Genomic DNA, 55045 nt, shown 5'->3' with positions numbered 1-55045 from the left:
TGGTCCGTTCTTGAACAGGGAGACGGATGCCATGAAGATCGTGGTGATGGGTGGAAGCGGCCTCATCGGGCGTCACCTGACGGCTGAACTTTCGCGACAAGGGCTTGACGCCGTTGCGGCTTCGCCGAGTACCGGCGTGAACGCGCTGACGGGTGAAGGCCTCGCCGAGATCCTTGCCGGCGCCGACGTTGTCGTGGACGTGTCGAACTCGCCCTCCTTCGAGGATGCGGCGGTACTCGACTTTTTCCAGCGCTCGGGCCGCAACCTTCTCGCTGCCGAGCGCGAGGCGGGCGTGAGGCATCACGTCGTTCTGTCCATCGTTGGCACGGATCGCCTCGAGGGGAACGGCTACTTCCGGGCGAAGGTCGCGCAGGAACGGCTCATCAAGGACTCGGGCGTCCCCTTCACCATCGTGCGCGCGACCCAGTTCTTCGAGTTCGTCGCCACCATTGCCGAAGCATCGGTCGAGGGCGACCGCCTCGTCGTACCCGACGCCGACTTCCAGCCCATCGCCGCCGCCGATGTTGCCGCAGCGCTCGCCGATGTCGCGCTCGCTCCGCCGCACAACGCGACGATCGAGATCGCCGGGCCCGAGCGCCTGCCGTTTCGCGACGTCGTCGCCCGCCGTATCGCTGCCGCCGGCGACCTTCGGGAGGTCCAGGCCGACCGGGCGGCGCGTTACTTCGGCGCCGCGCTCGAGAAAGATTCACTTGTTCCCGAGCATGCGGGAGTGGTCCGCCTAGGATCAACCCGGTTCGAGAGCTGGCTCGCTGCCGCCTGAACCCGATACGTTTCTCCCATCTACCAAGAAAGATCCATTCCGTGCTCAAGACATTCCTGCTGGGGGCTCTCCTCGCCGTCTCCGCCGTTCCCGCGTTTGCGGCAGATGTCGCGAGCGGCGAGGCGCGCGTCACGACGATCTTCGACCATCCGATACCTTCCGTTCCGGGCAAAAGCCTGCGCGGCGTCCTTGTCGAGTATGGTCCGGGCGGTTCCTCACCGTCCCATATCCACGCCGCATCCGCTTTCATTACGGCGACCGTGATCGAGGGCGCGGTGCGTAGCCGGATCAACGACGGCCCGGAGAAGGTATTCCGCGTCGGCGAAAGCTTCGTCGAGATGCCGGGCGACCATCACCGCGTCAGCGCCAACGCGAGTGACGTCGAGCCGTCCAGGCTCCTTGCAGTATTCGTCGTGGATACGGACGACACCAAGCTGACGACGCCGGACCGCCCGTAGGAACCGGTATACGTTGGGCGGCGGGACTCGTCCGCAGCCATCATCGCAGGGGCAAGCGAAACCACTGTCGAGGAAACACGATGCGGCAGGTAGACGACGCCACGGACATCTTCGAGACACATCGGGCACGGCTCCTGCGCATCGCATACCGCATGCTGGGCTCGCGCAGCGAAGCTGAGGACGTCGTGCAGAACGCATGGTTGCGCTGGGTCGCCGCGGACCGAAAGAGTGTCTCTGCCCCGTATCCGTTCCTTGCGCGCGTCGTCACCCGGCTTTGCCTTGACGAGATGAAATCGGCACGCGCCCGCCGAGAGACGTATGTCGGCGCCTGGTTGCCCGAGCCCCTGGTCGAAACCGAGGAAGATCGCCTGGACGAGGACGACCTGACGCTGACATTGATGATGGCACTTGAGCGCTTGTCACCGTTGGAAAGGGCGGCCTTCCTCCTCCACGATGTCTTCGGCGTGCCGCTCGGCGAGGTGGCGGACACGCTCGACCGGGAAGCCGCGACCGTGCGCCAACTCGCCGTCCGGGCGCGCCGGAACATTCAGGCTGCGCGTCCGCGCTTCCCGGTCGAACGCGAAGAGGGCGAGCGGATCGCGCGTGCCTTCTTCGCGGCCTCGACCAGCGGCGACACCGCAGCGTTGCGGACGCTTCTCGCCGAGAACGTGGTTCTGCGTGCGGACGGCGGCGGCAAGGTCCTGGCCTTCATCAACCCCATCACGGGATTGGACCGTCTCCTGCGACTTTACGAGGGGGTGCGCCGAAAATGGGGGGAGGGCTGGGCGCAGATGCTTGAACTCTCCTGGATCGACGGGCTGCCCGGCTATGTCAGCCGCGAGCGCGGCGACGTTCTCCAAACGACTGCGCTCGCCATCGAAGACGGCCGGATCACCGCGATCTACATCACCCGCAATCCCGACAAGCTCCGCCACGTCGCGCAGGCTCTTGCCGCGGGGCCGGATCCGACTTCGCGGGCACAGTAATCAGACGGCGGGCGGCACATGTCGCCTCGCCCGACATTCTGCCTCTCAAGGCGCTCCTGTTCCCGCACGGCGCGCCAACTCAAAGCAGACACCCATCGACTCCGGCTTCGGCGCCGCCAGCACGGCCATGAAGGTCGTCTCCGGGATCTGTCTCTCGCGGACGCTCGCCATCGTGACCGGAGGGGCCTCGGGCCTTGGGTTCGAGACGACGCGCGCTCTCCTCCATGCCGGGGCCATGGCATCAGGGCCTTCTCGCTTCATCCGGGCCAAATCCTGGCCGATCTCGCACGCCATACCCGCGCCGAGGAGATCGCCTCGTTCGGCGCTTTGGACGAGCCGGGGCGGCCGATCATCGATCCCGAACGCGGGAGATGAAGACTCTGGAGCAAGGCGCCGCAAAGAGCGTCTGGTGCGCCACGAACCCGCGTCTTGACGGCTTCGGCGGCATCTACTGCGAGGACCGTGACATCGCCATCGTCAACAACCCTGGCATGGGAAGGAAAGGCGTCAGCCCCTGAGCTTGCGACCCGGACTCTGCTGAGCGCCTGCGGCAACTATCCGCTGCATGGATACGGTTGGACGCCGTTTGAGTCCTTTGTCGTCGCCAAGGAAGACGTGCACGTCTTTTGATGCAGTTGACGTGGATGCCCGCGTCCATGCTGGCGTAGACCGGAAGTCGGCGGTCCGCTGCCCACCCCATAGCAGCTTATGAAGGCTCTCCGCGCGTCTTCATAAGCTGCGGTAGATCCAATCGCTCATTGTGCGAAACTGGTTGAGCGCGAAAGCTCCCTCCATGCGCTGATCTCGTCTCGCATGCGGTCTAGTTTCTGGTCGACCAGCCCCAGAGCGTCCTCGCCGAGGAACAGCCGCGCCGGCGGGTTCTCGGCATCGACCAGAGCGAGCAACGCCTGCGCAGCCTTGCCCGGGTCGCCGGGTTGATTGCCGCTCTTGGCCTGTCGTGCGGCGCGGATCGGGTCCATGACCGTGTCATAGTCGGCAATGCTGCGCGGCGTGCGATCCATCGAGCGGCCGGCCCAATCGGTGCGGAATTGGCCGGGCGCGAGCGCGGTCACCCGAATTCCGAAGTTCGCCACTTCCTTGCCGAGCGCCTCGGAGATGCCTTCGAGCGCGAACTTGCTGCCACAATAGAAGCTGATTCCGGGCATGGTGATGAAGCCGCCCATCGACGTGACGTTGATGATATGGCCGCGACGCCGCTCGCGCATGCCCGGCAGCACAGCCTTTATCATCGCGACGGGCCCGAAGACGTTGGCGGCGAATTGGCGCTGAAGATCGTCCATGGACGATTCTTCCAGCACGCCCTCATGGCCATAACCCGCATTGTTCACCAGCACGTCGATCGGACCGACCCGCCGTTCGGCTTCCGCGACAGCTGCCGGGATAGCGTCGAAATCGGTCACGTCCAGCTCGATCGGGTGAGCGCGATCGGGCGCGAGCGCGGCAAAGGCCGCGGCGTCACTCTGCCGCCGCAGCGTGCCGATCACACGGTGACCGGTTTCAAGCGCGCCGACGGCAAAGGCACGCCCCAGGCCGGAACTGACGCCTGTGATGAGAAATGTCTTGGAGGTGGAAGCCATGGTATAGCTCCGGGTCATGATTGAAACTATATCATGATATAGATAAAGAGATGACAGGAAACAAGACCCAGGCAACTGCGGCCGCCGCGCGGGGAGAGCCGGTTCGCCAGCGCGTGTTGGACGCAGCGGAGCGGCTGCTGCGCCGGGGCAAGGCCGATTTCTCGATGCGCGACCTCGCCAGTGAAGCCGGGGTGAGTTTCGCGACACCGTTCAATCAGTTTGGCAGCAAGGCCGCGATCATGCATGCCCTGTCGGGGCGCCGGATCGATACAATGGCCAAGCGCTTTGCCGCGATGTCTCCGCCTCCCGATGCTACCGGCAGGGTGCTGCTGGCGATCGACACGGCGGTCCAGGTGATGCTGGAGGAACCGGAGATAAACCGAGCTGTGATGGGCTGGATCGGCACGGCCGGTCCGTCTCCCGGAAAGGTTCTGGCGCACTCCACGAGCTTATGGTCGCTGGCGCTGGGAGCCGGCGAAGGCTTGACCGGGGCGGGCAGGGAGAAAGCGCTGCGTTGTTTGCCGGAACAGCTCGCCTTTGCCTTTCGCGGGGTTCTGTCATTCTGGACTGCCAGCGAACTGCGGGACGACGAGCTTGCCTCGCGGGCGCGCGAAATGGCGAAGACCTTGCTTCTCGGATTCGCTGAACGGCCGCTCTTCTGCGATTCCGCCCCCTAGCCGGCCGTCCGGCACGCTGCATCTGCCAAGGCCATGTTTGTCATCCATGCTGACGGCTGGGATCACGAAAACATGGGCTGCAGGCCAACAAGGCCAACAAATTCGCGGGATGGGGTGGCTCTGGCCGATCTTGACCGGGATAGCGAGCTGAGGCTGGAGAAGAAATTATCCAGCACATTCAGGGTCTAGCAAGGCGATCTAGGGAAGCTGAGCCGCCCCGGAAACGGGGGAGTGGCTCCCTGAGCAGGGCTTAAGTAACTGATTTTGTTGACTTTATCGCGTCGTCCGTGCTTATGATGCATTCATCGGCAACGGTTTGGCCGATAAAGTTAACTCTGTCGGCCGATATAGCAACTTGGCCGGAAGGGGGAAGAAAGGGGGGAAAGAATACCTTGGCGCGTAATCTGCTGACAGTGATGGAGATCAAGAACAGCACAGCGACCAAGCTGCGAGATGGCGAAGGGCTTTGTCTCCACACGAAAGGAGCGAAGCGCTACTGGGTTTTCATTTATACTCGCCGCGGCAGGCGCCGCGAGCTTGGACTCGGCCCATACGGTACGGGCGCGGGCGAAGTGTCGCTCGCTGCTGCCCGTGTAAAAGCCGACGAGGTGCGCGCGATCCTAGCGGCTGGGGGCGATCCGTTCGCCGAGACTGAGGCGCGCAAGGTCGCGGCACCAATTATCACGTTCGGAGAGATCTTCGACCAGTACGTCGAGCTAAAGAAAAGCCAGTGGCGTGGCCGGCAAACTGAGGCTCGGTGGAAGCGTACCGCGACGATGTACGCCAAGGGGCTCCGAAAACTCCCCATCGCCGATGTCACGACGGATGATGTCGTCAAGGTGCTGAAGCCTATTTGGACGGTGATGCCGGAAAGCGCCGCTAAGGTCCGCGAGCACATCAAATTAGTGTTGGATCACGCCAAGGCGCGGAAGTTGCGGACCGGCGAGAATCCAGCGGAATGGCGCGGCCACCTCGACCAGATTCTTCCGAAACGCGACGTCTTGGCGAAGACCAATCACGCGGCGATGCCGTACCCGGAGGTGCCGGCTTTCATGAAGAGCTTAAGAGCCGTCGACACCGTCGCCGCCCGATGCCTCGAATTCATAGTGCTCACGGCGGTACGAAGCGGGGAGGGAAGGGGCGCGATGTGGGCGGAGGTCGACCTTGATTCTGCCGTGTGGACGATTCCAGCCCGGCGCACCAAGGCCGGGCGCGAGCATCGGGTTCCTCTCTCGCCTCGGGCCGTTGCGATCCTGACGGCGCGGCGCGGCGTGGCGGCCGGCGATCTCGTTTTCCCTGGCCGCGTCGCGGGCCGTCCCATGACGGATCCGACGATGGCAAAGACCTTGGCGGAAACCGCCGGAGCAGGCCTGACCGTCCACGGCTTTCGAAGCAGTTTTCGAGATTGGGCAGGGGAGGCGACCGAATTCCAACGTGAGGTTGCCGAGGCGGCGCTAGCGCATGCCGTCGGCGATGGAGCCGAACGGGCCTATAGGCGCGGCGACGCGCTGGCGAAGCGCCGGAAGATGATGGACGGTTGGGCGGAGTTCTGCGGCGGCGTGAAAAAATAATCTGGGGCGCGGTAGCGCGTGGCACGACTTCCCGCCAATTATAAAGACGCCAAGGACAACATGGCGAAAAGCCAGTAACCCTTCCGATAACCGGCGCCAGGAGATATCCATGCCGGCAAACGACAATTTCCCGCTCGTCTCACTGAACGACGTCTGCAAGATGACGTCGCTTAGTCGGACGGCTATCAACATCAAACGCGCCCGAGGTGACTTCCCGCAGGCGGTTGCGCTCGGAGAGAAGCGCGTCGCATTCGTCCGCGCCGAGGTCATCGCCTGGATCGACGCGCGCATCGCGGCGCGGGCCGCCTAACCCCGCCCCGGCCATCATCCGGCCGGCGCCAGCAGCTCGCCCCTCGGGGCACCGCAACCTCCTGATGGAGGCCTTCCGTGAAAATCTTGGATACTCGCCTCATGCCCGCCGGCATGAGCGGAATCGCACGCGTCGACGTCGAACTAGATTGCGGCGCGCGTCTCTTCAACCTCACCATCAAGCTCGGCCAGGACGGCACGCACCGAGTCTGGGCACCGCACGCCTTCGGGCGGTGGACGGCGACATTCTCGCCGGAACTGAGTGCGGCGATCGCCGCTGCAGCCCTGTCCCATCTTGAAGCGAGCAATTGCCAGCATGACCATCGCCCGTACTGACTCCTACCGCACCATCAACGCCGCCGCCCTTGCAGATCTGTCGGCATGGGTTCCCGCCCTTGGCCTTCCCCGCCTCAAGCGCACCCAGGCCGGCTTCGCTGCGGTTGCTAGCTTCCGCCCATCGCGCCGGGCTGGGCTCACCGACGGCAAGCGCCCTCGAGCGTTGACCATTGGCCATCGAGGCATCCGCGACAACGCCGAAGGTCGAGGGTACAGCCCGATCGATCTCGTGATGGCCTGCTTGGGCTTGGCGCCCCCCGCGGCAAAGGACTGGTTGGCGGATGCGCTGGGCGGCGCAGCAGTCGCCATAGAGCGGCCGACGCCAGCCATCGACACGGTTGCGCCGGTCTGCAACAGCTTGGCAAGGATCGGCGCCCTGGAGCGCCGCTGGGCGCAATGCATTCCTATTGCTGGAACACCGGTCGAGGCCTACCTCGCCGGCCGCGGCCTGACGTATGACGGCGATGCTCTCCGCTACTGCCGGCGACAGGGCGCGATGGCCGCGCTGGTCACGGATCCGGTCACCGGCGAGCCGCGCACCATCCAGTTCACGCATCTAGACGACGCGTCACGCAAGCTCGGGCGCCTCTTCCTGAAGGGGAACTCGTCTGTTGGCGTCGTGCGGCTGTCCGCAGACGACAATGTCACCACGGGCCTCGCCATCGCCGAGGGCATCGAAACCGCGCTCGCCGCGCCCTTCCGGCCGATCTGGGCCTGCCTCGTCGCGAACAACATGCTGGCCTTCCCCGTGCTGCCGGGCATCGAGGCGCTCACCGTCTTCGCCGATAACGATGCCAGCGGAACCGGCGAGCGTGCTGCCATGGCGTGTGCCGAGCGCTGGCACGCCGCGGGGTGCGAGGTGATTGTTCGAATGATTGATGTAGTAGGCGTCGACTACGCCGATCTGGCGGAGGTCGCGTGATGGTGAAGCTGAGCGAGAAGATCATCCAGTTCCGCCCCGAGGAGCCGTTCCGCAAGCCGGAGCCGGGTCGGCGGGCTGCCAATGACAACAGCGCGTCCCCGTCCAAGCGCTTGATCACGGCGACGCCATGGGCGTGGGTCGACCCTTCTACGATCCCGCCGCGCCAATGGCTCTACGGCCGTCACTTCATCCGCAAGTACGTCTCGGTCACGGTTTCGCCGGGCGGTGTCGGCAAGACCGCCAAGGCCATTGTCGAGGCGCTCGCGATGGTCACCGGTCGGGACTTGCTAGGTGAAACTGTCCACGAACGCGCGTCAGTCTGGCTCCTGAACGAAGATCCGCAGGAGGAGCTTGACCGCCGAGTGGCAGCCGCCTGCAAGCATTATGGTATCCGCGAGAAAGACGTGGGTGGTCGCTTATTCGTCGACTCCTTCCGGGACAAGGGATTCGTCTCCGCGCACCAGACCAGGGACGGTGTCTGCATAATGGCCGACTTCCGTGGAGGCCTGGCTGAAGAGATAAAAGCTCGAAGCATCGACGTAATGATTGTCGACCCCTTCGTCTCATCCCACAACGTGACTGAGAACGACAACATGGCCATCGACCTTGTCATCAAGGATTTCTGGGCACCCGTTATCGATCAGACGAATATTGCAGTAGAGCTCATTCACCATTCGAAAAAGCTCGGTGGCAACGAAGTCACGGCGGAATCGGCTCGAGGCGCGGTGTCTCTCATCGGCGCGGCGCGCTCTGCCATCGCGCTGAACCCGATGTCGCAAGACGAGGCGAGTAAAGCGGGCGTTGAAAACCGGCATGTACACTTTCGAGCAACAGACGCTAAGGCCAACATGGCTCCCAAATCGGAGTCGTCACGCTGGTACAAGATCGAGAGCGTCGATCTGATGAACGCCACGCCTGGGCGCCCCAGCGACCAAGTCGGAGTGGTCACCACCTGGAAATGGCCGGACGCGATGGCTGGGATGACCGCTGCCGACCTCCTCGAGGTCCAAAAGAAGGTCAATGCCGGGGCCTGGAAGGACTCCTCTCAATCTGGTGAGTGGGTAGGATATGCGGTGGCGGACGTGCTCGGCCTTTCGGTGGAGGACCCCAAGGATAAGGAACGGATAAAGGCGATGCTCAAAGCCTGGAAGGCGTCCGGCGCCCTAAAGGTTGAAATGCGCGAGGACGCCCACCGGAAAAATCGCCCCTTCGTTGTCGTTGGGGAATGGGCGAACTAGCTCTTATCCGCGCCACATGCGCCACCTTTGCGCCACCTTGCGCCACCTTGAAATTCGAAGGTGGCGCACCGTTGGAATCATTGGCTTTGCGCCACTGCGCCACTTGCGCCACCACCCCTTATAGGGGTGGCGCAGGTGGAGCGGGCAGCAATGATAGTGAAGTGGAGCAGGTATATTCAGTCGGACGCGCGTCCTGTCCGGCTCGTCATCCGATCTGTTCGATTACGATCGCCCGGATCTGCTCGCGTGTGAGCCCGCACGGCTCGGGCTTCCAATCGCGGCTGGAGCGAACGGTGGTCGTGGCAGGCGTGTGGCGGTCATCGCCGCGGGCGGCGAACAGAGAGAAAATAGCCTTTCTTTCTCTATATCTCACGCACGCAAGGGACGACTGGTGACACTTGCCCTTGGGCCACGTGGGCCATCCATCAGGTATATAATTTAGCTCATAGCGGTACCCCAAGGTTGTTGATAGCTTGCTGTGCAGCATCACCGTGAGCGAAGCGCAAAATCGACAACAGGAGACAAGAATGAGCGAGCCGACCGATCAGGAACGTTGGGACGCGTATAGCCAGTGCCGTATGGCCGAGACTGCGGCAAATAATGTGCCGGGAGTTGCATTCGTCATCAGCGCCGTAACCGGTAATTTTGGCGCCGCAATGCTGCATTGGCTGCGGATGGTGGCAGGCACTCCGAATGAACCAAAGAGCTGTCTCGACCTTCTTACGCCAGCTCAGCGAGAAATCGCGCTGCGGAGAATTAAGGATGACCAAGAAATGCGCAGGGACGATAAGAACCGTGAAAAGAAGTATTAAGACCTTAAGCTATCAGCATCGCAACGGGCTATCGTCCAGTTATCATGATCTGCCGGGTCGTTGGTTGTTCACGGGGGCACCCGCAATCTCTTTTGCCGGTCATCCTCAGACCGGTCCCTGCAATCGCGCGTTAAATCCCGCAGGTTTTCATGTTTATTTTTCGGCCCGGCCAAGCAGCATCAACGGCTTAACCGCCCCCGACGGTAAGAATCTGAATTTCCGATTTTGCGGAAAACATTTCGTCCGGAGAGCCGCCGGTCGGGGATCGGATGGCGGGAAGCCCGCGACCACCCCTGGGGGGTATCCCGAACCCTGCCGCGCCAGGTTCTGACCACCGGTCGGTTCCCGTCGCGCGATCGCTAACACGGGATTTCTCACGCGTGCGCGCAAGCGCGCGAGACGATTCCTGTGCACAGCGGCGGACATCTCACGCCGATCGCCCCTGAGTTTTCCCGCGACGACAACATTTACCAATCAACGGCTCGCGCACGACGGGCCGGCCACCATCCTGCGAGGTTCCTAATGAATCTGGACGGCAGCACCTGCCGCAGCCCCGCGCTGCACCGTGCGATCGTTGATCACTGGCGCGAGAGCGCCCCGGCGAACGACAGCGACCTGCTTCCCCGCCACCGGCCCGGCACCGGACGACATGAGGAGTTCGCTGAGCTGCTCCCCGCCCTCCGCGCTTGGCGCGATCTCGATCCACCGGAAACCGTCTCGACGAACTGGCTAGTCGCCACCAACGACAACGAACCAGACAAGGCTGCCAGCGCCGACACGCCGCCTTCGGTGGACTCGGCGTTGGAGATGCGACCACGCCCGGAGGAACTTCTCCGCGACATGGGCGATGTGGAGATTGCATATCCCGAGCGCGCCAATAGCCCAGCCGTGTCCGTGGGCGGCGACATGGTTATGCACGCTCACGTACAGCCCTACACGACGAAAGGCGTTCCATGCGCACCTCTGGCTCGCCTAGGGGCATTGCGCTTTGCTAATGGCGAGACGTTCGAGCGGGTCCCGGTTCGCGGCGAGGCCGGCACGGTCTCCAATGGCATGGCGCGAGTCGGGGCCGGTGCGCTGACTCACTACAGCGGCGGGCCGGTTCGGGATCGCTTCACGACGTGGCGCGGCAGTGATAGCGCCGTGGCGGCACCGGAGTCCATCGCGCCGCGGCAGGCGACAGTCGAAGACCGCATGGACGCGATAGCGACCGCGACCATGATCCGCAGAAGTCTCGCTCCCCATGATGTTCGGGCGCTCGACGCCGCCATGACGGCGCAGAACTTCGCAGATATCGGCGCGGCGTTTGATCTTCGCGGGCGGCATGCTGAGAAGCAGGGCAAGCAGATTCTGCTACAGGCTGCAGCCCGACTGAAAGAAATTCTGGAGAAAGAGGCCGCGTGAAGCCGCTTTCCGCAAAGTGGGGCGGAATAGTTATGGGTGCCCCACCCAGTCCCTCGCGGGACAACAACTTCAGCCCGGCCTAGTGCCTGGCCTTTCTTTTCTCTTGGCCGGACACCCCAACGGCCAAACGCGCCGCTGCATTGGTGTGCGCTTGTGCGGCGGCGCAACTTCTCATTGATTTTGAAAGGACACCACGATGGCTACCGCAAAACAGGCGGTCGATGCGATCGATACCGTCTTGCGGCTGCCGCGCGGCGTCGCACGCTGGCATGCCGACCGTCTCCGCACCGCCGGACAGATCGCCTCGACCCAGGGCCGTCCGGAGCAGATCTCCAACCAGGAGATCGCCCGCATCCTCATATCGGTGCTGATCGGCACGGCATCCGATACGCGCCTCGTCGGCGAATACGTCAGCCTCCGCCCCGACACCGGCGGGCCGCCGCTGGTCGAGACTCTGGCCGGCTACATCGACGAGCCCGAGGACTTTTTCGAGCTCCGCGTCGACACGTTTGTGCCTGGCGCCACGCTCACCTATCGCGCCGCCGATCGTGGCATGCATGTCATCCATTACGCGGAACGCGAGCCACGGCCCCGCCCGGCTTTCGATCGGTTCGCCCTGGTCCCGGCCGGCGCGCTTATCGAGCTCGTAGCCGCCATTAAATCAGCCCCGCCCGTCCGCGTTGGCCGTCGCCGTGTCGCGGCGCGGTGGACCCCAACTTGGGAAACCAGATGATATTGAAGAAGCGCCAGACGGCGCCCGAACCGTTCCGCGTGCGCAGCCTCGCCGAGGCTGATCCGAATTACGCAGCTATCCTCGAAAAACAGGGCGAGCTGCGTAGTGTGCGCAGCCGGCTCGACGCTGAAGAGTCCGAAATTCTGTTCCGCCTCGCCAACGATAAGCCGTCAGATGCCCCGGTAAATCACCGCGTCGCGGCGCTCCTTGGCGATGATGTTGATGAAGCCGACCCTGCTGCCGACGGCCTGCGCGCCCGCTTCACCGCCTGCCAGTCGGAGCGTCGCGACGTCGACGCAGCGCTGCGCGTGGTTGATGAACGACTCCGCGCCGCCCGCGGGACGGCGAGCAAGCTAATCACCGCAGACGTAGAGCCGGAATACCGAGCCCGCGTCGCAGCCCTCGGCGCGGCGCTCGCTGCTGCGTATGACGCGCACGTGTCGGTGGAGGAAATCCCCGCAGCGATGCAGCGTGCCGACGTGGCGTTCGCTCCTGTCTTCACCGAGGGCCGCGCCACCCGGATATTCGGCCAGCCGCGCGACAAGAACGGCCGCGTTGCCGCGTGGTTTCGTGAGGCTGTGAAGGCCGGGCTTGTCGATACCGTTCCGGAGGCATTCCGATGAGGGAGAAGGCGGCAGGCAAACGTAATATTCCCAAGTGCGAGACAACCATACGGGGGACTGACGGCACGACCTGGCCTGCCGGCGTCGACCTCGCGCCTCAGGAATGGGCGCGGGTAATTCGCTCTCGCCAAAAGAAGCGCGCGTCCGACCCGATGGCGCTGAAGGCCAGGCTCGCCGCGGATCTGAAGCGGCGTGGCGGATGACCGCAGGGGGGTGCCCGCGATCGCTCAGTCGATCCGCCAGAGACCACCGGCGCCTCCCCAGCGCACACATTTCCACATATCAGACAATGGGGGTAAGGCCATTGGCGCCGCCTCGCAAACCGCTTTCACACGCCCGCGCAACGGGCGCCCTGAAGAAGAATCCTCAGCGATACCGCGACCGATCTGAACCGATTTTCGCTGATCCGATCGGCGCCCCGCCCGATTGGCTCCCCGCCGCGGCACGCGCTGCATGGGACGATCTGGCACCGACGCTTCCTTGGCTCAATCGCAGTCACCGCGGGATCTTCGAAATCACGTGCCTTCTGATAGCGCGAATGCGCGATGGCACAGCCGGCGTGCCGGCGATGAATCTCCTTCGCCTCTGCCTCGGCTCCCTCTGCGCGAATCCTGTTTCTGCGAGCAAGGTCGCCACGCCGCAGGGCGAACCGCCGGATGATCTCGACGAGTTCTTTGGCCGATGAAGACCACCATGAAGGTCGAAGGCCTTGCTGAGCTTCAGAGGGGCTTGGAGCAGTTCAAGAAATCCACCCAGACTGGCGTGTTAACGCGCGTGCTGAAACGCGCCGCCAAGCCCGTTGAGGCCGCCGCCAAGGCAAACGCCCCGGTCGACTCCGGCGAGCTGCGCGACAGCATCGCGACGGAGGTCGTGCGCAGCAACGCCGGCAAGACCGCCTATGCCGAGGCCATGCGCTCCGGCGCCAGCCGAGCCGAGGCTGGTCAGGCCGCCCGATCGGCAAACCGGGAGGCCGCGGGGCGTGGTGCGAGTGCGACGGTGCGGGTCAAAGCCGGCGCGCCGCACGGCCACTTCACCGAATTCGGAACCCGTACCGGCACACCGGCCACGCCCTTCATGGGGCCGGCCCTGCGCCAAAATACCTCCGTCGTCACCAAATCAATCGCCGCCGATCTTGAGACAGAAATCACCAAAACCGCCCGGCGGGTCGCTACGCGTGCGGCGAAGAAAGGATCAACAAAATGAGCGCTCCGCGCTTGAAGTTCGACATCGGTCGTGTGGCCGCCGCCGAGCAATATCTCGACATAAAGCTGGGCGACCTCATCAAAGAGGCGCAGTCGGACACCGGACTATCCCTGAGGGCGGTGCGGGCCCTGGTGGCTATCGGGACGGCCCGGCCGCTTCTGCCCGAGCTAGTCGGCTTCACCATCGGCACCGATGACCTTCAGCGTGCCGATGCTGCCATCCGAGAGCACGGCATAGATGCCGCCGCGGCTGCCGTCGGCAACGCTCTCGGGCGGTTTCTGCGCGACGTTAGCGTCGGCGAGGCCGCCTGATGGCCGTCTCTGCCGGTTCGCTATACGTCGACTTGGGCCTATCAGCGGCCACGTTTCAGACCGGACTGCAGCGGGCCGGCAAGCAGCTCGACACGTTCGGCTCGAAGGCCCAGCGTGTGGGCGGTGTTGCTCGTGTCGCGCTAGCGGGAGTCGGCGACGGACTCAAGCTCGCCCTGGCCGGATTCACCGTAGGCGGTGCGTTGGCAGGCCTGAGGGCCGCCACGTCTGATCTGGCGCAACTTAACGCCGAGGCCAAACGGGCGGGGCTGTCTGCGGAGCAACTTCAGGAGCTCGGCTTCGCCGCGAAGCAGAGTCGCGTCGGCATCGACGCACTGGTTGATGGGGTCAAGGAACTTCAGCTCCGCGCCGACGAGTTCATTGTGACCGGCCAGGGTTCGGCGGCGGAGGCTTTCGCTCGCCTGGGTTATTCTGCCGACGAGCTGCAGAAGAAGCTCGCGAATCCGGCCGACCTGTTCGAAGAAGTCATCGACAAACTCGCTAGGCTCGACAAGGCTGCTCAGATCCGCATCGCGGATGAACTGTTCGGCGGAACCGGCGGCGAGCAGTTTGTGCAGCTTCTTGATCGCGGCGTGGGTAGCGTTGGCAAGCTGCGGGCAGAAGCCCGATTGACAGGCAATGTCATCAGCCAGGAACTAGTGGATCGGGCGGTTGAGCTCGATCGGCAATTTAATGCGATAGCGCAGACCGTGGGGCAGAATCTCCGCGGCGCCGTCGTGTCCGTGGTGAACGCCTTTGCGCCGTTTGCCGACATGCTCAATCAGATCGAAAACCAGAGCAATTCGACGCTTCAGAAGCGCATAGACCTCCTCCGCGCTGCGGCCGAAAACATGCGGAAGTCGAGCCTGGCGTTCGCTGCCGGTGGCGGTGATGCCGGCATTGCTCAGCGCGAGGCAGAGGCCGAGCAACTTGAGGCGCTGCTCTCGTCGCGGCCCGGCACGTCTATCACGGTCTCTCCCGCGCCGGGATCGGCTCCGGTTCCGGCATCGGCGAAGAAGGGCAGCAGCACTTCCAGCGCCTCGTCGAAAACGACTTATGCCGATCTGATTGCGGTCGCTAACGAGCGGATCCAGCAGCTCCAGGTGGAGCAGCAGGCGCTGTACCTCACCGCCGATGCGTCCGAGGCGTTGCGCCTGAAGGAGGAAATCCTCGCCTACGCCAAACGCGAGAACATCAGTCTGTCGCCGCAGGAACTGGCCGACCTCGAGTCCAAGGCGGACCTGTACGGAAAGCTATCCGTTGAGGTGGCAAAGGCCGCGGAGGCGCAGGCCGAGATCAACGGTCTCGGTCGCGACGTCGTCGGCGGCATCGTCGGAGATTTGCGGCAGGGCGTCGATGCCGCGCAGGCGTTCGCCAACGCTCTAGACCGCGTCGCTGATCGACTGATCAATATGGCGCTCGACAGCCTATTCCCGTCCGGTGGCGGCGGAGGCGGGGCTGCGGACCTCCTCGGCTCCTTCTTCAGCGGCATCTTCGGCGGCTCTAAGGCCGTCGGTGGACCGGTCAACGCCGGCCACGCCTACCGCGTCGGCGAGCGCGGCCCGGAAATGTTCGTGCCGGACGTCGCGGGCCGCATCGTGCCGAACCATTTGTCGGCAGGGGCGGGTGCCGGCTCTACCACGGTTCCGATCTCCATCACCATTGACGCTCGTGGCGCTGATGAAGCTGGTCTTGCTCGTGTGCAGCAGCAGCTTGTGCAGTTGCGGCGTGATGTCCCGGCTATGGCCGCCCGCAGTGTTCAGGACGCGCGCAAGCGGAACGTGAAGATCTGACCCGCAGAGACGGGTTCGCACCTTAATATATTTCACATACCGCGCCGCGGCGCGAGGGAACCAAAATGAGCAATAATTACTATTCGGCGGGCACCGCTACGGTGGTGAACGGCAGCACTGCCGTGTCCGGAACGGGCACCACGTGGCTGACCTGGGGCCTGATGGCCGGCGACACTCTCAGCATCGATGGCGTCAGCGTGCCGATTGCCTCGGTCGACAGCAACACGTCGCTGACGCTGGCCTATGGCTGGCCCGGCGCGGATGCCATGGCCGTTGCGCATGTGGTGCTCTATACCGCCGCTCGGCGCAGCGGCGCAGACATCATGGTCAAGGTGCGCGAGCTTCTCGGGCACGTCGGGCTGATCGAGGCCAATGTGCCGTTCTACCGAGTGCAGACTGTTGGTTCGAATACCCCGCCGGGCAGCCCGACGACCGGAGATAGCTATGCTGTCGGGACTTCGCCGGCAGGCGCTTGGTCCGGGCATGCGAACAACCTCGCGGGCTGGACCGGAAGCGCTTGGGAGTTCACCGCGCCTTTTGGCGGCTGGACCGCCTGGAATGCGGCGGACGACAAGCTCTATATCTACGATGGTGGCGTGTGGTCCGTTACCGGGTCAGTTGCTGCTGCCGCTGCCGAGGCGGCGCGGGATGACGTATTCAACGGCGCCTTTTCAGGCTATCGAAACAAGATAATCAATGGTGAGTTCCGCATTGCGCAGCGCGGCTCATCGTTCACGTCGGTGACCAACGGCCAGTATACCCTAGATCGCTGGTATGCTCTTGTTTCCGGCGGCGCGATGAACGTTTCGCAAGCGGCAGTTTCAGCCAGCGCGGCGGAACGAGATTCATTTCTATTCCACATCTCCGCAGCCGTCACAGGATCAGGCACCGCTATTTTGGGGCTTGGCCAGAAGATAGAGGGTGTCGATGCCTTGATCGGAGACGTCACACTGACGTTTCGCGCAAAGGCATCAACGGCGCTGAACATATCCGCATCGCTTAATCAGAACTTTGGAAGCGGAGGCAGCACTCAGGTCGTAGTTGCGACGCCAATTTTCAACCTGACAACGTCATGGCAGCGGTTCTCCGTAAAACTGACGCTAGACAGCATCGTCAGCAAGACGATCGGAGCAGGCCACTACCTAGAAACTCTATTCTATCTCTCCGGCGGCGCGCTTGGGACAAACGCTGGCACCATAGACATCGCCGATGTATCGGTTGTCGCCGGTGACTTTACCGCATCTACTGGTCGACTTGAGCCGAGGCATATCTCGCAAACCATAGCTATGTGCCAGCGGTATTATTACCGCGGAACGCCTGGATTGAATTTCAACCAGTTCACAACCGCGGCAGGCCAGGCGGCCTCTTGGCCGATCAAGTTTCCGCAGACCATGCGCGCGACACCTACGGTGGCGTTCATAGGTGGCACCCCTACGCTGAATGGATACGGCAACGTGCAGGTCGACACGCCGACCGTTGATGGGTGCCGCCTCATCGCATTCAACTCGTCCGGCGCGGTCGCGACGGCAAACGCCGTCTTCGGTGCAGGACAGGCAATCGAGGCATATGCCGAGCTATAACACATTGTTGGCGGCGCCCCGCATTGAGTGAAAATCATTCAACGCGGGCGCCGCCAAACTGGCCGGCATAACCCGCATCGCCGGGACCCTCACGGTGCTCGGCGGTTAGGGTTTCAATTTGCGGTAATCGGCCTCGCGCTGGGCTATGTCCTGCGGCTCTACCATCGCTTCGGGGTCAAGAACGCCCATCATTTCGCGCGCAGCCACCGGCCACAGGCGGTCGACCATTTCGGGAATCCGCTTCCGCGGAATTCCAGCGACTTCCGCGTCGAGCGCGCATTGCGCTCGAGCACGGTATTCAACTGCTTTGTTCATGAGAGCCATCCGCCGCCGGCCAGTCGCCAGCGTTTCGAGTTCAGGCGGAGGGGATGAGGAGGCGAGCTCTGCCGCTTCGGCATCTCGACCGGCGGGGCCGAACGCCCCCGGCACGTGTGCACTTATCCAAGTCAGCACACTAGCAGATAACGGCGGGCACGAGCGTGCACTACTGCACATAGCGCCCGCGGCTCGCTGCATTGTGTTTCCGGTAGGGGCTCGTCTATGGGAGCCGTTCGGGCCGCGGGACATCACTTGTTCTCGTTTTGTTTTCGCGCTTCCATGGCGACCCAGGAGGCCGCCATGACAGACACCACGCCCGACGAACCCCAGCCGATATCGACGAGACGATAGAGGCCTTCGACGGCGACACGCGCGCAGCCATCAAGGCGCTGCTGGTCGGGCAGGCCTATCTGGAAGTCGCGCTCGAGATGGCGCGCCAGGAAGCGAGTTGGGGCTATGTGCGGGGGCGGCGTCGACGAGGTTGATGCACATCTGGACGACATCCATCAGCGCATTAAATTCTTGCAAATTCAGATTTGCGGACTATGTAGTACGCGAATGGAGAACCAGATGGCTACCGGATTGATCGGCCAACGCCTCAAGGCGCTGCGCGAGGAAAAAAGCCTCTCGCAAGAGGATTTGGCGCAAGTTTTTGGCTTCAAGGATCGCCAAACCGTTTCGGCCATTGAGAACGGCGAGAGGAAGCTTTCCGCCGACGAGTTGCTCATGGCGGTTCGTAAGCTTGAGACCAACATAGAGTATTTTACCGACCCATTTTGTCTTGTTGGAGAAGGTCGTTTCAACTGGCGTCAGGCTAGTGTATCCGCCGCTGTTCTGAATGCATATCAGCGCAAGGCTGGCCAAATGATTGCCGCCTTTCGTGCCCTCGCCGCGGAAATGGGTGAGCGCCCGACGTTGATGAGGCATGCACTCACGCTTTCCCGTTTCTCCCGATTCGAGGATGCCTCCGACGCAGGTGAGCGATTTACAGCAGAGCGACGCCTAGGTCCCGTTCCGGCTAGCCGCTTAATAGAGGTAATGGAAAGCGATCTGTCTCTTTTGGTCCTCATGGTAGATCCCAGCGACGATGGGATTTCCGGCGCCGCATGTAGGTTGCCGGAACTCGACGTGATTCTTATTAATCGCCGCGAGCCGCTCGGTCGGCGACATTTTGACCTTGCTCACGAACTCTTTCACATTTTGACGTGGGACGTACTTCCGCCTCCGCATGTTGAAGATGTTTCCGCGGGTGCGAAAAAGCCGAGAATAGAGCAGCTCGCCGATGCTTTCGCGGCAGCACTGCTCATGCCGGCCAGGGTTGTCGAGGCTGCAAGGAACTGGGGGGTGCTCACCGGGCAAGCTCTGGCGGATGCTTTGAATGTAGTCGCGGACCGCCTGCAAGTTACGTCTGTTGCGTTGTTTTGGCGAGTCGTGGCGCTCGGGCTGCTAAATAGAGTTGGCGCCCCACACGTCCCACCTGAAGGTCTTCGCTATAACGGGAAGGCAGGCATCGGCGACGATAATGTGCCTCCATTATTTTCGCGTCGATTTATGGAGATTATGAGTCGGGCTATTGAGGAAGGAAGGATATCAATACGAAGACTGTCTGGAATCCTTGACGTTGACGTAGACGATTTGGGCGAGATTTTCTCAGCGCACGGTCTGCGGGCGCCGTACGCGTTGTGAGCCTCTTATGACCCGGTGGCGAGGACCTGTTCTTCTAGACACTAATGTCCTCGTCGAATCCCACCGGATCGGCGCCCTGAAGGCGTTGCTGGGCGGGTATCATTGCGAAACAGTCGAGGCTTGCTTTGTCGAAACGCAAACTGGCTATCAACGTAGAAGGCCGGAAGAAAATATTGACGCAGATGAACTTCGATCGAGATTAAAGGCAGTTCATGGCGTTTCTGACGATGAGATGGCAAACGCCGTATTGCGGGATCCCGAACTAGCCAAACTGGATTCCGGAGAGCGAGCGCTCTGGGCGCATGCGGCATCTCGAACGCAGCCGTGGATGTTGAGCGGGCCAGATTTGGCTAGCCTTAGGGTTGGGTTGAGGCTTGGTATGCGGTCTCAACTTGTCTCCCTTGAACAGCTTTTACTTGATGCCGGTTTTCGGCCTCAATCGCTTCGAGAAGCCTATACGCGAGAATTTCACGATCGTGCCATGGCACAGATTGCACAACGAGAAGGGTTCGCTGTGTAGTGCCACGGGTGCTGCGCAACGACCCGTTGCTCATGGCACACGCTGGGGGGCCTTACCATTCATCGGAGCCTCTCTACCCCGCCACCCCATCCAGTTCCCGTCACGCCGTCTTGCGTGATAGGCCATGGCCGCCGCCTAAAAGGAGAAGGCCATGGCCGAGCGTTTTGAGCGACACCGTCAACCTTGGACCCATGAAGAGCTGGAAAAGCTGAAGACGCTCGCCAAAAAGGGCATGGCGCTGAAGGCGATTTCCAGGGCAATGACCCGCAGCGAAGAGTCCATCAAGGACCGCGCGAAGCTCGACGGCATCGGGATAGCGAAGCTGCGTTGAGGCCAGTCTACCCGCCCACGCCCTCCGTCCCCGCCGCCTTGTCCAGGGCCCGGCGAGCGAGGACCAGACGCCGCCAAGCCTGGTGGCTGGCCTTGATGACGGCTAACCGCTCCTCGGGCGTCAGCGAGGGATTGTGGGCCGTGTGGAGGGCATATGATTGATCTTCTAGCGCCGCCTCGAGTTCGGACAGCAGATCGATGATATTCGGCTTGTCGGTCATGGCTCGGTCCTTGTTATGAGTGATGGTCAAGCCGGCTTGCGCGGCGTGACGGACTTTGTCAGACAGCTCAGTCGACGCTGTCTCGACTTTTGCGTGCGGCAGTGAAATTCTTCCCGTTAAAGGGGAGGGTATCATGGGGCTGTGGGGCGCGCCGAGTGGCGGGGTATCATCCCCTGCCGTTGTCACTGGAAAACGTCGAGTGATTGTTCTCGACACCGAAACGACCGGCCTGCAGCCATACGATCGCATGATCTCTATCGCTGCGCTGCGCTTTGAGGGCGAAGAGTCCAAGGGCTATCTTCATCGCGTCTATGACCCGCGCAAGGACAGCCACCCCGGCGCATTGGCCGTTCACGGCTGGGATGACTGGACGCTCCGATTTCAGGATCTCTTCGCAGACGATGCGGAGGAGGTCCGCGAATGGCTCAGTTGGGCCGACCTCCTCGTGATGCACCATGCTGCATTCGATATGCGCTACGTGACCCGCGAGCTGCGCAAGGCCGAGGTGGCGCCCCTGGAAGTTGAAGCGTTCTGCACCATGGAGGGCGCTCGCGGCGCCTGGAGCGGCTCTGCACGACTGGATGACTGTCTCGGGCGTCTTGGGTTGCAGAGGGCTGGCAGTAGACACGGCGCCTATGAAGACGCGCTTCTGACCGCTTGCCTGTTCTTTCACCTTCAGGGGAGTGGGCATCGCCCGGTGCTGCCCGACGCCTGGCCTGAACCTACAAATCTGCGGCCGGCGCCTCCGAGGCCTTCGGGGATGCTTCCGCGGCGGACCACGAAGAAACGTTCAGCGGGCAAGGAGGCCATTGCTCCGCCGAACACCGCGGGGAACCTCGCTGCCATTTTGGAGAGAGCGAAAGACGGCATCGCGATCCTTCGTTATGTCGCCGAGGTCGGCCGGGTGAATGCCGAGGCGCAAACCGACATTCTTGATCAGTATCTCGATCACGTTTGGCCAGCAGGGTCGGCTGCACCAATGGAGCGCCGGTTAGCGCTTCAAGCCGCTCTCGACGCGCCAGGGGACGAAGGGGGCGCGCTATGGGCGGCGCAGCAAGTTGCCTCTTTGACGAGCGACGTAATCGCCCTTGGCCCTCTTATAACTGCACTAGTGAAGGTCGACGGTCAGGCTACGCCGGAAGAGACTCGCGCGGTGCAACTGGTGATTTCAGCCATCCGGAAGGCTAGAGCGCTTAGGGTTTAAGCGCCGCGCCATCGCCACCCGCCTCATCGCCTTGGCTGATGAACTGGATGCCGGCAGATTCAAGTGCTCGCCGTAGAACGTCCATCGTGGCTCGTCTCGGCTGCGACGAGCCGGCTTCGAGTTGACGGACTGTCACTACGCCGACGCCCGCCGTATCGGCGAGCTGCTGCTGGGACCAATCAAGAAGGGCGCGCGCTGCACGACATTGAGCGGGGGTCATGCCCCCTCATAGCACCGGCGGAACAAATTGACCACAAGCGTCGAAATTCGATTGAAACGGCGTTAAGCATTGGTTAGCGTCGCAAGCATCGAAATTCGACAGCTTGGAGTCGCCCATGAACATCCGCAACCAAACCGACATTGATCATGCGATCGCCGCAGCGTTCGACCTGCACGACCTTTGCGCCGGCCAGACCGGCACCGCGCCGGCTGGGCGCCCTTCCAATCCCGACCGGCCGTCCGACAACCCGCCTGTGGAGTTCGCTGGCGAGGAAGACGACAGAATCCTCTCCCGGCTTCCCTTCATCGCGATGACGCCGAGGGGGCGTGATTTCTGGGCCGTAGAGCCGACCGGCGCCTGGGCTGCGGATTGCGCCATTGCGGCAGCCCACGCGGCAACACTCGTCGAGGAAATGCACTCCAGAGAGTGCAACATCTTCACCGGCCGCGTGCTGCTTGGCTGGGTGCTCGCGGACATCGCCGCGAAGGGTAACCGCGCGCACATGGTAGGTTTTGCTGGCGCGTTGAGCGAGGCACTGACGCGCTTTGATCGTTGACCGCACCAACCGGCCCCGTCGCCCTAACCGGCGGCGGGGCAGGGCGGTTAGATTTGACTGGAGCTGAGGACTCGAACCTGGGCGCAGTGTTTTGCTAGCGGCTCAAAGCGGGCAGTAGCCGCGCGCCTGATAGGCCAATTGCCGGGATCGTCAGGGGGGAAGAAAGGAGGGAAGGATTTGCGCCGGACCGGAAAACTCAACGTTTTCAATAGTTTGGCGAGGAAATTGGCTCGCCGGGGTCGGCGAAGATGCGAACTACGAATACTCAATCCCCCGACCCAACGCTACGCCAGAATCCCCTAAAATCCGCAAGCGTGACCGGGACCGCGCCGAGGCAATACGCCTGGCCGGAGGTCCCAAGCCCTCGCTGAGGGATCGAGCGGTTGCACTCGCTCTCGAACGCGGAACCGTCCGAACGCGCGACCTGACGGAAATTGGGATTCCGCGCTGCTATCTCACCCGGATGTGTGACGAGGGCCTGCTTGAGAAGGTTAGCTACGGCGTATACCGGGCTGCGGTGCGGAAGGCTGCGTGATGCGTCACTTTTCACTTCTTGCTCGTCAGCCGCGCCCGGAGCGGTAGCAGGCCTGCCAAGGTCACGGCCGTGAAGGCGGCCCCCGCCAGGAATGTTCCGCGTGGCCCAGCAACATCCCAAAGCAGGCCTGCAATGACGCTGGCGGCGAGCAATGCGACGCCGGTCACCAGGTTGAACATGCCAAAGGCGGTGCCTCTAAGTTCAGCCGGCACCGCGTCGGTGACGAGGGTCGCAAGCAGCCCCTGGGTGAAGCCCATGTGCAATCCCCAGAGTATGATGCCAAACCCCACGCCCACGATGCCCGTGGAGAAGCCGAGCATGAGATCGGCTGCAAGGAGCAGCAGGAGGCCGAGGATCAGAACGGTGATCCGATCGATGTGGTCGGAGAGGGCACCCACGGGATAGGCGGAAACGGCGTAGGCGATATTCATAATAACGAGGACGATCGGGACCAGCATCAACGGCACGCCAATGGACTGGGCACGCAGAACCAGGAACGCCTCGCTGAACCGGGCGAGCGTGAATACCGCAGCGACCGCCACGACCCACCAGTAAGTGGTGCCGAGGTTCCTGAGTTCGCTGGCGCTCAAGGGCATGCGAACCTGACGCAGGCCCGGCAGGCGCTCGGGCTCGCGTACCGCGACGAGGATCAGAGCGAACGACAGGAACGCCGGGACGACCGCAATCCAAAAGACCACCGTGAACTTGTCGGTAGTCAGCCACATAAGAATGATGGCGAGTAACGGGCCGAGAAAGGCACCGACCGTGTCGAGTGACTGGCGCAGACCAAAGCTCGCACCGCGCAGGTGGACGGGGCTGATGTCGGCGACAAGTGCATCGCGCGGCGCGCCACGGATGCCCTTGCCGACTCGGTCGATGAAGCGGGCGGCGATGAGCCATCCAACTGTGGTCGCTAACGGAAAGATGGGCTTTGTGAATGCAGCCATCCCGTAACCGAGTGCTGCTAGGAATTTGCGCTTGCCCAGCCTGTCGCTCAATGCGCCGGAAAAGACTTTGGTGATTGAGGCGGTCGCCTCCGCGATGCCTTCGATGACACCGACAGTGAGCGTCGACGTGCCAAGTATGGTTACGAGATAGACCGGCAGGAGGGCGTGGATCATCTCCGACGAGACATCCATCAGCAACGACACGAATCCGAGAGCCCAGATCCCTGAAGGGATCTCCCGCCAGGGAGTTGCGCGCTTCGGAGCAATCTCCGTCATCGCTCGGCCTTTGATCTCGCCCATTGCCCCTCTCACTGATTCTCATCGTGTGCGTCGAAGACCTGCCGAGCATAGGCGTCGAGCAGCGCCTCGCAGGCGTGCAGCCGATCCTCGGCTTCGGCTGCAAGCGTCGCACCATAGAAGTCGAGCTTGCGGATCTTGTCGAACCAGCCCCGGAGCTTCTTCAGGTCGACATCATTCTCCTCGAGTTCGGCATAGGTGTAGTGGTTTGCCGCCCGCTCCTTGGCGATCTCGGCCTCGAAATCGGCGCACTTGTCGATGAACTCGCGATAGGCTTCATCCCGATCTGCCTTAAAGCGGGCGACGACCTTGTCCTCTTGGACTCGGTCGAGCGCGACCGTCTCCAGGATCACGGATTCGCCTCCCATCTCGGAAGCATCGTTTTCCAGCATCTTCAGCCGGCGGACATGGTCATCGGTCTTGGGCAGAAGACAGACGCCGTTCTGCAGATAGACGGCGCCCATGCCCTTCAGGCGCCGCCACAGCGCGATCCGCTTGGCCGCGGGATCGGGCGGGACCTTGTAGGTCAAGAGTAGCCACGATGGAGTAGCCATGGCTACATCATATTGTTACGACCGTTACATATCAAGCGTACCGTTTAGCGCGACGCTGGGACCGAAGCGGCGTGCCCGGTGCTACTTGGCCCGTATGGCATCGGGGGCCTGCTCGCAGGGGTCGGCAATTGCCGCTATCGCACAGCCTATCGCATAGCCGATTGTCAGGCGAGCTGAGGCGCGCGGGACGGAAGCCATTTGAAGCTCCCGCTTGATCCTGTAGCCGGTACAGGAGTTATCCTGCGCAGATTGTGAGCGCCGCGACCGGATGTCGTGAGCAAGTCCAGGCCGCTTGGAGCACTGTGGAAACCACGTATTTTTCCGGTGGGTTCACCGGAGTACCCGGCTGATTGACCCAAATCAAGGACGAGCGCAGACCAAACTCACAAACATACAAACGCACGTTGTTATGAGCTATGTTATGAGCTATGGTCGGCAGCATGACCAGAAGCAAAGCCAGAAGGAGGACTGCAATGGACAGAAGAATCGTTGGTGGGCTCGCGGCTGTGGCCCTGGTGGCTGTCGGTGCCGCAGGGGCGGTCGGCGTCGTGAACGTGAATCAAGCGCACGCGCAAGGGTATTATGGGGGACAAGGGTATGGGGGATACGGTTGCCCGGGGATGATGGGCATGATGGGGCCCGGCATGATGGGCATGGGCCCCGGGATGATGGGCCAGGGCATGATGGGCCAGGGCATGATGGGCCAGGGCATGATGGGCCAGGGCATGATGGGTCCCGGCATGATGATGGGCCAGCAGGCCAATCTGAACCTTTCCGCTAATGACGTTAAGACGTACTTCGAGCGTTGGGTCGCCATGTCGGGCAACCCCCGCGTCAAGGTTGGCCCCGTCACCGAGCGGAACGACAACACGATCACCGCGGACATCGTGACGACCGATAAGGACGCGCTCGTGCAGCGCTTTGCCGTCGACCGGAATACCGGCACTTATCGTGTCGTTCAGTGACGGCATGTATTGGAACGGGATGATGGGTTGGGGATGGACGCTATTTCATGGCGTCTTCACCCTTCTACTTCTGATCGTTGGCATTTTGGCGGCGGTAGCGCTCGTCCGGTTCATATCGGGAGGTCGGGACCACCCGCCCTCCCCAGATCGCCGGTCGCGGGCGCTTGACTTCTTGGAGGAGCGCTACGCGAAGGGTGAAATTGATCGCGAGGAGTACCTGCAGAAGAAGGGTGACATCGGCGGTTGAGGGCAGCTCGCGCAAACACGCGTGCGCAATCGAGCGTCGAGGAGGCAGGGATTTCGCCGTGGTCTCGTCGAGGAGGCAGACGCCATGGGAAAGGCGCCCTTGATAAGCTTGTGGTTGGCCATCTTCCTTTCTGGGGGCGGCTACCTTGTTGCCGTGGCGCAAACGCCCTCGGGATCTGCGGGATGGTGGGGCGGTCGATCTCGCGCCGCAGCGGAGGGCAACCCAGAGCACGGGAAGCGCGTTGCGGAGTCGAAATGCGCTGCATGCCATAGCAGCGATGGAAACAGTGCCGATCCGAAAATCCCCAAGCTCGCTGGACAGAACCCGGCATATCTTTACTGGCAGCTATGGGCCTTCAAGACGGGGGCCCGCAGGTCGGACATCATGTCCGGCATCGTCGCGACTCTCTCCGACAGTGATTTGGCCGATGCCGCAAGCTTTTACAGCCGGCAGGGCGTCCGACCGGACCCCATCAAGGACCAGCGCTTAGCAGCCATCGGTGAGCGCATATATTTCTCAGGCGTAGGTCAGGGGACGCCTTCGTGCGCGATGTGCCACGGCTCGCGTCGGCAAGCAGGGAGGCCCGTGATGGGGATGATGCCGATGATGGGAATGATGGGCAACGCGCCCGGGCTGAATGGCCAGCACGCGGACTATATCGTCGACCAGTTGAAGCGGTTTTCCAGCGGCGAGCGACAGGGCATGATGATGGGGCGCATCGCGGTCATGCTGAATGACACGAACAAGAGAGCCGTGGCCGAATATCTGTCCGGCCTTCATTGAGAGTTGCCCTCATCTGACGGGAGCCTGCTCAGGTTCGGGCCAACCTCATGGGCAAGACTGGAGATGTTGAATGAGCTACTACTTCGCCAAGACACTCAAAGTCGGCTTCGATGAGGCCGTTCGCCGTGCGACCGATGCTCTGAAGCAGGAGGGCTTCGGCATCATCACCGAAATCGATGTCAAGGAGACCTTCAAGAAGAAGATCAACATTGATTTCCGAAACTACCGCATCCTCGGGGCATGCAACCCAACGCTTGCCCACGAGGCGCTACAGATCGAGGACAAGGTCGGGACCATGCTACCCTGCAACGTCGTCATTCAGGACATCGGCGAGGGGCGAACGGAGGTGGCTGCTATCGATCCCGTGGCTTCAATGCAGGCCATCGACAATCCCGAGCTGAAACGCGCGGCGGAGCAGGTCCGCGGGAAACTCAAGCTGGTTATCGACCGGCTCTGACGTTGGATGGTCGCTTGAGACTGCTACGAGGCCTCACTCGTCCTTTTCCTCCGGGACCTCGATGACGTGCCCCACCAGATCCTCCAAGATGCATCGAACACGATCATCCACGGGGGCGTAGATAATCTGCTTGCCGCTACGGGTGGCGGAAAGGAAACGGCTCGCTCGAAGCATGCGCAGATGGTGGCTGACGAGCGAGCGAGCAAGCGATGTGCGTTCTGCCAGTTCCCCGACAGAACCGGATTGCGCCAAGCATGCCAGGAGCACGCGCAGACGGGTTGGCTCTCCGAGGAGGCGTAGAAGCTCTGCGAGCTCCACGACTTGTTCCTCGTCGAGATCCGGAAGCCAATCGGGTGTAAGTCTTACCGCGATGTTCGCGCGCATGTGACGCTACTCCAGTTCGCCGGGCGACCGATTGTCAGTGACCGCCAGCCGGCTTCCGACTCGTATATCAAAAGCCGGTCAGCATGACAGCCAGTGTCATAAGTTGGACGCTCGCAACGCGGGCGCAGGATCCGTGCAAGCCGAAAATCGGACGACAACATGCATTGGCGCTTGATCCTGTGGTGACTACAGGATTATTGCGCGAATGATTCTTAATTAGAGACTCGTAGATGCGCCTGACAGATGGTCCCGTTCGTCCCCGCCCAAAAACCGCAAAAGAGGTTTTTCGCTACTCTTGGGTAGCCCTTCTTTCGGCTCTCCTATTGGGAGTCATGCCATCTCAGGCGCTCGCTAGCGACGCAGACGTCCAGACGGCCTGGCGGCTTCTCGACTACGTCGCTGTCGATTATGCCGGCGCAGTCTCCGGCGGCCGGGTCAGCAATGAAGCTGAATATGCGGAAATGGTGGAGTTCGCGGGTCAGGTAGAAACCAGGCTCGAAAGTTTGCCCGAAAAAAGCGGCAAAGCCGACCTGTTGCGCAGAACCGGTGCGTTGCGCGCGGCGATCACTGCCAAAGCGGCTCCCAATGAAGTCGCGACACAAGCAAGGGCGCTCGCGTCCGCCCTGCTCGTTGCCTATCCCGTGCCGCTCGCCCCTACCGCGCCGCCGGACCTGGCGCGCGGGGCAGCGCTCTACGCTCAGAATTGTGCAACTTGTCACGGCACAACGGGTGACGGACATGGCCCGGGTTCGGTCGGGCTCGATCCGCGGCCGATCGCGTTCAGCGACAAGGCTCGCGCCGATCAGCGCAGTCTGTTCGGCCTTTATCAGGTCATCACCCAAGGTCTCGACGGCACGGCGATGGCGAGCTTCGAGTCGCTCTCCGACCAGGACCGCTGGGCATTGGCTTTCTACGTTGGCGGCTTCGCCTATCCGAGTTCCGAAATTCGCCGGGGCGAGAGGGTTTGGCGCGATGATGCCTCGCCTGGTCAACGCTATCCCAACATGGCGGCGTTTGTGGGCGCAACGCCGGCGGCGCTCGCAGGCGATATCGGTGCGCAAAGGGCGGAGGCCGTGACCGCCTATCTGCGCCACCATCCCGAAGCGGTTGCCACGCGGGAGGGCGGGTCGCTGGCTCTCACCCGCGAACGCCTCAAGGCCAGTCTCGATGCTTATGCGGCAGGTAATCGCAAGGCCGCCGCAGACCTCGCCTTGTCCGCCTATCTCGACGGCTTCGAGCCCGTCGAACCCGTTCTTGCCGCCCGCGATCCTGCGCTCATGGCACGAATCGAACAAGCGATGGGGGCGCTGAGGGCAGCGATCGGCAGGGGCCGCCCGCTCGCGGAGGTCGAAGCCGCCAACCAGGAGCTTGCCAGCCTCTTCGGCGATGCCGAGGCGAGGCTCGCGCCGGAAAGTGCAAGCAGCGTGTCAAGCTTCCTCGGCGCATTCGGCGTCCTGCTGCGCGAGGGACTTGAGGCGTTGCTGATCGTGGTCGCGATGATCGCCTTCCTCCGCAAGACCGAACGCACCGAAGTGCTTGGTTTCGTTCATCGCGGATGGGTGGCGGCACTGGCCGCAGGTGTGGCCACATGGTTTGTGGCCACGTATTTCATCGGCATCAGCGGGGCATCGCGCGAACTTACCGAAGGATTCGGCTCGCTCTTCGCCGCGGTCATCCTGGTGACGGTCGGAATCTGGATGCACGGGAAAAGCAATGCCGAGGCCTGGCAACGCTATATCAGGGAGAAGATGACGCACGCCCTGTCGAAGCGTTCGGGCTGGTTCCTTTTCCTGCTTGCCTTCGTCGTTGTCTATCGCGAAGTCTTTGAGACCATCCTTTTCTATGCCGCGCTCTGGGCACAGGGAAACGGGCTGGCCATGCTGGGCGGCGCCGCGGCGGCCGCGGCGCTGCTTGCGGTTCTGGCCTGGATCATGCTCCGCTACAGTACGCGCCTACCGATCACCCAGTTCTTCTCTTGGAGCGCCATCCTCATCGCGATCCTGGCGGTCGTGTTGGCGGGAAAGGGTATAGCGGGTCTCCAGGAGGCGGGAATCTTGGGTGTCGTGCCGCTGTCAGGCATACCGCGCATCCAGATGCTTGGGCTTTTCCCCACAACCGAGACTGTAGTGGCGCAACTGGTAGCCATGGCAATTCTCGTTGCGGGTTTCTGGCTCAATCGCAAAGGCGCGGGACGGGAGACCTGACGCCATTGCCTGCAGAAATTTGGAGCACGACCACCAGCGAATCACTGCGGGGTGCCTCGCAGTTCGCGAAACATGGCTCGACGGAGTGGCGAGGCCGTTGAGACGCCCGGCGGCGGACGGCGTTGGCATCTTTGGCGCGGCGCAGGATCGGCGTCATGGCGGTCGCGCATCTGCGATCGCCAGCCCGTAATGTAATAATTCGATCTTGATTCTGTAGTGACTACAGGATGTATGCAAGTTCTGGCTCGAGTGAGAAGAAGCTCGGGAACCGCGCAGGAACGGGACCGGAAGGACACGATGATGAAGGTGGATGCCGCGAGATGAGCACGTCAAGCTTGCTGCGCTTCAAGGTCGACGGCTTAGACTGCCAGAACGAGGTCCGAGCGCTTCGTGCGGCGGTGGGTCCACTTGTCGGCGGTGGCGATAAGTTGTCCTTCAACACCCAGACCGGGGTCATGGACGTGCAATCGGCGAGTGCTTCGACGATTGATGCCGTCCAGCGCGCGGTCGCAACGACCGGCATGCAAGCACATCTCCTGGGGAATCCGGTGCAGCAGCTTGCACCGGCACTGGTGTTCCGGGTCGAGGGGCTCGATTGCAAGAACGAGGTGGCGGCCCTCATGCGAGAGGTTGGTCCGCTGGTCGAGAGTGAGGCCTGGTTGTCATTCGACACGGCCAAGGGGCTGATGACGGTCGCGCCGCAAGGGCTGACGACGGTCGAGGAAATCGTCGCCCGTGTCGCCGCGACTGGCATGCGCGCCGCGCTTGTAGAAGAGGATATGGCCGACGCACTGCTTTTCCGCGTCCGTGGGCTCGACTGCAAGAACGAGGTGGCGGCCCTCATTCGGGAACTGGGGCCGCTGGTCGGCGAGGACAAACTCGCCTTTGACACTGCGCAAGGCATGATGACCGTGGCCCCTCAGAACCGGGCTGCGTCCGCCGCGATCGAGGAGGCCGTGGCTCGAACGGGTATGCGCGCCGAACTATGGGCGCCGCAGACAGTCTCAGACGCCTCGGTCCAGCCCGCCTCCATGCACGAACGCGCGGCGTGCGGCTGCGGCGCAGAGGGGCAGGAGGCCTTCAGTCCCCCAATCCCGACCCACTTGCCCGGCCAAGTCGTGTTTCGAATTCACGGCATGGATTGCGCCGACGAGATCGCGGCATTGAAGCGCGAGGTCGGTCCGCTGGTTGGGGAAGACAAGCTCGCGTTCGATCTTCTCAACGGCCGTATGTCGATCGACGTGACGCCGGATTCCGTGCTCGAAGCCCGTGTCGAGAAGGCGGTGGCTCGCGCGGGTCTGCGCGCCGAGCCCTGGACTGAAGGCGGAACCAGCGAGGCCGCGCAAGCCGAAGAGCGTCGCAAGCGGGTCCAGTCGTGGCTGACGACCGCGAGCGGCGTGTTCACGGTGCTCGGCTTTGCGGTCCACGCTTGGCTTGGAGGCGGTGTCTTCGCAGCATTCGAGGCGGGCGAACACGCTTTGGGCTCGACCCCGTTGCCGAGCATGGTTCTATATGCGGTCGCGGTGCTCTGCGCCGCGCGCTACGTCGCGCCCAAGGCTTGGCTCGCGGGCAAGCGACTTCGCCCCGACATGAATCTGCTGATGATGGTTGCGGTCGCAGGCGCGATCGGCATCGGCGCCTGGTTCGAGGCCGCTACCGTTTCGTTCTTTTTTGCATTGGCGCTGGCGCTCGAAGCTTGGAGTCTTGGTCGCGCGCGGCGTGCGGTTGCCGCGCTCATGGAACTCGCGCCGGCCACAGCACGCGTCAAGCTCGAAGACGGCTCCGAGCGCGATGTCCCGGCGGCCGAGGTTCCTGTCGGCGCGCATATCATCGTCCGGCCAGGAGACAAGGTGCCGCTCGACGGCCGGGTTATCGCGGGCGAGAGCGAGGTCAATCAAGCACCGATCACCGGTGAAAGCGTCCCCGCATTCAAGGCAGAGGGCGACGAAGTCTTTGCCGGAACTATCAACGGTGAGGGTGCGATTGAGGTCGTGACCACCAAAGCGGCGAATGACACGACACTTGCCCAGATCATCCGCATGGTGGGTTCGGCGCAGAGCCGACGCGCGCCTAGTGAGCAATGGGTGGAGAAGTTCGCGCGCGTCTACACGCCCGTCGTGATGACACTCGCCATTGCGATCTTCCTCGCTCCGCCTTTGCTGTTGGGCGGTGCCTGGGACGTCTGGTTCTACCGGGCTCTCGTGCTCCTCGTGATCGCTTGTCCGTGCGCGCTGGTAATTTCGACGCCGGTGACGATTGTGGCAGCACTCGCCGGCGCGGCGAAACAGGGCGTCCTGGTGAAGGGCGGCACTCATCTCGAAACGCCTGCGCGGCTCAAAGCTGTTGCCATGGACAAGACGGGCACGCTCACCGAAGGGCGGCCCCAGGTCGTCGAGATCGTGCCGCTTGGAGGCCGCAGCGAAATGGAGCTCCTCGGCTTGGCTGCGGCCCTGGAGGCGCGCAGCGGACATCCGATCGCTCACGCCATTCTGGCGAAAGCCGCCGAACTGAAGATCACCGTCGAGCCTGCTGAGGCTGTCCAGGCCATCACTGGCCGAGGTGTCCTCGGTCGCGTGGCCGGCCGCGAGATGTGGCTCGGCTCGCGCCGCTACATTGAGGAGCGAGGCATCAACTCAGCAGAAGTTGTACAGCGTACCGATGCGCTTTCGAACGGCGGTCGCACCATCGTCGCGGTCGGCGATCGTCAAGACGTCTGGGGCCTCGTTGCCGTTGCCGATGCTGTCAGGCCGGAAGCGAAGGACATCGTCACGGCGCTTCACCGCGCCGGGATCGAACACGTTGTGATGCTGACTGGGGACAACCGTGCGACAGCGGAGGCGATTGCGAAGCAGACGGGCATCGATGAGGTTCGGGCGGAACTTCTGCCCGGCGACAAGGTGGCGGCGGTCGAGGAGTTGGTGCGGCGCTACGGCTCAGTGGCGATGGTCGGAGACGGAGTCAACGATGCTCCCGCGATGGGGCGTGCCAATCTCGGCATCGCCATGGGCGCTATGGGAAGTGACGCCGCCATTGAAACGGCCGATGTCGCCCTCATGGCGGACGACCTTTCGAAGCTTTCGTGGCTAGTACGCCATTCCCGCGCAACGCTTGCCATTATCCGACAGAACGTCGCCTTCTCGATCGCAGTGAAGCTGCTGTTCACAGCGCTGACGGTGATTGGCCTCGCATCGCTTTGGGGCGCTATCGCGGCCGACGTCGGCGCGTCTCTGCTGGTCGTCCTCAACGGCCTGCGCCTGCTCAACCGTGGTCAGGCCAGCACTCAAAAGAGTGGCCCACCTGGCGGCCTTGGTGTTTCGGCGCAGCGGCCTCGGGCCCCGACCATCGTCGAGACGGTCCCGGCGTAGCCCGACACCGCGTCGGTGCGATCCAGCACAAATGCACTGGCCGCGGAGAATGGCCGAAAAGAAGGACTGATTGAGCGTGGTGTATCTCAAATTGATTCGACGAACTACATTGGCATTTGGTGTTTTAGCTGCCGCCCTTGCGGTCGATTTTGTTACGAAATGGCTGATCCTCAATGTTGTGATGGCGCCGCCGCGCACGATCGAGATCGCGCCATTTTTCAATCTGACGCTCGGTTTCAACACTGGTGTCAGCTTTGGCATGTTCCGTGAGCTGTTCGTCGATAGCCCATTGGTGCTCGCCGGAATCAAGATGGTGATCGTGGCCGGACTTCTCGTGTGGGCCATAAGAACCGTAAAGCCAATGGAGACGATCAGTCTCGGCCTGATTGCCGGCGGTGCTACGGGCAATGTGTTGGACCGGATGCGTCAAGGTGCCGTGACTGATTTTCTAGATTTCCATGTCGGCAGTTGGCACTGGCCGGCCTTCAACATGGCGGACACGATGATAACGATCGGCGTCGTCTTGCTGATCACAGGCGCCTTTTGGCCAGTGGGGTCGATGACTCCCGTTCAGAAGCTGCCGAGCGGCGCGCGGCACTGAACTCCTTGGCCGGCATTCGAACCGCCACACGCCAACAGAGGAACCTGCATGACGGAAGCTTGTACGAATGGCGTGGACACCGGATTCGTGGCGCTGGGCTATTCCAAGGTCGCCCTACTGGGTGTCGTTCAAGGAATCACCGAATTGCTGCCGATCTCCTCGACGGCGCATATGCGGATCGTACCTGCCTTGCTCGGCTGGCAGGATCCCGGCTCCGCCTTCTCGGCAGCTATGCAGCTCGCAGCACTGGCTGCCGTCATCAGCTATTTTTGGGGTGACGTGAGCCAATTGGCCACGAACTCGCTTCGCGCCGTTGCGCATCGGGATTTTCGGGATCGACACTTTCTCTTCTCTGTTTGGATTGTCCTCGCGACGATCCCGATCGGCCTGGCGGGCCTGTCTTTGTCCGGGATGCTGAATACCTGCGGGTCTCCGTTGCGGACCCTCACAGTCGTCGGCTGGGCCTGCATCGTCATGGCCATCCTCCTTGCGCTGGCGGAGATTTACGCCCGCCACAGACGAACACTAGAAGATGTGTCTCTGACCGATGCAATGATCGTCGGCATCGCACAGATCGGCGCCCTGATCCCAGGAGTTTCGCGTTCGGGATCTACCCTGACCGCTGCGCTTTCGCTTGGTCTGAAACGGGAAGAGGCGGCGCGATTCTCGTTCCTACTTGGCTTGCCGGCAATCGCCCTGGCCGGCTTCAAGGAACTTTGGGAGCTTCACAAAGCCCATCTGGCTTTCGAAGGCTGGTCCATTCTTCTCGTCGGGCTCGTCGTTGCCTCCATCTCCGCTTTCTTCGCGATTTGGGGATTGATGCGGGTGCTTGAGCGCTTTTCCGCTTGGCCCTTCGTGCTCTATCGAGGCGCACTCGGCGTCTTTCTCATCTTCTCCGTGGCATTTGGTCGGTTCACCTGATTGCCGCCGATTTGGAATTTCACTTGAGCGCGAAACACGAAGAAGAAGCCGAAATCCAGCTCGCCGGGAACAATGCCGCCGAGGGCAAAACCCTCTACACGCCGGCCGCCGGGTATCATTGGCTCACTCCCTTCTACGATTTCGGGGTCGCGGCGCTCACGCGCGAGCATCGTTGGAGGAACGCGCTCGTCGCGCAGGTTCGTCCAAGAGCTGGTGAAGTGATCGTCGGCAAGTGGCCCCAGGCCGCGCTCGGCCTCGGAGCAATACTTGGCTGAGCGCTGAGCAACGTCTTTGACCACCTTTGTCGTCGGTTACCTGGATTCTCACATGTTGGACCACCATCGACCCCGCGTTCAATTTCGCTGACGCGGCGATTGTCTGCGGTGTCGCGGTCCTCGTGCTTGCAGATTCTCTTGGAGGTCAGGATCACCAAGAGGATCAGCGAGAACTTCAATAATGCGGCAATTCGCAACTTTCCCGTTGTCGCATTCCTTGATCATCCGCGTGAGTTCAGTCCTGAGTCCAAGTAGCCGGCGGATCCGGCTTTCGACAGCTTGGAGCTGATCGGTCGCGATCTGGCTTACCCGTTCGCAGGACGCCTCGGGCACCTCCTGCAGAGCGAGCATCGTCTTGATGGCCGCGATGTCGAAGCCGAGGTCCCGGGCATGGCGGATGAAGGTCAGCCGCCGGATGTCCTCCGCTCCGTAGAGGCGTCTTCCACTGTCCGTGCGGGGCGGCGGGGGTATGAGCCTGATCCGCTCGTAGTAGCGAATCGTCTCGATGTTGACGCCCGTATGTTTGGACAAGGCTCCGATAGTGATCATTTGCGGGTTGATTCTGTAGTGGCTACAGGATGTACGTATAGCAAGTGACTAGAGGCGTGTGAACCCGAGAACGACTGTGAGCGAGCATGTCATAGGCCTGATCTGGGACGCACGGCGCGCTCGAAAGGGCGGTGCCGGCGCAATCGCGCAACGCCAGCGCGCCCGTCTCGCTGACATGGTCGCCTACGCCCGGGCCAACTCTCCGTACTATCGTGAGCTGTACCGTGATCTGCCGGATCGGGTTGAAAGCGCCGAGCAGCTTCCCATTACAGACAAGAAGACGCTCATGGAGCGCTTCGACGAATGGTGCACCGATCGAGACGTGACGCTCGAGGCGGCAGAGGCAGTTGTCGACGATCCAGGTCGGATTGGAGAGCGGTTCCTCGGAAAATATACGCTGGCTACCACTTCAGGCACGACCGGCCGCCGCGGGATATTCCTGACCGACGATCGCACGATGGCGGTCGTGACCGCCATGATGCTCCGCTGGATGGGTGACTGGCTCAGCCCGAGCGACATCCTCAACATCATCGCCCGCCGCGGGCGATTGGCGATGGTTATGGCGACGGGCGGCCATTTCGCGTCGGCCGTTGCCGCGGCACGCCTGAAGAAGCGGCGCGGAAAACGCGTAGAGGTGCTCTCCGCGCACATGCCGATGGCGGAGCTTGTCGAGCGGCTCAACCGCTTCCAGCCGGCGCTGCTCACGCCCTATGCCAGCATGGCTGCGATGCTGGCCGACGAACAGGAAGCCGGGCGGCTCAATATCGATCCCGTGCTGCTGGCCCTATCGGCCGAACGGCTGCCGCAACCGGAATACGGCCGGATAGCGCGCGTGTTCGGCGCCAAAGTCGGCAACAGCTATGCCGCATCGGAATGCATGTTCCTCAGCTACATGTGCAGCGAAGGCTGGCTGCACGTCAACGCCGACTGGGTGGCGTTCGAGCCGGTCGATGCCGATTATCGGCCGGTCGCTCCCGGCGAGCAGTCGCACACGATCCTGATCAGCAATCTCGCCAATCGTGTGCAGCCGATCCTGCGCTACGATCTCGGCGACAGCGTCTTGCAGAGGCCGGACCCGTGCCCGTGCGGGAACCCCTTGCCCGCAATCCGCGTACAGGGTCGCTCCGCGGACGTTCTCACATTCCGGACTTCGGGCGGCGATATCAGGCTGCCTCCGCTGGCGCTCACCCAACCGATCGAGGCTGTCCGCGGAGTCACGCTCTTCCAGCTCGCGCAGAGCGAGCCGGAAAGACTTGAATTACGTCTGCAAATCACGCCGACGGCGAATGCAGACACCGTCTGGCGCGAGGCCGAAGCAGGTCTGCGGAACATGCTTGCCGAGCACGGGCTTGGACACGTCGTTATCGAGCGCGGTGGCGAACCGCCGGAACGGGGTCGCGGCGGAAAGTTCCGGGAGGTCATCCCGCTCGCACAAACGAACGACTCGTTGTCGAGATAGGACAAACGATGAACACGACAATTGAGAGCGCTGACTGGCGCGTGGCGAATCTGGATTGCGAACACGACGCGGCGGCGCTCAAACGAGCTCTCTCAGGCTTCCCGGGAATAGACGACATTGACGTCTATCCCAAGGCCGCGAAGGTGCGCGTCCGCTTCGATCCTTCCACAACGTCGGCGGCACAGATTCGAAGGCAGCTCGGCGAAGTCGGCTTCCCGGCCGATGAGAGGCGTGAGCTGCCAGCGTTGCCGAAGCCGTGGCGGAACGCCAAGGTCCTGACCTCCGCCGCATCCGGCCTCCTTCTACTTGTCGGCTGGCTCGCGAGCATGGCGCCGGCGACCGAGATTGTCGCGGTGCCGCTCTACGTCGTGTCGATCCTCGCCGGCGGCTATTTCTTCGGACGCGAGGCTATCGAGGAACTGATCTTCGAGCGAGAGATCGGCATCGAGCTGCTGATGTCCGTGGCCGCTGTGGTGGCGGCGATCATGGGGCAGCCGGCGGAAGGTGCGATGCTGGTCTTCCTCTACTCCATTTCCGAGGCGGCCGAAGGTTATACCGAGGAGAAGACGCGCTCGGCGATCAGAGCGCTCATGGCGCTCGCTCCCAAGGTGGCCCTTGTCCGCCGCGACGGCAGGGAGGTCGAGATCCCTGTCGAGGAGCTGCGCGTCGGCGACGTGTTCATCGCGCGTCCAGGCCAGGCCATGCCGACCGATGGAGAAATCCTCAGCGGTGCGTCCAGCGTAAACGAGGCGCCCGTCACCGGTGAGAGCGTGCCCGTCGAGAAGGCACCGGGCGAGCAGGTGTTTGCAGGCACGATCAACGGCGAGGCGGCGCTTGAGGTCCGCGCCACACGCACGCATGCCGACAACACGCTGGCCCGGATCATCCAGATGGTCGAGGAAGCCCAGGAGCGGAGGGGCCGGAGCCAGCGCTTCATCGAGCGCTTCGGCGCTTGGTACAGCCCGGCCGTGCTCGGGCTCGGCATCCTTGCCGCGTTGGGGCTCCCGCTCGTGCTTGGCCTGTCCTGGCAGGAAGCGGTGATGCGAGCGACGGTGTTCATCGTCGCTGCTGCACCCTGCGCGCTGGTGATCTCAATCCCCATCACCATGGTCGCGGCGTTGGGCACGGCTGCCCGCAATGGCGTGCTCGTCAAGGGCGGCATCTATGTTGAGGAACTCGCCAAGGTGAGCGTTGTCGCTCTCGACAAGACGGGGACGCTGACAAGCGGCGAGCCGCAAGTGACCGATGTTCTACTAGCAGCCCGAAGCGACGGAAGCCCGTCCGACGAGGACGCGCTGCTCGCGATCGCTGCGGCAGTGGAGCGCCACAGCGAGCACCCGCTTGCTCGCGCGATCGTGCGTCGGGCTCGCGAATCCGATCTCACTGTCCCCGAGGTGATCGGCTTTCGGGCTCTGAGGGGCGCCGGCGCCGAAGCCTCCGTGAACGGGCGCCGGGTCTTTATCGGGAGTCCTGCGCTATTCGAGGACCAGCTTGGCGCGCCGCTCGAAAACTTCAAGGCCGAGATCACGCGACTGCAGGACGACGGCAAGACGGTCATCGTCGTCGGCGACGAGCGGACCGCCTGGGGATTTCTCGCCCTACGCGACACCCTGCGGCCGAACGCTCAAAGAGCGGTCGCAGCGTTGCACGCGGCCGGCATTCGCAACGTGGTCATGCTGACGGGCGACAATCCACGAACGGCCCGCGCCATTGCCAGAGAGGTGGGCATCGACGAGGTCTTTGCCGAGCTCAAGCCGGAGGACAAAGTGGCGAGAGTGCGGGCCCTTGCGGAGGAGCGCGGTCATGTCGCGATGGTGGGCGACGGCGTCAATGACGCACCAGCGCTCGCCGAAGCGACGGTGGGCGTCGCCATGGGCGCGGCCGGCACCGACGTAGCCTTGGAAACGGCCGACGTGGCGCTGATGGCGGACGACCTGGACAAGCTCGTCTATGCGCTGGGGCACGCGAAGCGCACCCAAGCCGTCGTCAGGCAGAACCTTGCGCTGTCGGCAGTAGTGATCGGCGCGCTGATCGTCGGCGCCGTCGCAGGCGTCTTCTCCCTTCCGATCGTGGTGGTCGCGCATGAGGTGAGCGAGTTCCTCGTAATTGCCTCGGGCTTGCGCATGCTGCGCACCAAAGGACTCTCTTTATCATGAGCGCTCCCGAGCTTGAGTTAGTCGCACGCCTGGCATTGGCCGCGCTGATCGGCTTCGTGATCGGGCTTGAACGGGAAGCTGCGGGGCAATCAGCAGGAGAGCGCACACACGCACTGGTCGCTCTTGGTAGCGCCACCTTCGGCCTTCTTTCGCTCACTGCGTTTCCCAACGCGGACACCGCGAGGGTTGCGGCTGGCGTGGTGACCGGTCTGGGATTTCTCGGGGCGGGAATGATCCTCAAAAGTGCAGGTGACCGCATCCATGGGCTGACGACGGCCGCAGGTATTTGGGTGGTCGGCGCCATTGGCCTGGCGATCGGATCAGGAATGTACCTCGTCGGCCTTGCGTGCGCGATCGTTGCTGCCCTCGTCCTCCTTAGTGAGAGAGTTTTGCGCCTTGAAGAACGATTGGCACGCAGGCGCTCGGAAAGGGACGAGCGTCATGAGTAAGAAATCGATCGTTAGCGTGCCGTGCAAGGGGAGCAACTTCCTCGTCATCGTCTCGGGCGTGCGCGTGCTTACGGAGCTGACGCAAAGCAGCCAACGAAGCGAGGTCAGGCAGCGAGCTATGTATTCTGTCTATTGCGGATCAATAGGCGCAACCGCGTCGCAATAGCGTAATCGGACGCGCAGATTACGTTCCTGTCAACAGTCCCGCCGACCCGAATCGGTGAGGTTTTAGTCGTCAGGTCCGGCGCGAATCACAGGAAGGAGTTCTTCCCACTGGAGGCGCAACTTGAGTTGAGGCACCTGCGCTATGCCGTCGCCGCCGCGCACTATGGCAGTTTTCGGCGGGCGGCTGAGGCGCATGGGGTCAAGCAATCGACCCTGAGCCGCTGCATTTCGCAATTGGAAGAGCGTCTGGGGGTCGTGTTGTTCGAACGAACCAGCGGTGGCGTTCGGCTGACTACGGCTGGCGTCGAGGTATTGCGGACTTCTCGGCATCTTGTCGAAACAGTCGATCATATGGCCGCGACCGCCAAGGACATCGGCAGGGGCGAGGCAGGCCGCCTCACGGTCGGATTCTACACTTCACTGTCGGCCGGGAACCTGCGGGCAAGCCTGATCGAGTATGCGTCGCGGTTCCCGAAGATCGAAATCCAGACATATGAAGGCGCACGCGCATGCCTGTTCGCCGGCGTCGATGCTGGCCGGCTTGATGTCGCCATCGTGACGGGTGATCCGATCTCTCGCGAGGGGAAGGTTATGGGTCTCTGGAGCGAGCGCATCATGGTCGCGCTGCCCGAAGGTCACCGATTGGCCGGCAACAACATCGTCTATTGGACCGATCTGAAGGACGAAACCTTCCTTTTCAGCCAGCGTGATCCCGGGCCGGAGATACAGGACGTCTTGCTGGCGAAGCTCGCCGCGCCGGGCGAGCGGCCCAAGGTCATCAGTCACGATGTCAGCCGCGAGAACATCAAGAGCCTCGTGGGAGCGGGTTTCGGCGTCAGCCTGATGTGCGAAGCCTGCATAGGGGCCACCTACACAGGCGTCGTCTACCGCGAGGCGCGGGACGGCAATGGCCCGAGCCGGATCAATTACGCGGCCTATTGGCAGATCAACAACGACAATCCGGCGCTGGCGGGTTTTATCAACCTGCTGCAAGAGCGCTATCCCTCGTTGCCTACGGGCGACTGACGCGGCCGCCGCGCCTTCGCGAAGCCGCGGTCGGTTGCCATGAAGCGCTCCACCATGGGGACGATCAGCTTGGCCGGGTCGCTCACCGGATGGCCGGTTTCGCGGGCTAGGATTTCCGCGTAGGCGACCAGGTCGCGATGAACGGTCGCTGGAAATTCGATCGTGAGCTTGACCGGCTTGTCGTCGGCAACGACCCCGAGCTTCAGCTTTGCCATGTCAGCCTCCGTAGGGTTCGAGGACGAGGTCGCGGGTGACGATGACGCGAACGGGGAACCCTGGGCGGATCGTCAAGGTCGGGGCGATGTTCAACTGGCGGCGAACGATCTGCTGACCGGCATCGTTGATCGTGTCCTGCCCGCCGTTGCGGATCGCCTGGATCAGGCGGTCGTCGTCGTTGGTGGCGAGCTCTGCCCCAATGCTCAGCAGCGTGGACAAGCCCGCCGCCTTGGCAAGATCCCACCAGTGATAGTCGACGCCATCCTGGAGGCCGGCATAACCTTCGGCATCAGCGCCAGGTTGACGCTCGAGCACGATCGAGCGGCCGTTCGGGAAGATCAGCCGGTTCCAGACCAGCAGCACGCGGCTTTGGCCGAACTGAACATTGTTGTCGTACTGGCCAATGATGCGGGTGCCCTGGGGTACAAGAAGGATGCGGCCCGTCGGGCTGTCATAGATGTTCTCCGTCACTTGCGCGGTGACCTGGCCCGGAAGATCGGACCGGATGCCGGTGATGAGCGCGGCCGAAATCACGGCGCCCGCCTGAAGGATGTTCGGCGATGCCGGAGCCGCGATGCGATCCGGCGAGACGGTGCGGCGATCGGCGGCGGCATTGAGGAAGGCGAGTTGCCGATCCTGGGCCGACGGCGTTGCTGGCTGGGGAGCAAGCCCGAGGCTGGCGAGGTCAGGCGTGGGTGGCGGAACAACCGTCGCCGTGCCAGAGGCTGATGGTGGCGTCGGCCGGTTCTCCGTGCCGGCGAAGAGCTTGGCGGTGCGGGCGCTCTCGATTTCCTGCAGGCGGCGTTGCTCCTCGGCGCTGAGGCCGGGATTGGGTGATGCTATGCCGGGATTGGGCAAAGCCTGGCCGCGATTCTGCGCGCCAAGGATAGGACGGCCGAGGTCGCCGGGAAGCGGCGGGCCAAGCTGAGGCACACCGCTGTAGTCGCGGGGCAAGCCCGCCAGGCCGTCGGCGGTCGATCGGCTTTCGGTCGAATAGAGTTCTTCGGCGGACTTGCCGCCGTCGCGCGTCTGAAGGGCGTAGATCAGCGCTCCGCCCAGGCCCACGCTCGCGACGAGACCGATGCCGGCGAGCACCTTGCGCGACAGCCGCGTAACGCGCGGAGCCTCCGCACGAAGCCGCATCGGGGCGGCCGCGTCGGCGGTCGACCCGGTCAGCGGCGCATCCTCATCCTCTTTCTGGGCTTCAGGCTCGCTCACGACGCCGGCCTCCCGTCGGTGCGGGTGATCCGAACGCGTTTCTGGTGGTCACCGGCGCCGAAGCGCAGCTCGGCCGCCGCGAACAGACGATCGACGATCATGTAGTTGCCGCGGACGCGGTAATTCACGAGTTCGGAGGTGTCGCCCTCGGGGCCGACCACGAAGAGCGGCGGCATCTCGCCCTGGCCGATGCCGCGCGGAAACTCGATGAATACCTGCCGTCCGTCATCGTAGGCCCGCAGCGGCCGCCACGGCGCACGGTCGCCCTCGATGGCGTAGCGGAAGTTGATGTTGGCGAGGTCGACGCCGGTGGCGACGGGACGCGCGGCCTCGGCCTGCGCGTTCTGGCGGCGCAGGGCGATGAGCTGATCCTGTGGGTACTGCCACGAGACCGACGCCATATAGGTGCGCTCGGTCGAGCGCAGCTCCATGTGATAGGTCCGCAGATTGGTGTTGATGACCAGGTTGGTCATCAGGTCGGCGCGGGTCGGCTTCACCAGGATGTGGACTTGCAGAGTCGCGCCCGAACCGCTCTGCGTGTCACCGATGATCCAGCGGACCGTGTCGCCGGCGGCCACCGGCCCGGAGCCCACGAGCTGCTCGCCGGGCTGCAGGGCGATATCGGTGATCTGACCAACGGCGGTGTAGACCTGATAGAGCGCGCCGCTGGTGTAAGGATAGACCTGCATGGCGTTGATGAAGCCGTCGCGCACCGGCTGAACGCGCGCGGCGGCGTTGGCTTGATTGACGCGGGCCGTCGGATCGGTCGGCTCTGGGGTTCGGCGCGATTCTTCAACGGGCTTCATCTGGCCCGGCAGCGGTAGCGGACGTGGAAGCTCCACTACCTGCACCGGTCCCGGTGGATCGACCGTCTGCACGGCGGGCGTCGCGTCGTCATAGGATATCTCGGGCGGTTTCTGCGTCGTGGCGCAGCCGGCGAGCGCAGTTGCTGAAAGCAGCAGAGCCGCGAGTGCGGAAGTGTGAGAAGCCGGGTTTCCGGCTTTACGGAAAGACGGCTTCATTGCCCAAGCTCCCGTGACCAGTTGATGGCGTTGACGTAGATGCCGAGCGGGTTTGCTCGCAGCCGGTCGGCGTTGCGCGGCACCTGCACGACGATGGTGAGGATGGCGGTCCAGCGGGTCGTCTCGGCGAGCTGGCCGTTCTCGTAGCGCCGCTCGGTCCAGGCAACGCGGAAGCTGTCCGGCGACGCGCGGATCACGCTGGAAACGTCGACGGCGATCTGCTGCCGGCCGACCTTGGTGAAAGGGTCGTTCGAGCGCGCATAGTCGTTGAGCGCCATCGCGCCGCGATCGGTCGTGAAGTCGTAGGCGCGCAGCCAGTTCTGTCGGACGATGATGGCGTCGGAGGGGATCGAGCGGACCTGCTCGATGAAGCGCGCGAGATGGAAGGCGATCTGCGGGTCGGTCGGGCGATAATCGGCGACCGCCGGCGCGATCGCCTGCGCCTGGCCGAGCCGATCGACCTGCACCACCCAAGGTACGACCGTCCCACGCGCTGATTGCCAAACGAGCGCGGCGGCGAAGCCGGCCGAGAGGATCAGCGATCCGAAGGCCATGAGGCGCCAGTTCTTTGCCTGAACGCGTGCGGCGCCGATCCGGTCGTCCCAGACCTGGGCGGCCCGCTGGTAAGGCGTCTCGGGTTCGGGGGTCTTGCCGTAGTGGGTGGAGGGTCGTTTGAACATCAGCGGTCGCTTTCGGAGAGGTTGATGGAGGAGCCGCCGCCGTGGCTGTCGCCGCTGCGAACGGCATGGGCGGCCGCTGTCACGCCGTGGCTCAGCGTTTGGGAGCGCTTCATGCGGCGAGCCCAGGCCGGTGGTCCGTCAGCCGGTGCGGCCGCCTCGGCCGTGCCCTCGCCGATCGTGCCCATGGTCGAGGTGCCACCGGTGGCTTCGAAGGCGGATTTCCCGCCCTCCGAGAAGCTCGACCGCATGCTGTCGGCGGTGCGTGAGGCCGCCCGGCGGAGGGGCGACGCCGCCGCGCCACCGGCTGCGCGGGCGACGCCGCCGAGGCCGGAAGCGACGCCGGCTGCGCCCGATTGGCCTGCGGCTCCGAGGCTGTAGGCAGTGGCCGCGCCACCTGCCATCGCGGTGCCACCGCGGGCGGCGGCAGCCGCTCCGCCGGCCAGAGCGCCGACGCCGCCGGCTGCTGCGCCGAGAGCGGCTCCTCCGGCTGCAACCATTCCGCCGGCGGCAAGGCCAGTGCCGACCGCCGCGCCGGCGCCGAGCTGAGGCCCGCCCGAGACGAGGCCGTTGGCGATGCCGGGACCGAAGATTCCGAGGCCGAGCAGCGACAGCGCGGCGAGCACGATCGCCATGGCGTCGTCAATGGTCGGATTGGCTCCACCGAAGCCGGCAGTGAATTCGGAGAACAGCGTCGAGCCGATGCCGATGATAACGGCCAGCACCAGGACCTTGATGCCGGAGGAGATGATGTTGCCGAGGACGCGCTCGGCCATGAAGGCCGATTTGCCGAAAAGGCCGAAGGGAATGAGCACGAAACCGGCGAGCGTCGTCAGCTTGAACTCGATCAAGGTGACGAAGAGCTGGATGGCGAGGATGAAGAAGGCGAGCAGCACCAGCGCCCAGGCGAGGAACATGCAGGCGATCTGGATGAAATTCTCGAAGAACGACCAGTAGCCCATCAGGCTGGAAATCGAGTCGAGCAGCGGCCGCCCGGCATCGAGGCCGGTCTGCGCGACCTTGCCGGGGCGAAGCAGATCCGCTGTCGTGAAGCCGGTGCCGGAGGCCTTCAGGCCAAGACCGGCGAAGCTCTCGAAGACGATGCGGGCGAGATTGTTCCAGTTGCCGATGATGTAGGCGAAGACGCCGACGAACAGCGTCTTCTTGACCAGGCGCGCGATGATGTCGTCGTCAGCGCCCCAGCTCCAGAACAGGGCGGCCAGCGTCACGTCGATAACGATCAGAGTGGTCGCGATGAACGCGACCTCGCCACCGAGCAGGCCGAACCCGGAATCGATGTAGCGGGTGAAGACCTCGAGGAAATGGTCGATGACGCCGGTGCCGCCCATGATGCTATCGGGCCTCGTCTTGCCGCGGCGCTGTTTCCTGGGGCGTAGGATTATCCGGCGTCGTGTTCCGCGCGTCGGCGTCAGGCTGGGGCCGCGGAGCATCCGCCGCATCGGGCAGGCGCTCCATGGGGTGCGCGCCCGGTGTGAGAAACCGCTCGCGGTTTTCCGCCCAGGCGCGCAGGCACGTGGCGTCACGGGGGCCGGCCTCGCCGAGGCGTTGGCAACGGATCAGCTCGGTGCGGAGCGGATCGGCCTGCGAATTCTCGACCCGCCCTGCGGACCAGCCGGCGGGCTCGTCCTCCTTTCGGGTCAGCTCGATCGCGGTCGCGGTAACCGCGACCGCGACGAACACCACGGCGCCGAGGCGAGCCAGCATCTTTCCGTCCATGACGCCGCCCCTTAGTTGCCGCCGTAGAACATCTTGGCGTTGCCTGGCTGGTAGCCGGTGCCCGGAGTCAGGAAGCGCCGACGCTGCTCGCGCCCTTGCTCGGCGGCCGTGGCCTGTTCGGCCGACTGGAGCGCCTGCGCCCGGCCGTTGGCGGCGACAACGGCGGTGAGGTCGGCGAGCTGTTGGGCCTGGAGTGCGAGAAGCTGGTTGCCGGCCTGCGTCGCCTGCAATGCGCCGGTCGCGCCCTGGCTCTGACCGACCAGTGCCGACATCTCCGCACGGTTGGTGTCGATGTTGCCGACAACGCCGGCCTGCACCCGCATGGCATCCTGCAATCCGCCGACGGTGTTCTGCCAGCGCTCGCGCGCCTGCGCCACGAGCTGCTGGTCAGAGGCCGACATCGACGCATTGCCGTAGGTGGATGTGAAGGCCTGGTCGATCTGTTGGACATCGTAGGCGATGCGCTGCGCCTCGCCGAGGAGCTGCTGCGTCCGTTGCACGGATTGCTGCAGCCGCTGGAGCGAGGAGTAAGGCAGGCTCGCCAGATTGCGCGCCTGGTTGATCAACATCGTCGCCTCGTTCTGAAGCGATGTGATCTGATTGTTGATCTGCTCCAGCGCGCGAGCCGCGGAGAGAACATTCTGCACGTAGTTCGTCGGGTCGTAGACGATCCATTGCGCGGATGCGGGCGTGACCATCACGGGCGATAGCGCCACGGGAATCGAAAGGATGGACGCGGCGAGAAACGCCGCGCGTGAGCGACGGAAGATCATGGCTTGCTCTCCAGGTTGGTGAGGTCGGGAATGAGGTCGGACGCCCAGGCGACGCCGCGCAGCCGCAGCCAGGCCGGCAGGAAACCGTCGCGGCCGTGTTCGGCGATAGTGCGCTCGATGGCGGCCTGGTCGGTCTTCGACGAGGCGGCGCACAGCGCCAACGCAACGTCGGACAGGCCGAGCTCGAACAGCCGGTTGCCGCGGCGGGACTGGCAGTAATAGTCGCGCTTGGGCATCGCGCGGGCGAGGATCTCGATCTGGCGGTCGTTGAGGCCGAAGCGCCGGTAGATCGCGGTGATCTGCGGTTCGATCGCGCGCTCGTTCGGCAATAGGAGCCTGGTCTGGCAGCTCTCGATGATGGCGGGCGCAATCGCCGAACCGTCGATGTCGGAGAGTGACTGGGTGGCGAAGACGACGGAGGCGTTCTTCTTGCGGAGCGTCTTCAGCCATTCGCGGAGCTGGCCGGCGAAGCCCTCGTCGTCGAGCGCCAGCCAGCCTTCGTCGACGATGAGCAGCGTGGGGCTGCCATCCAGGCGATCCTCGATGCGATGGAACAGGTAGGCGAGCACGGCCGGCGCAGCGCCCGTTCCGATCAGGCCCTCGGTCTCGAACGCTTGCACCGGGGCTGCGCCGAGGTGCTCGCTTTCGGCGTCGAGCAGCCGGCCATAGGCGCCGCCGACGCAATATGGTCGTAGCGCCTGCTTGAGGTCGCTCGATTGAAGGAGGACGGCGAGCCCGGTGATGGTGCGCTCGCCAACAGGCGCGCTCGCGAGCGAGGTCAGCGCCGTCCAGATATATTCCTTCACCTCCGGCGAGATCGTCACGCCCTCACGCATCAGGATCGCGACGATCCAGTCGGCGGCCCAGGCCCGTTCCGGCACTTCATGAATGCCGGCGAGAGGTTGCAGCGACACGCTGTCGGCCGCGCCCTCCGTCAACCCGCCGCCGAGATCGTGCCAATCGCCGCCCATGGCGAGCGCCGCGGCGCGGATAGAGCCGCCGAAATCGAAGGCGAAGACCTGCGAGCCCGAATAGCGCCGGAACTGAAGCGCCATCAGCGCCAACAGCACGGACTTGCCGGCGCCGGTCGGCCCGACGACGAGCGTGTGGCCGACGTCGCCGACATGAAGGGAAAACCGGAACGGGGTCGAGCCTTCGGTCCTGCCATAAAGCAAGGGGGGTTGCCCGAAATGCTCGTCCCGTTCCGGCCCCGCCCACACCGCCGACAGCGGGATCATATGGGCGAGATTGAGCGTCGAGATCGGAGGTTGCCGCACGTTGGCGTAGACATGGCCGGGCAGCGAGCCGAGCCAGGCGTCGACGGCGTTGATCGTCTCGGCCATCGCGGTGAAGTCGCGGCCCTGAATGATCTTCTCCACCAAGCGCAGCTTCTCCGCTGCGATGCGTGGATCGGCGTCCCAGACGGTGACCGTCGCGGTGACATAGGCCTGACCGGCATAGTCGGCGCCAAGTTCCTGAAGCGCGAGATCGGCATCGGCCGCCTTGTTCGCCGCATCGGTATCGACGAGCACCGAAGCCTCGTTGGTCATCACCTCCTTGAGGATCGCCATGATGCTCTTGCGCTTGGCGAACCATTGCCGCCGGATCTTGGTGAGCAGCTTAGTGGCATCGGTCTTGTCGAGAAGGACAGCGCGCGTCGACCAGCGATATGGAAAGGCCAGCCGGTTGAGGTCGTCGAGCAACCCGGGCGTGGTCGCGGTCGGAAAACCGACAATAGTGAGGATGCGGAGATGCGTGTCGCCCAGGCGCGGCTCCAGCCCGCCCGTGAGCGGTTGATCGGCCAGCAGCGCGTCGAGATACATCGGCGTCTCGGGCACGCGCACGCGATGGCGCCTGGTCGAGACGGTCGAATGGAGATAGGTCAGCGTCTCGCCATCATCGAGCCATGCGCATTCCGGCATGAAGTTTTCGATGAGCTGAAGCACGCGGTCGGTTCGATCAGCGAAGCCGCGCAGGGCCTCATGCGGGTCGATGCCGTTCTCGGCCTTTCCTTCATAGAGCAAGCTCTCGGCGCGGGCAGCGTCCTCGGCCGGCGGCAGATAGACGAAGGTCAGGAAATAGCTGGACTCGAAGTGCGAGGCGTCTTCCTCGAAGTTCGCCTTGCGCTCGGCGTCGACCAGGGCTGACGCGGCCTCGGGAAATCGGCTCGCCGGATAGGCCCCGGCGCCATGGCGTTGCGCCTCGACGAATATCGCCCATCCCGAACCGAGGCGACGGAAGGCGTTGTTGAGTCGGCCGGCGACGGCGACGAGTTCGGCCGGCACCGCGGAGTCGAGGTCGGGACCGCGAAACCGGGCGGTGCGTTGGAAGCTGCCGTCCTTGTTGAGAACGATGCCCTCGCCGGCGAGCGCGGCCCAGGGCAGGAAATCCGCGAGGCGGATTGAGGTCCGGCGATATTCGGCGAGGTTCATCATCGGGGCCTCACGCGCTCAGGTGGCCGGGGATGCGCAGGTGACGCCGCACCACGTCCACGAATTGCGGATCGCGCTTGGCCGCCCAAACGGCGGCGAAGTGTCCGATCGCCCAGAGCCCGAGACCGACGAGCCAGAGACGCAGGCCGAGGCCGAGCGCGGCGGCCAGCGTGCCGTTGAGGATGGCGATCGAACGCGGAGCGCCGCCGAGCAGGATGTGCTCGGTCAGCGCACGGTGGACCGGGACGGCGTAGCCCGGCACTTCGCCGCTGTCGATCAGGCTCGCCATCAGACGAGTGCTCCACCGCCGAAGGAGAAGAAGGACAGGAAGAAGCTCGACGCGGCGAAGGCGATCGACAGGCCGAAGACGATCTGGATCAGCTTCCGCGCGCCGCCTGATGTGTCGCCGAAAGCGAGCGTAAGGCCGGTGATGATGATGATCATCACAGCGATGATCTTGGCCACAGGTCCCTCAATCGATTCGAGGATGGACTGCAGCGGGGCTTCCCAAGGCATGGACGAGCCGGAAGCATATGCGGCGGGAGCCATCATCATGCTGACGAAGGCGACGGCCGCCGCCGTCGAGATTTGGCGGCGGAGGCGCAGGCAATGACGATTCATGGGAGATCTCCTGAGATGGGCTGGGTTGTGGGGGTGACGCGGTAGTCGCCGTCCGGCTTGAGACCCTCGACGCGGGCGAGTTCGGCGAGGCGACGGGTCGAGCCTCGGCCGCTGAGCACCGCGACGAGATCGATGGTCTCGGCGATCAGCGCGCGGGGGACGGTCACGACAGCTTCCTGGATGAGCTGTTCGAGGCGGCGCAGCGCGCCGAGCGCGGTGCCGGCGTGGATGGTGCCGACGCCGCCGGGGTGGCCCGTGCCCCATGCTTTGAGGAGATCGAGCGCTTCGGAACCGCGCACCTCGCCGATCGGGATGCGGTCGGGGCGCAGGCGAAGCGAGGAGCGGACGAGATCGGAGAGCGAGGCGACGCCGTCCTTGGTGCGCATCGCAACGAGGTTCGGCGCGGCGCATTGCAGTTCGCGCGTATCCTCGATCAGCACGACGCGGTCGGAGGTCTTCGACACCTCGGCGAGCAGCGCATTGGTGAGCGTGGTCTTGCCGGTGGACGTGCCGCCGGCGACGAGAATGTTGCGCCGGTCGGCGACGGCCTGACGAAGGATCGCGGCCTGGTCGGCTGACATGATCTCGGTCGCGACGTAGTCCTGCAACGTGAAGACCGCGACGGCCGGCTTGCGGATCGCGAAGGCCGGAGCTGTTACGACGGGTGGCAGCAGACCCTCGAACCGCTCGCCGGTCTCGGGCAGTTCGGCCGAGACGCGCGGGCTGCCCGCATGAACCTCGGCGCCGACATGGTGCGCGACCAGACGCACGATGCGCTCGCCGTCGGCGGCGGACAGGCGCTCGCCTGTGTCGGAAAGTCCCTCCGACAGGCGGTCGATCCAGAGCCGCCCGTCGGGATTGAGCATCACCTCGACGATCGACGGGTCTTCCAGGAATCCGGCGATGGCGGGGCCAAGCGCGGTGCGCAACATGCGTGCGCCGCGAAGTATCGCCTCGGATTGTTGGTGAGAAACCGCCATGTCGTCCCCGTTCCGTGCGGGACCGCAGACAAGCGGCCCTGGATCGGGGATGAGTAGAAGAGGCAGAAATTGGGGCGTGGCAACAACCGGAATGTGGTCGTAGCGCTCTGGCGTACAAAGACAGGGGAACGGCGGTACTGATGAATACTTGCGATGCCGCGAGCGATGATTATTCCGCGTCCGCGACGCCCGACACGTCTTCCGAAATCTCCTGACGCAGCTTCGGTCCCTTGGCGAGTCGCCGGCCGAGCGCAGCGACGAAGGCGTCGTATCGCTCGCCTGCCTGAGCACGCGCCGCGGCCTGGGCAGGTTCCGGCAGTGGCGGATTGGTCGTTAGCCAGAAGCGGACGAAGACGGCCAGCATTTCGACGGAGATGCCGAGGTTGCGTTCCATCCGCGTCATGCGCCGGTCGAGCTGGTCGAGACGCTTGGTGGTCGCTGCTTCCTGCCGTTCGGCGGCATCGGGCGACAGGAAGGAAGCGATGGCCGCTTCGGCAATCAGGGAGCGTGATTGGTCGCGCCGTGCGGCATAGACCGCCAGCGCCTTCATGACGTCCGGGTCGAGATAAACCGACAGGCGCTGCTTTTTTGATGCCTTCGTCATCGCACCTCACAGGTCCATGCCGTCATTGGGGTCGAGCGAGACCTGCCGGGCTACCCCTTGCATGACCTGGTTCATCCGGCTCATTCGGGCGCTGTCGTCTTCCTCGTCGTCGCCGAAGTCGGCGGCGAACTCGTTGTCGATCGGCGCCTTCTTCTCGACGGTCCCGGCCTTGTTCAGCTCGGGCTGGTGGCGGCGTTCCGAGCCGGTCGGGTCCTCGTCGTCGCTCTGGCCATCCTTCGCGGCGGCATCCTCGATCTCCGGGCGCGCCGGCAATGCTAGGCTGCTCCAATCGTCGGCCTTCGCCGTGGTTTGTTTCGTGAGCTCCGGCGGCGGCAGGATGCGCTCCTGAAACCGACGATCCTCGAAGTAGCGGGCCTTCTTCGCCCGGATCGGCGGAGTGCCCGCGACCATGATGATCTCGTCCGCAGGTGGGAGCTGCATGACCTCGCCGGGCGTCAGCAGCGGCCGCGCTGTCTCCGAGCGCGAGACCATCAGATGGCCAAGCCAGGGACTGAGCCTGTGCCCGGCATAGTTCCGCATCGCCCGCATCTCGGTCGCGGTGCCGAGCGCATCGGAAACGCGCTTGGCGGTCCGCTCGTCGTTGGTCGCGAAGCTGACGCGCACATGGCAGTTGTCGAGGATCGAGTTGTTCGGCCCATAGGCCTTCTCGATCTGGTTCAGCGACTGCGCGATCAGGAAGCTCTTCAGGCCGTAGCCGGCCATGAACGCCAGAGCGGACTCGAAGAAGTCGAGGCGACCGAGTGCCGGGAACTCGTCGAGCATGAGGAGCAGCCGGTGCCGCCCGCCCTTGGCCCGCAGGTCCTCGGTCAATCGCCGGCCGACCTGATTGAGGATCAGCCGGATCAGCGGCTTGGTGCGTGCGATGTCGGAGGGTGGCACAACGAGGTAGAGTGTCGACGGCCGGGCTCCGCCGACGATGTCGGTGATGCGCCAGTCGCAGCGGCGCGTGACGGCGGCCACGACGGGGTCGCGGTAGAGCCCGAGAAAGGACATCGCGGTCGACAGCACGCCCGAGCGCTCGTTGTCGGACTTGTTCAGCAATTCCCGGGCGGCGGATGCTATGACCGGGTGGGGTCCGGCCGCGCCGAGATGGGCGGTCTTCATCATGGCGGCAAGCGTCGACTCGATCGGCCGCTTCGGATCGGACAGGAAGGCGGCGACGCCGGCGAGCGTCTTGTCGGCCTCGGCATAGAGGACGTGCAGGATAGCGCCGACGAGAAGCGCGTGACTGGTCTTCTCCCAGTGGTTCCGCTTTTCGAGCGACCCTTCGGGATCGACCAGGATGTCGGCGATGTTCTGAACGTCGCGAACTTCCCATTCACCGCGGCGGACCTCGAGCAGCGGATTGTAGGCAGCCGACTTCGCGTTGGTCGGGTCGAAGAGCAGCACCCGGCCATGCCGCGCGCGGAAGCCGGCCGTGAGCTGCCAGTTCTCGCCCTTGATGTCGTGGACGATGGCTGAGCCCGGCCAGGTCAAGAGCGACGGCACCACGAGGCCGACGCCTTTGCCGGAGCGGGTCGGCGCGAAGCAGAGCACATGCTCGGGTCCGTCGTGGCGCAGATAGGTGCGATCGAGCTTGCCGAGCACGACGCCGTCGGGTCCGAGCAACCCAGCGGATTCCACCTCGTCGGGCCGGGCCCAGCGCGCAGAGCCGTAGGTCTCGACGTTCTTGGCCTCGCGAGCTCGCCACACCGACATGCCGATCGCGACCGCGATCGCGATGAAGCCGCCGGATGCCGCGATGTAGGCGCCCTCGACGAAGATCGGCGGCGCGTAGGCATCGTATAAATACCACCACCAAAAGAAGGCAGGCGGATAGTAGACGGGCCAGCCGAACAGCTCGAACCATGGCCGGCCGAGCTGCGGCTGGAAGCCGAGTTGCCAGGCCGTCCACTGTGTCGCGGTCCAGGTCGTGACGAGCACGATCAGGAAGACGACGAGGATCTGGCCCCAGAGAATCTTGGTGGCGGACATTGCGGGGTCCTTTCTTCGTGAAGAGTGGTGGTCACAGGCCGAGCCCCCGCTTGCGGCCAAAGCTCCAGTCGATGCCGCCGTCGCCGCGCGCGAGGCCGGAGACATGGCGGCCGAGTTGCTTTTCGAGTGAGGGGGACCAGGGCACGAGCTGGAAGCCGAGGCCGTCGTCGATCATTGCGAACCGGCCGGAGGCGAGCGCGAAGCGCTGCCGATAGGTGCCGGAGACATATTCGCCGGTCGAAGCGCGCGTCAGCGGCCGTCCGCTCTCCGACGCCAGCTTCTCACCGAGCGCGTCCAGCTCACGGCGGCGTAGCGTCTCGATCAGGTTACGGCTGAAGCTGACACCGCGGGCCTGACGTTCGGCGAGGCCTTGCCCGAGCAGATGTTCGGCGCGGCGATCCATCGCCCCGCGCACCTCGGCGCCGAAGCCGCCGCCACCGAGGCCGACCGGTTGGCGGGCGATAGCCTGACGGTCGAGCCAAGTCGCGCCTGTCGCCGTGATCTGGCGCTCGATCGAGAGGTCCGAGCGGACCGCCAGCGCGACGCGCCGCCGGCCCTGGGCATCGTCGAACTTGCGCAGTTCGACGATGGAGCCCGGCGTGCTGTCGCCGGCGGCATCGAGATCGGGCAGCTTGATGTGGTGGGTGCGGCCGTCGACGCCATCGACCACGGCATAGGCCGTGCCCTTCAGCTCGTCGTCGAGGCCACGGGCGACCAACCGGCCGACGACGGGATCGTCCAGGCTCTCGCCGGCCAGCACATAATTGGCCGCGCCGCGCTCGATGCCCCGCTCGGCTAGGCCGCGATGAATGCGCTTGATGATGTCGCCGCGTTCGCCCAGCTCGCGCAGCGTCGCCTCGGCATTCTCCGACATGGCCCATTGGCCGGGACTGAACTGGTTGGCGAGACCGAGCGATTCCAGCTTGCGCAGTCGCCCGACCTTGAGCGCATGGAATTCGTCGGGTTGGCGGTCGGGATGCGGCGCGAGGTCGATGACGCCGGTGCGGGTGCTGTCGCGCGCGAGCTGCCGGTCGAGGTTGGTCCAACGCTCGGCGGCTATCTGGCGTTCGAGCGTGCGGCGGATCTCCTGATCGGTGCGGGGGCCGAGCTCCTGGGTGATCAGATCGCGCGCTCGATCGCGCATGCCCTCCTTGATGTAGTCGCGCGAGATGACGAGATTCTCGCCGTCCTCGCGCACGCCACGCACGATCAGGTGGACGTGCGGATGCTCGGTGTTCCAATGATCGACGCCGACCCAATCGAGATTCGTGCCGAGGTCCTTTTCCATCTGCCCGACGAGGTCGCGGGTGAAAGTCTTGAGGTCGGACATCTCCACGGCGTCGTCTGGCGAGACGATGAACCGGAAATGATGCCGGTCATCCTCGCACCGCTCCGCGAATGCTTGTCGATCGGCATCGTCCGTGCCGGGGCCGAATAGCCGGGCCTTCTCTCCGTCCCGGGTGACGCCCTCGCGGCGCAGATAGCTGAGGTGGGTCGCGAGCGGCGCGGCGCGTCCGCCGTGGCGGACGACACGCGCCTTGACGACAGCGCCGCGCGAGCGGGAGGTGATGAGCCGGTTGGCCTGCACCGATGCGCGCTGGCCCCGGCCGAACCGGGAACGGTGGTTCGGCCCGATCGCCCCCTTGCGGGAGATCGTTCCGCCGGCGCGCTGGGCCGCCGCCAGCGCCTGCGCGATGAAGGGCCTGGCGCGCTGCGCGCTGGGCGAACGGATGCGGCCTGGCCGGATGCGGAAATCGTCCTCGCCGCTCATGGTCGCGATCCCGCACATCGCGCAACGGCGCTGATTTTCTTCTGAAATTGCCGAAGCCGCAGGCTGCGCCGATCAGGCGCACCTCGCGAATTCGCCTCGTAAGCCCCTGAAAAAACACGACCGAACCGACGCGCACATCGCGCCCCTTTATCCTGCCGTCCTAATCGGTTGTGCTTTGTCAGATCTGTTCGACATCGTCGTCTCTTCTCCATTGCATTCAATAATACGCTAAGCGGCGCCGCGCCGCACGACGGCTCCTGAGGCGAGAGTCCT

Annotated in this window: 58 protein-coding genes and 1 pseudogene; 36 read left to right on the top strand and 23 right to left on the bottom strand. The window is 63.8% G+C overall.

What is annotated here, in order from left to right; genetic code table 11:
* The first annotated feature begins 31 nt into the window (after positions 1–31).
* The 4 genes from ACO2RV_RS18710 to ACO2RV_RS18695 all read left to right on the top strand — a co-directional run bounded on the left by ACO2RV_RS18710 (position 32) and on the right by ACO2RV_RS18695 (position 2743).
* Entirely contained in the window at positions 32–781 is a 750-nt protein-coding gene (locus ACO2RV_RS18710; protein ID WP_423295738.1) for an SDR family oxidoreductase, read from the top strand.
* A 41-nt stretch (positions 782–822) separates the two neighbouring features.
* Positions 823–1239, top strand: a complete 417-nt coding sequence (locus ACO2RV_RS18705; RefSeq protein WP_423295737.1) for a cupin domain-containing protein — start codon at positions 823–825, stop codon at positions 1237–1239.
* Between the two features lie 80 nt (positions 1240–1319).
* Positions 1320–2225 (top strand): sigma-70 family RNA polymerase sigma factor, encoded by a 906-nt coding sequence (locus tag ACO2RV_RS18700; RefSeq protein ID WP_423295736.1) that lies wholly within the window; start codon positions 1320–1322, stop codon positions 2223–2225.
* 371 nt (positions 2226–2596) lie between these two features.
* Positions 2597–2743, top strand: coding sequence for a hypothetical protein (locus ACO2RV_RS18695; protein ID WP_423295735.1), 147 nt, complete (start codon positions 2597–2599; stop codon positions 2741–2743).
* Between the two features lie 237 nt (positions 2744–2980).
* Here ACO2RV_RS18695 and ACO2RV_RS18690 read toward each other — a convergent pair whose 3' ends face one another.
* Complete coding sequence (locus tag ACO2RV_RS18690; protein WP_423295734.1) at positions 2981–3823, bottom strand: oxidoreductase; 843 nt, start codon at positions 3821–3823, stop codon at positions 2981–2983.
* 50 nt (positions 3824–3873) lie between these two features.
* Between ACO2RV_RS18690 and ACO2RV_RS18685 the strand changes: the two genes are divergently transcribed.
* From ACO2RV_RS18685 to ACO2RV_RS18620, 14 genes are all read left to right on the top strand, one after another.
* Positions 3874–4500, top strand: coding sequence for a TetR/AcrR family transcriptional regulator (locus ACO2RV_RS18685; RefSeq protein WP_423295733.1), 627 nt, complete (start codon positions 3874–3876; stop codon positions 4498–4500).
* Positions 4501–4892: 392 nt separating this feature from the next.
* Positions 4893–6071: a tyrosine-type recombinase/integrase gene (locus ACO2RV_RS18680; RefSeq protein ID WP_423295732.1), complete on the top strand. Its 1179-nt coding sequence runs from the start codon at positions 4893–4895 to the stop codon at positions 6069–6071.
* A gap of 109 nt (positions 6072–6180) precedes the next feature.
* The gene (locus ACO2RV_RS18675; protein ID WP_423295730.1) at positions 6181–6381 is read left to right on the top strand and encodes a helix-turn-helix transcriptional regulator; all 201 of its coding nucleotides are present in this window, start codon (positions 6181–6183) and stop codon (positions 6379–6381) included.
* Between the two features lie 77 nt (positions 6382–6458).
* Positions 6459–6716, top strand: a complete 258-nt coding sequence (locus tag ACO2RV_RS18670; protein WP_423295727.1) for a hypothetical protein — start codon at positions 6459–6461, stop codon at positions 6714–6716.
* A complete protein-coding gene (locus ACO2RV_RS18665; RefSeq protein ID WP_423295725.1) occupies positions 6697–7638 on the top strand; it encodes a toprim domain-containing protein in 942 nt (313 codons plus the stop codon). Before ACO2RV_RS18670 ends, ACO2RV_RS18665 begins: the two co-directional genes overlap by 20 nt.
* Entirely contained in the window at positions 7638–8876 is a 1239-nt protein-coding gene (locus ACO2RV_RS18660) for an AAA family ATPase (RefSeq protein ID WP_423295723.1), read from the top strand. Before ACO2RV_RS18665 ends, ACO2RV_RS18660 begins: the two co-directional genes overlap by 1 nt.
* A gap of 527 nt (positions 8877–9403) precedes the next feature.
* On the top strand, positions 9404–9688 hold the full coding sequence (locus ACO2RV_RS18655; RefSeq protein WP_423295721.1) for a hypothetical protein: 285 nt from the start codon (positions 9404–9406) through the stop codon (positions 9686–9688).
* 522 nt (positions 9689–10210) lie between these two features.
* On the top strand, positions 10211–11092 hold the full coding sequence (locus tag ACO2RV_RS18650) for a hypothetical protein (RefSeq protein ID WP_423295719.1): 882 nt from the start codon (positions 10211–10213) through the stop codon (positions 11090–11092).
* A 196-nt stretch (positions 11093–11288) separates the two neighbouring features.
* Positions 11289–11825 carry a hypothetical protein gene (locus tag ACO2RV_RS18645; RefSeq protein WP_423295717.1) on the top strand — a complete coding sequence of 179 codons (537 nt, stop codon included), beginning with the start codon at positions 11289–11291 and terminating at the stop codon, positions 11823–11825.
* A complete protein-coding gene (locus ACO2RV_RS18640) occupies positions 11822–12448 on the top strand; it encodes a hypothetical protein (protein ID WP_423295715.1) in 627 nt (208 codons plus the stop codon). Before ACO2RV_RS18645 ends, ACO2RV_RS18640 begins: the two co-directional genes overlap by 4 nt.
* A 681-nt stretch (positions 12449–13129) precedes the next feature.
* The gene (locus ACO2RV_RS18635; RefSeq protein ID WP_423295713.1) at positions 13130–13651 is read left to right on the top strand and encodes an HK97-gp10 family putative phage morphogenesis protein; all 522 of its coding nucleotides are present in this window, start codon (positions 13130–13132) and stop codon (positions 13649–13651) included.
* 11 nt (positions 13652–13662) lie between these two features.
* Positions 13663–13962: a hypothetical protein gene (locus ACO2RV_RS18630; RefSeq protein WP_423295711.1), complete on the top strand. Its 300-nt coding sequence runs from the start codon at positions 13663–13665 to the stop codon at positions 13960–13962.
* Positions 13962–15752, top strand: coding sequence for a hypothetical protein (locus ACO2RV_RS18625; protein WP_423295709.1), 1791 nt, complete (start codon positions 13962–13964; stop codon positions 15750–15752). Before ACO2RV_RS18630 ends, ACO2RV_RS18625 begins: the two co-directional genes overlap by 1 nt.
* A 65-nt stretch (positions 15753–15817) precedes the next feature.
* A complete protein-coding gene (locus ACO2RV_RS18620) occupies positions 15818–17332 on the top strand; it encodes a DUF2793 domain-containing protein (RefSeq protein ID WP_423295707.1) in 1515 nt (504 codons plus the stop codon).
* 105 nt (positions 17333–17437) lie between these two features.
* On the opposite strand, the gene ACO2RV_RS18615 is transcribed toward ACO2RV_RS18620, so the two are convergent.
* Both ACO2RV_RS18615 and ACO2RV_RS18610 read right to left on the bottom strand, forming a co-directional pair.
* Complete coding sequence (locus ACO2RV_RS18615) at positions 17438–17647, bottom strand: hypothetical protein (RefSeq protein WP_423295705.1); 210 nt, start codon at positions 17645–17647, stop codon at positions 17438–17440.
* Positions 17648–17898: 251 nt separating this feature from the next.
* Positions 17899–18153: a hypothetical protein gene (locus ACO2RV_RS18610; RefSeq protein WP_423295703.1), complete on the bottom strand. Its 255-nt coding sequence runs from the start codon at positions 18151–18153 to the stop codon at positions 17899–17901.
* A 67-nt stretch (positions 18154–18220) separates the two neighbouring features.
* Between ACO2RV_RS18610 and ACO2RV_RS18605 the strand changes: the two genes are divergently transcribed.
* Together ACO2RV_RS18605 and ACO2RV_RS18600 are read left to right on the top strand one after the other, a co-directional pair.
* Positions 18221–19336: a helix-turn-helix domain-containing protein gene (locus tag ACO2RV_RS18605; protein WP_423295701.1), complete on the top strand. Its 1116-nt coding sequence runs from the start codon at positions 18221–18223 to the stop codon at positions 19334–19336.
* A 671-nt stretch (positions 19337–20007) separates the two neighbouring features.
* Positions 20008–20187 (top strand): Myb-like DNA-binding domain-containing protein, encoded by a 180-nt coding sequence (locus ACO2RV_RS18600; RefSeq protein ID WP_423295699.1) that lies wholly within the window; start codon positions 20008–20010, stop codon positions 20185–20187.
* A 7-nt stretch (positions 20188–20194) separates the two neighbouring features.
* Here the strand turns inward: ACO2RV_RS18600 and ACO2RV_RS18595 are convergent, their stop codons facing one another.
* The gene (locus ACO2RV_RS18595) at positions 20195–20407 is read right to left on the bottom strand and encodes a hypothetical protein (RefSeq protein WP_423295697.1); all 213 of its coding nucleotides are present in this window, start codon (positions 20405–20407) and stop codon (positions 20195–20197) included.
* A 133-nt stretch (positions 20408–20540) separates the two neighbouring features.
* On the opposite strand from ACO2RV_RS18595, the pseudogene ACO2RV_RS18590 reads away from it, so the two are divergent.
* A pseudogene (locus ACO2RV_RS18590) lies at positions 20541–21215 on the top strand (exonuclease domain-containing protein); the annotation flags it as partial.
* Positions 21216–21600: 385 nt separating this feature from the next.
* Here the strand turns inward: ACO2RV_RS18590 and ACO2RV_RS18585 are convergent.
* Complete coding sequence (locus ACO2RV_RS18585; protein ID WP_423295694.1) at positions 21601–21831, bottom strand: helix-turn-helix domain-containing protein; 231 nt, start codon at positions 21829–21831, stop codon at positions 21601–21603.
* A gap of 115 nt (positions 21832–21946) precedes the next feature.
* On the opposite strand from ACO2RV_RS18585, the gene ACO2RV_RS18580 reads away from it, so the two are divergent.
* A complete protein-coding gene (locus ACO2RV_RS18580) occupies positions 21947–22387 on the top strand; it encodes a hypothetical protein (RefSeq protein ID WP_423295692.1) in 441 nt (146 codons plus the stop codon).
* Between the two features lie 175 nt (positions 22388–22562).
* Positions 22563–22922, top strand: coding sequence for a type IV toxin-antitoxin system AbiEi family antitoxin domain-containing protein (locus tag ACO2RV_RS18575; protein ID WP_423295823.1), 360 nt, complete (start codon positions 22563–22565; stop codon positions 22920–22922).
* 11 nt (positions 22923–22933) lie between these two features.
* Here ACO2RV_RS18575 and ACO2RV_RS18570 read toward each other — a convergent pair whose 3' ends face one another.
* On the bottom strand, positions 22934–24169 hold the full coding sequence (locus tag ACO2RV_RS18570; protein ID WP_393981449.1) for an MFS transporter: 1236 nt from the start codon (positions 24167–24169) through the stop codon (positions 22934–22936).
* Positions 24170–24177: 8 nt separating this feature from the next.
* On the bottom strand, positions 24178–24720 hold the full coding sequence (locus tag ACO2RV_RS18565) for a Chromate resistance protein ChrB (protein WP_423295689.1): 543 nt from the start codon (positions 24718–24720) through the stop codon (positions 24178–24180).
* A 473-nt stretch (positions 24721–25193) separates the two neighbouring features.
* On the opposite strand from ACO2RV_RS18565, the gene ACO2RV_RS18560 reads away from it, so the two are divergent.
* The 4 genes from ACO2RV_RS18560 to ACO2RV_RS18545 all read left to right on the top strand — a co-directional run bounded on the left by ACO2RV_RS18560 (position 25194) and on the right by ACO2RV_RS18545 (position 27172).
* Positions 25194–25685 carry a hypothetical protein gene (locus ACO2RV_RS18560; RefSeq protein WP_393981453.1) on the top strand — a complete coding sequence of 164 codons (492 nt, stop codon included), beginning with the start codon at positions 25194–25196 and terminating at the stop codon, positions 25683–25685.
* Positions 25672–25932 (top strand): SHOCT domain-containing protein, encoded by a 261-nt coding sequence (locus ACO2RV_RS18555; RefSeq protein WP_393981455.1) that lies wholly within the window; start codon positions 25672–25674, stop codon positions 25930–25932. Before ACO2RV_RS18560 ends, ACO2RV_RS18555 begins: the two co-directional genes overlap by 14 nt.
* An 84-nt stretch (positions 25933–26016) precedes the next feature.
* Positions 26017–26715, top strand: a complete 699-nt coding sequence (locus tag ACO2RV_RS18550) for a c-type cytochrome (protein ID WP_393981457.1) — start codon at positions 26017–26019, stop codon at positions 26713–26715.
* Positions 26716–26785: 70 nt separating this feature from the next.
* Positions 26786–27172, top strand: coding sequence for a DUF302 domain-containing protein (locus tag ACO2RV_RS18545; protein WP_393981459.1), 387 nt, complete (start codon positions 26786–26788; stop codon positions 27170–27172).
* 33 nt (positions 27173–27205) lie between these two features.
* On the opposite strand, the gene ACO2RV_RS18540 is transcribed toward ACO2RV_RS18545, so the two are convergent.
* On the bottom strand, positions 27206–27556 hold the full coding sequence (locus tag ACO2RV_RS18540) for an ArsR/SmtB family transcription factor (RefSeq protein WP_393981461.1): 351 nt from the start codon (positions 27554–27556) through the stop codon (positions 27206–27208).
* 230 nt (positions 27557–27786) lie between these two features.
* Between ACO2RV_RS18540 and ACO2RV_RS18535 the strand changes: the two genes are divergently transcribed.
* From ACO2RV_RS18535 to ACO2RV_RS18515, 5 genes are all read left to right on the top strand, one after another.
* Positions 27787–29760, top strand: a complete 1974-nt coding sequence (locus ACO2RV_RS18535) for an FTR1 family protein (RefSeq protein WP_423295685.1) — start codon at positions 27787–27789, stop codon at positions 29758–29760.
* 320 nt (positions 29761–30080) lie between these two features.
* A complete protein-coding gene (locus ACO2RV_RS18530; protein WP_423295683.1) occupies positions 30081–33125 on the top strand; it encodes a heavy metal translocating P-type ATPase in 3045 nt (1014 codons plus the stop codon).
* Positions 33126–33201: 76 nt separating this feature from the next.
* Complete coding sequence (gene lspA, locus ACO2RV_RS18525; RefSeq protein WP_393981777.1) at positions 33202–33726, top strand: signal peptidase II; 525 nt, start codon at positions 33202–33204, stop codon at positions 33724–33726.
* Between the two features lie 48 nt (positions 33727–33774).
* Positions 33775–34647: an undecaprenyl-diphosphatase UppP gene (gene uppP / locus ACO2RV_RS18520; protein ID WP_393981467.1), complete on the top strand. Its 873-nt coding sequence runs from the start codon at positions 33775–33777 to the stop codon at positions 34645–34647.
* A 23-nt stretch (positions 34648–34670) separates the two neighbouring features.
* On the top strand, positions 34671–34922 hold the full coding sequence (locus ACO2RV_RS18515) for a hypothetical protein (protein WP_393981469.1): 252 nt from the start codon (positions 34671–34673) through the stop codon (positions 34920–34922).
* Positions 34923–35000: 78 nt separating this feature from the next.
* Here ACO2RV_RS18515 and ACO2RV_RS18510 read toward each other — a convergent pair whose 3' ends face one another.
* A complete protein-coding gene (locus tag ACO2RV_RS18510; protein WP_393981471.1) occupies positions 35001–35471 on the bottom strand; it encodes a MerR family transcriptional regulator in 471 nt (156 codons plus the stop codon).
* A 76-nt stretch (positions 35472–35547) separates the two neighbouring features.
* Between ACO2RV_RS18510 and ACO2RV_RS18505 the strand changes: the two genes are divergently transcribed.
* From ACO2RV_RS18505 to ACO2RV_RS18490, 4 genes are all read left to right on the top strand, one after another.
* Positions 35548–36930 carry a phenylacetate--CoA ligase family protein gene (locus tag ACO2RV_RS18505; protein ID WP_393981473.1) on the top strand — a complete coding sequence of 461 codons (1383 nt, stop codon included), beginning with the start codon at positions 35548–35550 and terminating at the stop codon, positions 36928–36930.
* A gap of 8 nt (positions 36931–36938) precedes the next feature.
* Positions 36939–39086: a heavy metal translocating P-type ATPase gene (locus ACO2RV_RS18500; protein WP_393981475.1), complete on the top strand. Its 2148-nt coding sequence runs from the start codon at positions 36939–36941 to the stop codon at positions 39084–39086.
* Positions 39083–39535, top strand: a complete 453-nt coding sequence (locus ACO2RV_RS18495; RefSeq protein WP_393981477.1) for an MgtC/SapB family protein — start codon at positions 39083–39085, stop codon at positions 39533–39535. The genes ACO2RV_RS18500 and ACO2RV_RS18495 overlap by 4 nt, the downstream gene beginning before the upstream one ends.
* A gap of 291 nt (positions 39536–39826) precedes the next feature.
* The gene (locus ACO2RV_RS18490; protein WP_393981479.1) at positions 39827–40726 is read left to right on the top strand and encodes a LysR family transcriptional regulator; all 900 of its coding nucleotides are present in this window, start codon (positions 39827–39829) and stop codon (positions 40724–40726) included.
* Here ACO2RV_RS18490 and ACO2RV_RS18485 read toward each other — a convergent pair.
* The 14 genes from ACO2RV_RS18485 to ACO2RV_RS18420 all read right to left on the bottom strand — a co-directional run bounded on the left by ACO2RV_RS18485 (position 40699) and on the right by ACO2RV_RS18420 (position 54772).
* The gene (locus ACO2RV_RS18485; protein WP_393981481.1) at positions 40699–40941 is read right to left on the bottom strand and encodes a DUF2274 domain-containing protein; all 243 of its coding nucleotides are present in this window, start codon (positions 40939–40941) and stop codon (positions 40699–40701) included. The two genes, ACO2RV_RS18490 and ACO2RV_RS18485, sit on opposite strands and share 28 nt — an antisense overlap.
* A 1-nt stretch (position 40942) precedes the next feature.
* Positions 40943–42160 carry a TrbI/VirB10 family protein gene (locus ACO2RV_RS18480; RefSeq protein WP_393981483.1) on the bottom strand — a complete coding sequence of 406 codons (1218 nt, stop codon included), beginning with the start codon at positions 42158–42160 and terminating at the stop codon, positions 40943–40945.
* Positions 42157–43182: a P-type conjugative transfer protein TrbG gene (gene trbG / locus ACO2RV_RS18475; RefSeq protein WP_393981485.1), complete on the bottom strand. Its 1026-nt coding sequence runs from the start codon at positions 43180–43182 to the stop codon at positions 42157–42159. Before trbG ends, ACO2RV_RS18480 begins: the two co-directional genes overlap by 4 nt.
* Positions 43179–43862: a conjugal transfer protein TrbF gene (trbF, locus tag ACO2RV_RS18470; RefSeq protein ID WP_393981487.1), complete on the bottom strand. Its 684-nt coding sequence runs from the start codon at positions 43860–43862 to the stop codon at positions 43179–43181. Before trbF ends, trbG begins: the two co-directional genes overlap by 4 nt.
* The gene (gene trbL, locus ACO2RV_RS18465; RefSeq protein WP_393981489.1) at positions 43862–45208 is read right to left on the bottom strand and encodes a P-type conjugative transfer protein TrbL; all 1347 of its coding nucleotides are present in this window, start codon (positions 45206–45208) and stop codon (positions 43862–43864) included. Before trbL ends, trbF begins: the two co-directional genes overlap by 1 nt.
* A 4-nt stretch (positions 45209–45212) precedes the next feature.
* A complete protein-coding gene (trbK-alt, locus tag ACO2RV_RS18460) occupies positions 45213–45596 on the bottom strand; it encodes a putative entry exclusion protein TrbK-alt (protein WP_393981491.1) in 384 nt (127 codons plus the stop codon).
* 11 nt (positions 45597–45607) lie between these two features.
* A complete protein-coding gene (gene trbJ, locus ACO2RV_RS18455) occupies positions 45608–46369 on the bottom strand; it encodes a P-type conjugative transfer protein TrbJ (RefSeq protein WP_393981493.1) in 762 nt (253 codons plus the stop codon).
* Positions 46366–48804 carry a conjugal transfer protein TrbE gene (gene trbE / locus ACO2RV_RS18450; protein WP_423295676.1) on the bottom strand — a complete coding sequence of 813 codons (2439 nt, stop codon included), beginning with the start codon at positions 48802–48804 and terminating at the stop codon, positions 46366–46368. Before trbE ends, trbJ begins: the two co-directional genes overlap by 4 nt.
* Positions 48805–48811: 7 nt before the next feature.
* Positions 48812–49090, bottom strand: coding sequence for a VirB3 family type IV secretion system protein (locus ACO2RV_RS18445; RefSeq protein ID WP_393981497.1), 279 nt, complete (start codon positions 49088–49090; stop codon positions 48812–48814).
* Entirely contained in the window at positions 49090–49422 is a 333-nt protein-coding gene (locus tag ACO2RV_RS18440; RefSeq protein ID WP_393981499.1) for a TrbC/VirB2 family protein, read from the bottom strand. Before ACO2RV_RS18440 ends, ACO2RV_RS18445 begins: the two co-directional genes overlap by 1 nt.
* The gene (gene trbB, locus ACO2RV_RS18435) at positions 49419–50402 is read right to left on the bottom strand and encodes a P-type conjugative transfer ATPase TrbB (protein WP_393981501.1); all 984 of its coding nucleotides are present in this window, start codon (positions 50400–50402) and stop codon (positions 49419–49421) included. The genes ACO2RV_RS18440 and trbB overlap by 4 nt, the downstream gene beginning before the upstream one ends.
* 169 nt (positions 50403–50571) lie before the next feature.
* Positions 50572–51006, bottom strand: coding sequence for a ribbon-helix-helix protein, CopG family (locus ACO2RV_RS18430; RefSeq protein ID WP_393981503.1), 435 nt, complete (start codon positions 51004–51006; stop codon positions 50572–50574).
* A 6-nt stretch (positions 51007–51012) separates the two neighbouring features.
* On the bottom strand, positions 51013–53001 hold the full coding sequence (locus ACO2RV_RS18425) for a conjugal transfer protein TraG (RefSeq protein ID WP_393981505.1): 1989 nt from the start codon (positions 52999–53001) through the stop codon (positions 51013–51015).
* A gap of 31 nt (positions 53002–53032) precedes the next feature.
* Positions 53033–54772 carry a relaxase/mobilization nuclease domain-containing protein gene (locus ACO2RV_RS18420; RefSeq protein WP_393981507.1) on the bottom strand — a complete coding sequence of 580 codons (1740 nt, stop codon included), beginning with the start codon at positions 54770–54772 and terminating at the stop codon, positions 53033–53035.
* Between the last annotated feature and the right edge of the window lie 273 nt (positions 54773–55045).

This window comes from Ancylobacter sp. VNQ12 (genome assembly GCF_049445835.1).
GTDB lineage: Bacteria > Pseudomonadota > Alphaproteobacteria > Rhizobiales > Xanthobacteraceae > Ancylobacter.
Note: the sequence above shows the minus strand (reverse complement) of the source record. Positions and strands in the feature narration are given on the sequence as shown.

Excerpts from the sequence above, each read along its gene's own strand:
- ACO2RV_RS18635 (WP_423295713.1), top strand. The coding sequence starts at position 13,130 with ATGAAGACCACCATGAAGGTCGAAGGCCTTGCTGAGCTTCAGAGGGGC.
- ACO2RV_RS18600 (WP_423295699.1), top strand. The coding sequence starts at position 20,008 with ATGGCCGAGCGTTTTGAGCGACACCGTCAACCTTGGACCCATGAAGAG.
- ACO2RV_RS18540 (WP_393981461.1), bottom strand. The coding sequence starts at position 27,556 with ATGCGCGCGAACATCGCGGTAAGACTTACACCCGATTGGCTTCCGGAT.
- ACO2RV_RS18485 (WP_393981481.1), bottom strand. The coding sequence starts at position 40,941 with ATGGCAAAGCTGAAGCTCGGGGTCGTTGCCGACGACAAGCCGGTCAAG.
- trbF (WP_393981487.1), bottom strand. The coding sequence starts at position 43,862 with ATGTTCAAACGACCCTCCACCCACTACGGCAAGACCCCCGAACCCGAG.
- ACO2RV_RS18655 (WP_423295721.1), top strand. The coding sequence starts at position 9,404 with ATGAGCGAGCCGACCGATCAGGAACGTTGGGACGCGTATAGCCAGTGC.
- ACO2RV_RS18500 (WP_393981475.1), top strand. The coding sequence starts at position 36,939 with ATGAACACGACAATTGAGAGCGCTGACTGGCGCGTGGCGAATCTGGAT.
- ACO2RV_RS18535 (WP_423295685.1), top strand. The coding sequence starts at position 27,787 with ATGCGCCTGACAGATGGTCCCGTTCGTCCCCGCCCAAAAACCGCAAAA.
- ACO2RV_RS18440 (WP_393981499.1), bottom strand. The coding sequence starts at position 49,422 with ATGAATCGTCATTGCCTGCGCCTCCGCCGCCAAATCTCGACGGCGGCG.
- ACO2RV_RS18650 (WP_423295719.1), top strand. The coding sequence starts at position 10,211 with ATGAATCTGGACGGCAGCACCTGCCGCAGCCCCGCGCTGCACCGTGCG.
- ACO2RV_RS18560 (WP_393981453.1), top strand. The coding sequence starts at position 25,194 with ATGGACAGAAGAATCGTTGGTGGGCTCGCGGCTGTGGCCCTGGTGGCT.
- trbL (WP_393981489.1), bottom strand. The coding sequence starts at position 45,208 with ATGGGCGGCACCGGCGTCATCGACCATTTCCTCGAGGTCTTCACCCGC.
- ACO2RV_RS18625 (WP_423295709.1), top strand. The coding sequence starts at position 13,962 with ATGGCCGTCTCTGCCGGTTCGCTATACGTCGACTTGGGCCTATCAGCG.
- trbG (WP_393981485.1), bottom strand. The coding sequence starts at position 43,182 with ATGAAGCCGTCTTTCCGTAAAGCCGGAAACCCGGCTTCTCACACTTCC.
- ACO2RV_RS18710 (WP_423295738.1), top strand. The coding sequence starts at position 32 with ATGAAGATCGTGGTGATGGGTGGAAGCGGCCTCATCGGGCGTCACCTG.
- ACO2RV_RS18495 (WP_393981477.1), top strand. The coding sequence starts at position 39,083 with ATGAGCGCTCCCGAGCTTGAGTTAGTCGCACGCCTGGCATTGGCCGCG.
- ACO2RV_RS18660 (WP_423295723.1), top strand. The coding sequence starts at position 7,638 with ATGGTGAAGCTGAGCGAGAAGATCATCCAGTTCCGCCCCGAGGAGCCG.
- ACO2RV_RS18695 (WP_423295735.1), top strand. The coding sequence starts at position 2,597 with ATGAAGACTCTGGAGCAAGGCGCCGCAAAGAGCGTCTGGTGCGCCACG.
- ACO2RV_RS18570 (WP_393981449.1), bottom strand. The coding sequence starts at position 24,169 with ATGGGCGAGATCAAAGGCCGAGCGATGACGGAGATTGCTCCGAAGCGC.
- ACO2RV_RS18645 (WP_423295717.1), top strand. The coding sequence starts at position 11,289 with ATGGCTACCGCAAAACAGGCGGTCGATGCGATCGATACCGTCTTGCGG.
- ACO2RV_RS18620 (WP_423295707.1), top strand. The coding sequence starts at position 15,818 with ATGAGCAATAATTACTATTCGGCGGGCACCGCTACGGTGGTGAACGGC.
- ACO2RV_RS18545 (WP_393981459.1), top strand. The coding sequence starts at position 26,786 with ATGAGCTACTACTTCGCCAAGACACTCAAAGTCGGCTTCGATGAGGCC.
- ACO2RV_RS18595 (WP_423295697.1), bottom strand. The coding sequence starts at position 20,407 with ATGACCGACAAGCCGAATATCATCGATCTGCTGTCCGAACTCGAGGCG.
- ACO2RV_RS18550 (WP_393981457.1), top strand. The coding sequence starts at position 26,017 with ATGGGAAAGGCGCCCTTGATAAGCTTGTGGTTGGCCATCTTCCTTTCT.
- trbE (WP_423295676.1), bottom strand. The coding sequence starts at position 48,804 with ATGATGAACCTCGCCGAATATCGCCGGACCTCAATCCGCCTCGCGGAT.
- trbB (WP_393981501.1), bottom strand. The coding sequence starts at position 50,402 with ATGGCGGTTTCTCACCAACAATCCGAGGCGATACTTCGCGGCGCACGC.
- ACO2RV_RS18425 (WP_393981505.1), bottom strand. The coding sequence starts at position 53,001 with ATGTCCGCCACCAAGATTCTCTGGGGCCAGATCCTCGTCGTCTTCCTG.
- ACO2RV_RS18430 (WP_393981503.1), bottom strand. The coding sequence starts at position 51,006 with ATGACGAAGGCATCAAAAAAGCAGCGCCTGTCGGTTTATCTCGACCCG.
- ACO2RV_RS18665 (WP_423295725.1), top strand. The coding sequence starts at position 6,697 with ATGACCATCGCCCGTACTGACTCCTACCGCACCATCAACGCCGCCGCC.
- ACO2RV_RS18445 (WP_393981497.1), bottom strand. The coding sequence starts at position 49,090 with ATGGCGAGCCTGATCGACAGCGGCGAAGTGCCGGGCTACGCCGTCCCG.
- ACO2RV_RS18700 (WP_423295736.1), top strand. The coding sequence starts at position 1,320 with ATGCGGCAGGTAGACGACGCCACGGACATCTTCGAGACACATCGGGCA.
- ACO2RV_RS18530 (WP_423295683.1), top strand. The coding sequence starts at position 30,081 with ATGAGCACGTCAAGCTTGCTGCGCTTCAAGGTCGACGGCTTAGACTGC.
- ACO2RV_RS18420 (WP_393981507.1), bottom strand. The coding sequence starts at position 54,772 with ATGAGCGGCGAGGACGATTTCCGCATCCGGCCAGGCCGCATCCGTTCG.
- trbK-alt (WP_393981491.1), bottom strand. The coding sequence starts at position 45,596 with ATGGACGGAAAGATGCTGGCTCGCCTCGGCGCCGTGGTGTTCGTCGCG.
- ACO2RV_RS18580 (WP_423295692.1), top strand. The coding sequence starts at position 21,947 with ATGAACATCCGCAACCAAACCGACATTGATCATGCGATCGCCGCAGCG.
- ACO2RV_RS18510 (WP_393981471.1), bottom strand. The coding sequence starts at position 35,471 with ATGATCACTATCGGAGCCTTGTCCAAACATACGGGCGTCAACATCGAG.
- trbJ (WP_393981493.1), bottom strand. The coding sequence starts at position 46,369 with ATGATCTTCCGTCGCTCACGCGCGGCGTTTCTCGCCGCGTCCATCCTT.
- ACO2RV_RS18640 (WP_423295715.1), top strand. The coding sequence starts at position 11,822 with ATGATATTGAAGAAGCGCCAGACGGCGCCCGAACCGTTCCGCGTGCGC.
- ACO2RV_RS18610 (WP_423295703.1), bottom strand. The coding sequence starts at position 18,153 with ATGTCGTCCAGATGTGCATCAACCTCGTCGACGCCGCCCCCGCACATA.
- ACO2RV_RS18585 (WP_423295694.1), bottom strand. The coding sequence starts at position 21,831 with ATGACCCCCGCTCAATGTCGTGCAGCGCGCGCCCTTCTTGATTGGTCC.
- ACO2RV_RS18565 (WP_423295689.1), bottom strand. The coding sequence starts at position 24,720 with ATGGCTACTCCATCGTGGCTACTCTTGACCTACAAGGTCCCGCCCGAT.
- ACO2RV_RS18685 (WP_423295733.1), top strand. The coding sequence starts at position 3,874 with ATGACAGGAAACAAGACCCAGGCAACTGCGGCCGCCGCGCGGGGAGAG.
- uppP (WP_393981467.1), top strand. The coding sequence starts at position 33,775 with ATGACGGAAGCTTGTACGAATGGCGTGGACACCGGATTCGTGGCGCTG.
- ACO2RV_RS18675 (WP_423295730.1), top strand. The coding sequence starts at position 6,181 with ATGCCGGCAAACGACAATTTCCCGCTCGTCTCACTGAACGACGTCTGC.
- ACO2RV_RS18605 (WP_423295701.1), top strand. The coding sequence starts at position 18,221 with ATGGCTACCGGATTGATCGGCCAACGCCTCAAGGCGCTGCGCGAGGAA.
- ACO2RV_RS18690 (WP_423295734.1), bottom strand. The coding sequence starts at position 3,823 with ATGGCTTCCACCTCCAAGACATTTCTCATCACAGGCGTCAGTTCCGGC.
- ACO2RV_RS18615 (WP_423295705.1), bottom strand. The coding sequence starts at position 17,647 with ATGAACAAAGCAGTTGAATACCGTGCTCGAGCGCAATGCGCGCTCGAC.